This window comes from Bacillus cereus group sp. BfR-BA-01522, from assembly GCF_022662635.1.
In the GTDB taxonomy this organism is placed as follows: Bacteria; Bacillota; Bacilli; order Bacillales; family Bacillaceae_G; genus Bacillus_A; species Bacillus_A cytotoxicus.
This window is the reverse complement of the sequence record NZ_JAKUDY010000002.1, coordinates 1-57,671: the sequence shown is the minus strand read 5'-3', so window position 1 is coordinate 57,671 and position 57,671 is coordinate 1. Positions and strand designations below refer to the sequence as shown.

Sequence of the window (57,671 nt, the reverse complement as noted above, 5' to 3'; positions counted from 1 at the left end):
GAACCAGGAATTTACGTACCAAATGTAGGCGGAGTTCGAATTGAAGATGATATTTACATCACAAAAGACGGAACAGAAATTTTAACAAAATTCCCGAAAGAATTGCAGTTTGTGAAATAAAAAAAGGTAGCGAGAATGCTACCTTTTTATCTACTACCTCAAACTTCTCAACAATCATTTGGGCTGGATAGCTCTCAAGTATTTGAGAAAACCATACTTTTATTTTATATCCTGATTTCAACTGCTGATATGTGCTGCTATCAACAAATTTCAAAACAGTGTCAGTTGGAAACTTCTCATGTAGTCGCTCTTCTATATACTCTTGAAACTCTGCTTTTGTTTCAAATTTTTTATTCGTGATGAAATATACATTATCATTTCCCACTATGACATACCCTTCTACAGTAGCGATTTGTTTAGATGGAAATGTAGATGCACATGATGTGAGTACTGTAAGGAAAATACTTAAAAAAACAAATACCCAAACCATTGAGCTCTTTCCCCTCATTTCATCCCCCCCCTAAAAGTTTTATCCCGCTATTTGCGGGCAATAAGACCCTCACCTCAAAATTCAGCAGTTAAGAATGATAAAAAGAAGGCACTCAAAAAGTGCCTTCTTTCATCTTACTAATATTCACTTGAAAATTTACAATCCAAACTGAGAAAAGATGTACAAAAATCGCTATAACCATACAAGTCCCGCTCAAAAAAGTTAAAATTGGGTGCGAGTATGAATGCTCTAAGTAATAAGACACTCCAATAAAAAACAGTGTTATATAGATGTAGATTGCTCCATGTATTTGCCTCATATAAGCCCCCTTTTCCTATATTATACCATAAATTTTCTGATTATTCACATTAATGGAATGTAATCAATATTTCTCAACTATTACGACTCTTGCAATATCCTATATATTAGTATATCTTTTGTAAATTATTTCATTCATCTTTTTTACCAATTGCATCTTAACGAAAAAAGCCCATCTATGTTGATGCGCTTTTCTGCTTATATACAAACTATCATTCTATTCTTTCATCGCTTCTTTGACAACATCTTGAATCATTATAACTTCTGTTTTCATATCGACAGCTGGTGCTTCTTCATCAATACATGCATACCAAAATGCTAAGTGCTTTTTATCAATTTCATGATGAGAATTTTCGACAAGAGTCCCCCCTTCTCCTTGTACAGAATACCAATATAAGTACTCTTCTCCATCTCTTATTTCCCGGAAAATTGTCTCTACATACATTTTTTCGTCGTTTAGTGTCAAAAGCACTTCTTTCATATTGTCATTAAGAAGCTGCATCCATTCATCTACACGATGACTTTTTCCTGGCTTCACTTTGAATCTTGTTCATTCGACATTCATCTTTATTCCTCCGTTTTCTTACGTACATATCAAACGTATTCTATCGGATGCTGAAAACCTAGTTTACTAGCTCACATACATCATTTCAAACTATCATAAGAGGAATCGTATTAGCAAGAAAAAAACATTTCAAGGAATTTCTAAACAAAAAGCCCTCCTTATCACAAGAAGGGCCTCACCCAATATTTATTATGATAAAGCAGGAGCTTTTTCAAGCAGCTCTTTCGCATCAGCGTATTGTAAGCCATGAGCTTCTGCAACTGCTTCGAATGTTACATAGCCATCTAATGTGTTAATACCTTTTAATAATGCAGTATTGCTTAGGCAAGCTTGTTTGTAGCCTTTGTTTGCAATTTGTACCGCATATGGTACTGTTACGTTTGTTAATGCAAGAGTTGATGTACGTGGAACCGCACCTGGCATGTTTGCAACTGCATAATGCACAACGCCATGTTTTTCATAAGTTGGGTTATCATGAGTTGTAATGCGATCCGTTGTTTCGAAAATACCACCTTGGTCAATCGCGATATCAACAACCACAGAACCTGGTTCCATTGATTGAATCATTTCTTCTGTTACAAGTTTTGGCGCTTTTGCACCTGGAATTAATACTGCACCGATTACAAGATCAGATTCTTTTACAGCTTGTGCAATATTGTAAGGATTAGACATTAACGTTTTTACTTGATTTCCGAAAATGTCATCTAATTGACGAAGACGTTCTGCACTTAAGTCGATGATTGTTACATCCGCACCTAGTCCAACCGCAATTTTCGCTGCGTTTGTACCAGCTTGACCGCCACCGATAATTGTTACTTTCCCACGTTTTACTCCTGGAACGCCTGCAAGTAAAATACCTTTGCCGCCTTTATTTTTCTCAAGGAACTGCGCTCCAATTTGTGCAGCCATACGACCTGCTACTTCACTCATCGGTGCAAGTAATGGTAAAGAACGATTATCTAATTGTACTGTTTCATAAGCAATTGATATCACTTTATTATCAATTAAAGCCTTTGTTAACTCAGGTTCTGGAGCTAGATGTAAATATGTGAATAAAATTAAACCTTCTCTAAAATATTTATATTCGCTTTCAATCGGTTCTTTAACTTTCATAACCATATCTTGATTCCATGCTTCTTCAGCAGTTTCAACAAGTTTCGCTCCAGCTTGTACGTATTCTTCATCTGTAAAACCAGAACCTAAACCTGCACCTTTTTGAACAAAAACTTCATGACCATTTTGTACAAGATGTACAGCACCAGCTGGCGTCATTGCCACACGGTTTTCATTGTTTTTAATTTCTGTTGGAATACCGATACGCATTATTAATTCCCCCTTGAGTTATGAAATGACCCCTAAATCATTTTTTAAAACGCTTTCTATGCCCCTATATTCTAACATAATCCTTCAATATTTTACAAAAAATAACACAAGTTTTCCGATAGATTTTATCCCACTATTTTAGGGCAGTAAGACTCCCACCTCAAGATTCAGAAAGAAGCAAGGAAGATAGGTGGGAGTAGGGCTGCCCGTAACAGCTCGATTGGTGAGAGCTCATAATCAGTGGGGATGAAGAACCTCCACTGATTAAAGTTTCACTTTATTTACTTTTGTCGATATCGATGAATTACATCAACTGCCCCTGTTATTTCAATAATTGTACCCGTAATCATATCAGAATCTTCTTCGCATAAAAATGAGATGGTACGTGCGATATCTTCACCTGTTCCTGATCTACCAATTGGCGTACGCTTATCTTTCAATATGCGCGCTTCTTGAATTGTTGCTTCTTTCATCTCACCAATAATATCACCTGGGCAAACCATATTTGCTGTAATACCATATTCTGCTTCTTCATAAGCAACTGTCTTCGTTAATGAAACAAGCCCTACTTTTGCTGCTGCAAAAGCTGAACGATATATCCATCCCGGTGCACTATCGGCCCCTTGAAATCCATAATTAATAATGCGACCAAATTGATTCCTTCTCATAATTGGAACAACGAGTTTTAACAGATGAAATACCGCCGTTAAATTTCCTTGAATCATCTCATTCCATTCCTGTTCTTCATAATCCACTAATTTTTTTCGTTCAAACACATAAGGACCCGCATTATTAATTAAAAAATCGATCTTACCAAAACGTTTTGTCGCTTCTTCTACTATTTTATGTAAATCTTCTTTCTTCGTGACATCCGCTTGTATAAACTGTAGACGTTCTTCTATATGATTATACTTTTCTTTCATTTCCTCTACAGCGCTTCTGTCGCTATGGTATGTGACTGTTACAGAATGTCCATTCGCTAATAATTTCTCTGTTACTTGCTTTCCTAAACCTTTTGTACCGGCTGTAATGAGCGCGTGTCTCACAAACATGCCTCCTTTTAAATTACTATACTCCATATGTAACAAGTTCTTGCTGCAATTACAACTAAAAAGAATCAAAACAAACTTTTCAAAATTCTGTAACGTTTTTTTACGTATATTACCAGAATTTGTTTTATAATTAAGTTGTAAAGGGTTATAAAATCAATTGGGAGGAATTTACTATGACTAATACATATACAAATATTTTAATTGCTGTAGATGGTTCTAAAGAGGCTGAAAAAGCTTTTAAAAAAGCAATTCAAGTCGCGAAACGTAACAATGCGACACTAACAATTGCTCATATCGTTGATGTGAAAGCTTACTCTGCAGTGGAAGCATATAGCCGTGCGATTGCTGAACGTGCTAATCTTTTTGCAGAAGACTTATTAGAAGACTACAAAAAAACGGCACTAGAAGCAGGTCTTGAAAAGGTAGAAACTGTACTAGAATTCGGTAATCCAAAATCTAAAATTTCAAAAGAAATTGCTCCCAAACATAAAGTAGACTTAATCATGTGCGGTGCCACTGGTTTAAATGCTGTAGAGCGCTTCTTAATTGGTAGCGTCTCTGAACATATTATTCGCTATGCAAAATGCGATGTCCTTGTTGTTCGCGGTGATGAAGAGCAAGGTGAGCTTTAATTCATAAAAATAAATTAGGGTAGATAAGAGGCTTCCTCTTATCTACCCTATTTATTTTTCTACTTTAGGAATTCTGTAATCCGGATTATGCTGCTCCCAGCCATCTTGTGTATTTACATCACCATCTACCCATGTTGTACTCCTGTCGGGTAAAACTCTTTCATGGGGTGTTACATGATGAGTATTCGGATTTCCCTCTGCTATATACTCTACATCCGTTGCTTCTGGAGCTGATGTTTGCGCTACACTATCACTGTCTACCTCATCTGTAATTCCATCGGCAGCATCAATTATATCTATAACTCCTACTGAGAAGACACCTACAACTACAACTTATTTCACATATTTCACTATAAATACAAGACAAACCACGACAACAATGACAACCGCAAGTACATAAGGGGGAAAGAATTTCAAAGACCATAACACCATCATTATTGTCGCTATCGTTAAATAAGATCGCCTTGCATCTTCTGTCATTTTTTACGAAGAACATATACAAATAACCGATTGGCGGCGTAATAAAGCAAAGAACATATATGATTTTAGATTTTAAATACCACTTTTGTTCTCCAAGTTTCTTCATATCTTCTTCTATTCTCTCATGCTCTTGTTCTTTCGCTTCTTCTATAAGCGGATCTTCCTCTCCTCCTCGCTTTTCTTCCATATAAGGAAGGAAGTGCATGAAAAAATAGTATGCAAATATCATCGCTCCAAATCCGATATTTACTCTTTCTAACGGAACATTCTCACTAAAAAAAGCAGCAATAATTACTAAAGAAAAACAATACGTTGTCATCCAAAATGAATGTTTTCTCTTTTTCCGTTCTATTTCTTTTTTATCTTGTACATGTTTTCTTTTCAAAAGCCATATCGAAATACAGCAATCTATCAAAAATAAAGTAAAGGTAAATAACGCCACGTGTACTGTTTCTACATTCTCAAATGAAAATATACTCGGGAATGCTACGTGTAATACAATTAGCGTGTATAAAATTAACCCTACCAAATAAATACGACTCATTTTCCATCCCTTTCTCATTTCCTAACATTATTTTAACATACATTTTTTAGAAATAAGCGGACAAAATATATGTGTTTAGGAAAGGAGGAGGCTAATATGGATGATTATGAACGTATTATTTTAGATGTAAATGGGAAAGAAATCGAAATGTTAGATACGATTCGCACACATTTCAAAGAAAAACATGGTGTGGAACTAAGTAACGGTGCATTACTTCGAGATTTGATGGATATTGAGTATATTCGAATTACGGAAGATCGACATAAGTACGATTAATTGATAAAACTGTCAGCCTAGAACAGATTGCTCTAGGCTGACTTACATCCACACGAAACATGTTATAATGAGGAAAAAATTGTGGAAGATATAAAAATATGCAATCGGAAAACATCTCAAAACATTTTCATACATTACATGTCCAAAGAAACCACTTCCTTCCTTATCTCCATTCACACTATCTCAAGAACAACTATGGTATCTCCCCCAGAATGAAAAATGGTCTATTGGAGAGCATTTTTATCATTTATATTTAATTGCAAGAATGCTAAAAATAGCAATTCAATTCTCTTTCACTCTTATTCCTTATGCCAAGCTCAGAAGAAATACTCCATTTGCAACTGAAATACATGACATTTATGCCGAATACAACGAAAAACACGGCAAAGGAATGAAGGTCCTTGGATTTTAATCCCTTCAAAAAAGTCTATTACTCTATGAATGTAAATGAATTAGAAACGTTACTTCCACATTTACAATTAAGTTAATTAACAGTAAAACGATGCATACTAAGTGAAACTTTAATCAGTGAGGGTTTTCTTCATCCCCCCCACTGATTATGAGCCCTCACCAATCGGGCTGCCCTAAAATAGCGGGATAAACTTCCCCCAAATTGTTATTTTACTTAAATACTAACAAAACAGAAAGCACATCAGATTTTAACAGACTGGTGTACCTTTCAACTCAATTCCTAGTAACTTCTCCCACTAATATCTTCGCTTTTTCCAACGCCTGTTCAATTTGAACAAATCCTGTCCCACCTGCACTATTACGGCGTTTTACTGCTGCATAAGGTGATAGAACCTCATATAAATCTTCTTCAAATAAAGGGCTCATTTCTTTATATGTTTCAAGCGGCACATCTAATAAATAGATTCCTTTTTTCGTGCAATGAAGAACGAGCTTGCCAACAATTTCATGCGCCTGGCGGAATGGGAGTCCTTTGTTTGCTAAGTAATCAGCGACTTCTGTTGCATTAGAAAAATCCTGCGTTACAGCCTGCCCCATGTTTTCTTTATTTACAGTCATCGTTTCTAACATACCAGCCATAATATGAAGACAGCCTTCTACCGTTTTAACTGTATCAAACATTCCTTCTTTATCTTCTTGCAAATCTTTGTTATAGGCTAGCGGTAATCCTTTCATTACTGTTAATAAACTGAATAAGTTCCCATACACTCTTCCTGTTTTACCACGGATCAGTTCCGCCATATCCGGATTTTTCTTTTGTGGCATAATGCTACTTCCCGTTGCATATCGATCGCTCATTTCAATAAATTGAAACTCCTGACTGCTCCATAAAATAAGTTCTTCACAAAAGCGTGATATATGCATCATTAACATAGATGAATTGCTCAAAAATTCTAGTATAAAATCACGATCACTTACCGCATCTAAACTATTTTCATATATCCCTTCAAAATCGAGAAGCTTTGCGCTATATGCACGATCAATTGGAAATGTTGTTCCTGCAAGAGCACCTGCGCCAAGCGGGGAAACATTTATACGTTTCAAAGAATCTTCATAGCGATTCACATCACGTTCTAACATCCAAAAGTATGCGAGTATATGGTGTGCAAAAGAAATCGGTTGTGCACGCTGCAAATGTGTATACCCTGGCATAATGGTTTCAATATTCTCTTCTGCTTGATCGACAAGAACCTTCTGCAATTGTTTTATAGCATTTATTATATCTTGTACTTTCTCTTTTAAATACAAGTGCATATCTGTTGCGACTTGATCATTACGGCTGCGACCTGTATGAAGCTTTCCTCCTACTTCGCCAATTTGTTCAATTAACATCTTTTCAATATTCAAATGAACATCTTCAGCTTCTACCGAAAAGTGTAGTTTGTTCTCTTTCGCTTCTTCTAATAAATATTGAAGGCCCTCTTTTATTTTCTCTGCTTCATCGTTTGTTACAATCCCTTGTTTCGCAAGCATCATAACATGTGCAATACTGCCTTCTATATCTTGTTTCACTAATTGTTTGTCAAAGGAGATGGATGCCCCAAACTCCTCGACCCATGCTTCTGCTTCTTCTGTAAAGCGTCCCCCCCACAGCTTACTCACGCTTCCACCTTCTTCTGATTTACTTGACTATATACCTTTGTTGGAAGACCAAATAGTGAAATAAAACCAACTGCTGCATCGTGGTTAAATTCATCATTCACTGTATAAGTCGCTAAATTCTCATCATATAAGGAATATTCTGATTTACGTCCTTCTACAATCGCGTGCCCTTTAAATAATTTTACACGCACTGTACCTGATACTGTTTTTTGTGTTTCTTGTAAAAAAGCAACAAGCGCTTGTTTTAAAGGCGAGAACCATAAGCCATTATAGATTAATTCTGTTAGTTTTTGTTCCATCATCGGTTTAAAGTGAGCTACTTCTTTTACAAGTGTTAAATCTTCAAGTTCTTTATGAGCTGTAAGTAATGTCATCGCCGCTGGGCATTCATACACCTCACGCGATTTAATACCGACAAGGCGGTTTTCTACATGATCGATACGCCCAATTCCATGCTTTCCAGCAAGTGAATTTAACGTTTTCATTAATTGTGAAAGTGAGTAAGTTGTTCCATTTAATGTTGTTGGTACACCTTCTTCAAATCCGATTTCTACAAATTCTGGCTGATCTGGTGTATTTTCTAATGGTACAGTCATTTCATACGCATCTTCTGGTGGCGCTGCCCAAGGATCTTCTAAAATTCCGCACTCATTACTGCGTCCCCATAAGTTTTGGTCAATAGAAAATGGGCTATCTAAATTAATGGGAATGGGTACATCGTTTTCTTTTGCATACGCAATTTCTTCCTCACGTGACCATTTCCATTCACGCACTGGCGCAATTACTTCTAAATATGGGTTTAATGCTTGAATCGATACTTCAAAACGAACTTGGTCATTCCCCTTACCGGTACATCCGTGTGCAACCGCACTAGCACCTTCTAGTTCTGCAATCTCAACTAGTTTTTTCGCAATTAGCGGACGAGATAATGCAGAAACAAGAGGATATTTCCCTTCATATAACGTATGCCCTTGCAAAGCCACCAATGCATATTCATTCATAAATTCTTCTTGCACATCGATCATGTACGATTTAATCGCACCTACTGAAAGTGCCTTTTCTTTTACAAACTCTAAATCTTCCCCTTCTCCTAAATCTAAACAAAGAGCGATAACATCATAATTTTTTTCTTGCAACCATTTAATTGCAACAGAAGTATCAAGGCCTCCAGAATATGCTAACACAACTTTTTTCTTCTCCATTTTATACCCCCTAAAAGAATAAATATTCATGATTACTTATAATAATCCAAACTTTATCATCTTTTTTCAAATGAATCAAGAGATATTCAAAAAAATTCTCACAATTCTATCGAACTTCTTTCTCCTTTTCGATACAATAGAAACAGAAAGTGGGGTGTCTATATGAAACCATATTTTATTTATGATGAACATCTAGGAATTGAAATACCACATTTACAAGAGGAATGGGAAGACATCCCAGAAAAGGTGCAACACACAATTCTATTAAAGTGGGAACAAATTCGCGGAAAAATACCTGATCGCATAAAAGAACTTGAATATCATATTAATCAAAAACAACATCGTCTCAATAACGAGGAAAACTTCGAGATTTCCTGTAGACTTAATTCTGAAATTGCAGACCTTGCTTCCATTATTAATGATTTATGGCTTTGGTATCGTCTTACGCAAGATGTATCTCACGGAAAAACTCATCCATAAAGGACATGTCCCGATTTACATTTGGGACATGTCCTTTCTTTTTGTCAAAAGGCAGCACACGATGCACTCGTTTTTTTCATATACTACATGATAAACCGATTCATAAGTTATGAAACTCCTTGTTGAAATAACTTGCATTATCTTACAAAAATATCGAAATGTCACACCATCATCTCAAAAAAACAATGAAATCTGTAGATTCCCTCCAATTATTGTCGGTTTCCTTACGCATACATTTTTTGAAAGTATGATATAATAGTATAAAATCTTTACAGAAAGGATTTTGATATCATGATCGCTCGAAGGAGCATGTGGCATCGAATTGATGAATCTTACACGTAGCGTATTTTTCAGCTCAGATCCTTTAGTCTAGCGAAAAAATACGAGAGTGGGGAAATTATGATTGCCCGAAGGATAATTTGGCAAAGAAAAGATTCTTCTTACACATAGCGTTTTGTTTAAGTCACACTGTTACTTGCTAAACAAAACAAAAAAGAGAATAGGATTGCTAAATAGGAAATTCTACCAAAGTTTTGTTTAGTCGTTTTTTAGGCTTAAACTAAAACGAAAGTAGGGAGAATTGATGGACGAGAGGATTATTCGTTATTTCTTCAGCGACATATAGCGTAGTTAGTTTGATGTAAACTAACTGACAGCTACTATGCGCTCGTAGTTAGTTTACAAAACGAAAAAAGACTACTAACTACGGAAAGAAGGAATAACGATGAGGAACATCCAAAGTCGACAAATTATTAAAGAAATTTTTATGGTTTTAATTGGTTCATTTATTTTATCAGCAGCACTATATCATTTTCATTTCCAAAACCACTTAACAGAAGGTGGATTTGTTGGAATTGCATTATTTATCCAAAACTTTTTTGATATTTCACCGTCGATTTCGACTGTATTAATGGATATTCCTGTCATCTTATTATGTGCTACATTTTTAGGCAAAAAGATGGTTGGCTATTCATTTCTGGGTTCGATTTCATTCGGCGTATTTTATTCTTTTATGGAGAACTACTCTCCATTTGCGGTAGATTTATCAAATCATTTATGGATTGCCGCTGTACTTGGTGGTGCGTTAGCTGGTATTGGTCTCGGTTTTATATTACGATTTGGCGGTGCAACCGGCGGAGACGATATTTTAACCATTGTATTAAGCAAAAAAACACGCTTTACAATTGGGCAAATTTTCTTCGTCTTTGACGCGATTGTTCTTGCACTTTCATTATATTATTTAAACTGGACGGAAATTGCATTTACGATTCTTTCCATTGCTGTTCAATCCAAAACATTGGACTTTATTTACTATCCAAAAGCAGAAAAGAAAACCGTATCCATTCCTATGTCCAAAAAACATGCAACAAACTAAAAAGCGAAAGGCCTTGGCCTCTCGCTTTTTTTTCATACACGTTTCTCTTTCTCTAATAAGTAGCGCACTTGATAAAATCTGTTTGCAAATTCGGTGACATTTCTTGTTAAACGATAATTCACAGTGGAACCAATTGCAATTCCTAGCACAGGAACACCTTGAAATAATTTACGACGAAGTGCATAAATTGAAAATGTCTTCAAAATTTGTTTAAGCACAACCTCTATTGAAGCTGGTTTTAATACCTCTTCTTCTCCTTCATAAAAGTAAGAATCTTCTTGCTCTAATTCTTGCAGTAAATTGGACCAAGCATATTGCTGTAATCTTGTTGGCAATAATGCAGCGTGAAATACTTTTAAAGCAAGCATCATTTCATACGGCTTATTCACATCATGCCCAAACGAAGTTGCAATGAGCTGCACAGCTTTTACATTTAGCGCAATCATAACAGGAAAATCCGCAGTTAATAGGAATAAACCACCTACACCAGTTGCTCCTCCTTGTACAAAAGAGTATAGTCGATGACGCGCTGTCTGTTGTTCTGCTATGTATGTTAATTGATCAATAGATAATACTTTTAAGTCATCTAAGTTCTCAATGGATTCATCAAATAATCTAGCCGTACCTAAAATACGATTGCGCGCATCTAATTGCGATTGTGAGCTTTGAATAAATGCATGAAGATGAAATAGCCAGCCATCTACTTTTGCAAAAAGGTTTGCACGCTTTTTTTTAGGTAATTTTTCTACTATTTCATACATCCATTTATCAAACATCTTTTGGAAATCAGTCGCCTCTTGCTCTATCAATTGTCTTTCCCACTCTTTTATCTCTTGTAAAATGGATTGTTCTCGCTTCGATTGCATCGCAACAATCACCTCGCTCAATTTTTTTCTATTGTAACATATTTCTGCTTTTTCTTCGCAAACTTGGTAAGTACACATATGTGAATTTCATACATAGAGACAGATTTTCAATTTCCTCACAAAAAAAGACGGAATCATGTAAGATTCCGTCTTTCTGATATATATTAACCAACATTTCCAAGACGAACAACGTCACGAGCGATCATAACTTCTTCGTCAGTTGGAATTACGATAATTTTTACTGGAGAGTGTGGGAAGCTGATAAATGCTTCTTCACCGAATACGTTGTTGCGTTTTGCATCAAAGTATACGCCCATGTACTCAAGACCTTCTAATACGCGCTCACGAATGATGGCGCTATTTTCACCTATACCAGCTGTGAAGATGATTGCGTCAACACCTTTCATGCGAGCTGCGTAAGAACCAATGTATTTGTGAATACGGCTTACGAACACATCAAGTGCTACTTTTGCACGGTGGTCGCCTTCTTCTTCTTTCGCAATAATGTCACGTAAGTCACTAGAATATCCAGTAAGACCTAACATACCACTTTTCTTGTTTAATACATTTACTACTTCTTCTACACTTTGTCCCGTTTTTTCCATGATGTATGGAATTAGCGCAGGGTCAATGTTACCAGAACGCGTCCCCATTGTTACACCAGCAAGTGGAGTGAATCCCATTGACGTATCGATAGATTTTCCACCTTCTACAGCTGCGATACTTGCACCATTACCTAAATGACAAGAAAGAAGACGTAAGCTTTCAAGTGGACGGCCTAATAATTCAGCTGCACGCTCTGTTACATATTTATGAGAAGTTCCATGGAAACCATATTTACGGATACCGTATTTCTCATAGTACTCATATGGTAAGCTGTAAAGATACGCAGATTCCGGCATTGTTTGGTGGAATGCTGTATCGAATACTGCTACTGCTGGTACGTTTGGAAGTACTTCTTGGAACGCTTTAATACCAACAATGTTTGCTGGATTATGAAGTGGTGCTAATTCGCTTAAGTCTTCAATATCTGCTAATACTTGATCTGTAATTAATACAGAGTCAGCAAATTTTTCACCGCCATGTACAACACGATGACCGATACCGCTAATCTCATCAAGAGATTTCACGATTCCATTTTCAGTTAATTTATTAAGAAGCATATTAACTGCCACTGCATGATCTGGAATATTTGTAATTTCTTTTTGCTTCTCACCATTTACAGTAATTGTGAAAATACTGTCTTCTAAACCAATACGTTCTACTAAACCTTTTGTTAATACTTTCTCACTTGGCATTTCAAATAATTGAAACTTCAAGGAAGAACTTCCTGCATTAATCGCGATGATTTTTGACATCTAATCTTTCGCCCCTTTTTCTCTTGGTAGTTATGTGGAAAACCACAAACCGCTCGATTTTATCTCTTTAAATTCATCAAAATGAAAACGTTTCATTTTGATGAATTTTATACTCACGATTTTAATTTAAACATCGTCCGCCATATATTTCAAGTGAAAAAATTGTAACACCAAGAAAAAATATATATTACAGATTTCAAAAAAATTCAGTTTAATCTTGTGTATATTTAAATTACATACCCACCTTATAAAACTGTATTACATAAATAAATACATCTGTTACATGTTTTATGCTTTATGAGTTGCAAACCAATTATTTAATTGGCTCATCATATCCTCCATCGCCTTCACATTAGAAAACTTAGGTAATTCCACTAATAGCGCCTGTTTTGGCATTTCTATCTTTTCTCCTTTTTTTTGGAGAACAAATATACTTTTTGCATTTTTTTCGTTTTTAAACATGGAAACAGGTAGCTGTAATAGCCCTTGAATAAAACATGTTTCTTTAATAAACGCATGAAGCTTTGGCGCCTGCTCACTTTCAAAAATAAAGTTTGGCACTAAGAAAAATAAGTATCCTCCATCTTTCGTATGCTTGACACTTTGTTCAATAAATAAGTGATGCGCATAAGACATTCCTTCATCTGCTTTTAACTTATATTCACTTGAGCCAGCTTCGTTCGGATAATACCCTACTGGTAAATCACAAACAACTGCATCAACAGGATCAATATAAAGTGAAGCAAGTCCATCTTGATTGAAAAGTTCAATTGCTTTTTTTTGCAAATTCGCATTTACTAAGGCTAACTTAATGAGTAAATCGTCTACTTCTACACCAAATCCACTCATTACTACTCCGTCTTGAGCGCTATTAAAAATAGTTGTCATTAAATTTCCTGTTCCAATTGCAGGATCTAGCACAGTTATTTCTTTCTGATCCTTCATAAATTTATGGAATAAGTATCCCATAAATATTCCAACTGCATCAGGCGTCATCTCATGATTTGCTTGTATACCTTCTTTCATTCCTTTTAAGATCGCAAGCTGAAATGCTTTTCGAATTTCTTCACTTTTATATGTTTCTTCATTAAATTTACTGTATTCACGATTTAACCGTTTCATTGTTGATTCAGATAAATTTTCTTGCAAAATCGCTCCTTCAAACAAGTTATCCCCTGTTTCTACAAGCGCTTCTAAATATGTCATATCCAATTCCTTACGTAAAATTACGGTAGAAGAATCGAAAATAGAAAATAACGTTTCTACTGTTTGACTCACATATATTCCTCCTTCAGTCCATTACACATAACTTATATCATACCACAATCTAATTTTTTGCAAAAAGAAAAAGCGACCTCTTTTTTAGAGCTCCCTTTTCAAATTGAAAGCGATATGAATACTTTTTCCATTTCATCCTATATGAGAAAAAACGACCTCTTAGAAAGAGGCCGCCTCCCTTTTATCAATTCGCTGCTTTTGCTGCTTCTAATGCCGCTTCATAGTTTGGATGGTTTGTACCTTCACTTACGTATTCTACGTATACAACTTTGTCGTTGCTATCTACTACAAATACCGCGCGAGCAAGTAAACGAAGTTCTTTCATTACAACACCATATGCTTCACCAAATGAAAGGTCACGGTGGTCAGAAAGTGTTACTACGTTTTCTAAACCGTTTGCTGCACACCAGCGTTTTTGAGCGAATGGTAAATCAACGCTAATTGTTAATACTTTTGTATTTTCAATATCAGCTGCCTCTTCATTAAAACGGCGTGTTTGCGCATCGCATACACCTGTGTCAATTGAAGGGACAACGCTAATTAATTTCACTTGACCTTTATATGTTTCTAAACTTACTGGAGATAAGTCATTTGCTAATAGTTGAAAGTTTGGTGCTTGATCGCCAACTTTAACTTCTGTTCCAACTAAAGTCATTGGATTACCTTTAAAAGTTACGTTTGCCACTTAAAACTCCTCCTTTATTTAAATAAAATATGTACACTGTAAATGATAGTTTGTCCCTAGCCAGAATGCAAACAAAATTGCTTCATTTACAAAAAAATAAAGAAGCTAATCAATTGACTAGCTTCTTTTTCACTGTTAAATTTCAAATTCTGGCTCATCGCCTTTTCGCTTCTCCATCATTTCCTTCACTTTATCAACAGCTTGTGGCGCTAATTCAATTACTTTGTCAATAATATGCGTTTGCTTATCTAAATGTAACACTTTTACGCCCCCTCCATTTATAACAAGAAAGGCAACAGGATTAATGGAGACTCCTCCACCGCTCCCTCCTCCAAATGGATGGCGGCCAGAACTTTCAATCCTTCCAAACTCACTTCCACCCGCAGCAAATCCAAAACTTACTTTCGACACGGTAAGAATTACACTTCCGTCCGCTGCTTTAATCGGGTCACCAATAATTGTATTTACATCTGTCATTTGCTTTAAATGCTGCATTGCTGTTGTCATCAAACTTTGAATTGGATGATCCATTCTATATCCCCCTATGCTTGAATAGATTTTTCTGTCACACTAGATCTTTGCTTTCTCATAAAGATAAGCAACTTTATTCCTGTGATTACAGCACGATACATATGAAAAGATGCTGTCAGTTCACACCTTGATGCAAATCCTTTCCCTTGAAAAACAGGTGTAATTTCAAAGTCTGGTATATCGACAATATGCATATATTGCCCAATGACTCCGGCAATCATCCCTTTTGTTCCCCAGGCATAACCGGTAACAATTCCAGTACTAGCTGCATCGCCTGCTCCAATTTGAGAGTGCCATTTCCAGCCATTGATTTTCACCTTTTTTAAAAAATCTTTAACGATAGTATGGATTTGTTGAAGCTTTTTTATCAGTTCTCCGATGCTATCAAGTTGTGCCATAATTTTATTTTCTATACCGCCTTCTCTTTCAGCCTTCTCAATTTTTTGACCAGTCTTTTTCTGTTGCTTTTCTATTCTTTCTAATACATCGAATGTATATTTTACCTTCCATATTTTCACTTGAAATAAACATTGCTTCTCCATCTCTGAATATAAAAACGTCACTTTAAGAGATATCTTTGACAATAATAAAAGGAAAAGAAAAATAAGAAAAATCCCAATCCCGATTGCAAGCCACTTCATTTATACCCATCCTTTCATTCCATACCCATTATCGACAAATTTATGCATCATTAAACTGCTTTCAAGAAGAATGAAAATATAAATTTTTCTAAAAACGAAAAGGGATTTTGGCTTTTTATATCGAAATATACTATTTGAACATATCGTCCAGAAAGATTTTTCTCACGAAACATAATTAGACTGCAATGGAGGGATACGCAATGGCAGATCGTCGTAATTTATTTTTCTTTTATGGTGATGACAAAACAGCTCTTATTGAAAAAATGAAGCCGATATATCATATTTTAGAGGAAAACGGCTTTACCATATTAGATCATCCAAAAAATGCAAATGCTATCGTCAGTGTTGGAGATGATGGAACCTTCTTACAAGCTGTTCGTAAAACTGGCTTTCGAGAAGATTGCCTATATGCAGGTGTTTCTGCGAAAGATGAAATTTCTTTCTACTGCGACTTCCATATTAACCATGTTGAATCAGCTCTTCAAGAGATTACAAAAAATGAAATCGAAGTACGTAAATATCCAACAATTAAAATAGATGTCGATCAAGATACATCTTTTCATTGCTTAAATGAGTTTTCTTTGCGCTCTAGCATTATTAAAACATTCGTCGTCGATGTCTACGTCGATGACTTATATTTTGAAACATTTCGGGGAGATGGCTTAGTTATTTCTACACCGACAGGTAGCACAGCTTATAATAAATCATTGCAGGGCGCTGTTGTTGATCCGCTTATCCCATGTTTCCAAATAAGCGAACTTGCCTCTTTAAATAACAACACATATCGTACACTCGGATCACCATTTATTTTAAATCATGAACGTACATTAACTTTAAAGCTCCGACCAGAGGGGAACGATTATCCTGTTATAGGAATGGATAACGAAGCGCTGAGTATTAAACAAGTCGAAAAAGCGGTTGTGTGTTTAAGCGATAAACAGATTAAAACAGTGAAATTAAAAAACAACTCTTTCTGGGAAAAAGTACAGAGAACGTTTTTATAAGTAATGAAAAGAGTGCTAGCAAATGCTCTAGCACTCTTTTGTGTTAATCTTATTTTTGATGCACAATTTTCCCGTCTATTACAACTGTTATAGCTTGAATATCTTTTAGTTCTTCTACCGGTATATGAAATATATCCCGGTCTATAATCGTAAAATCAGCTTCATATCCTCTCATAATTTTTCCGCACCTTTTCTCTTTTCCAATTGCATAAGCACTTCCCGTTGTAAATAAGGACACTGCTTCAAATACCGTTAATCTCTCTTTAGGCATATAGCATACTCCATCAATAAAACTTCTTCGCGTTACAGCACTATATATACCTAAAAACGGATTTACTTGTTCTATTGGCGCATCTGAGCCTCCATTACAATGTAAGCCTGCATGAAGTAAAGTCTTCCAAGCATATGCATAGCGAAGACGACGCTCTCCCAATTTTTCAATAACAGATGGAAAATCAGATGAAACAAACACGGGCTGAATATCAATAATAACCTGCAACTTCTTCATCCGTTCAATTAAATCCTCCCTTGCCAGTTGACAATGAATAATGCGATCACGTAATCCTTCTGCAGGACGGTATAACTCTAGTGCCTCAATGACGTACTCTAGCGACAAATCACCAATAGTATGAATCGCAACTGGCATTTGTAAGTCGCGAGCTTTTTTCACAAGATCGGCGAGCTCATTTCGCGAATAAATCGCGACACCATTGGTCTCTTTTGCATCCTCATACGGCTCGCTTAATAATGCCGTTCTCCCGCCAAAAGAACCATCAGAAAAGATTTTCATCGCACCAAATTCAATGTAGTGCGTATTCTCATATTCTTTTCGCTCATCGGCAACTTCATGATGAACGAGCAAATGTGCTTTAAAAGGCATTTCTTTTATGACATATGAAAACGCGTCATATGTTTTTTTAAAGCCTCCATAATAATTTAAATCTTCCGTATGTCCCCCTACTAGCCCATATTTCCAGCAATCACGAATAGCCACCTTCAAAGCCCTTTGTAAGTATGTTTCATTTATTTCAGGCTGAACATGTTTGATCAACTCTTGCGCTTGTTCATATAAAAGCCCCGTTAATCTACCTGAAGAATCACGACCGATTTTCCCACCTTTTGGCTCCTTTGTTTCTGCCGTTATATTGGCTTTTTTTAGTATGTATGAATTTATCCAAGTAACATGACGACAAACGCGTTTTAACAAAGTGGGATGCTCCTTTGAAATCCTATCTAAATCATGAGCATGAACGTTTTTTGTATCTGTAAAATTATTTTCATTCCACCCTTCTCCAATAATCCAAGAACCTACTGGTGTCTCTTTTACTCTTTCTGTAACAAGAGCCAATACTTCCTCATAAGATGTACACTTTGATAAATCTAATCGAAGGAGTCTTTCACCATGTCCAATTAGATGCATGTGACTATCAACAAGACCTGGAAGCATTGTTCGCCCTTCTAAATTGTGTAACTGTTCAAATGGATAACGAATTTCTAAGTCCTGTTTTGTTCCTATATCAACAATCCTTCCGTTTTCAACATAAACCGCTTCTACTTTTTCATTCTCTTCTTCCATCGTATAAATGTTTCCGCCGTACCATAATTCCCCCATCCTTTTAACCTCCTCATCCTTTTAGCATACGAAATCAAAATGTAGAAAAAAAGCACCATTTCACATCATATGGTGCTGTTCCAATATTCATTTTGATTCGCTAAGATTGTTGACACTTACCATTCTATATTCAATATATCTTTTACTTTAACCGCAATTCCATTTCCTGTTTTCTAAGTTCAACACGTCTAATTTTTCCGGAAATCGTTTTTGGTAGTTCGTCTACAAATTCAATCTTACGAGGATATTTATAAGGTGCTGTTAATGTTTTAACATGTTCTTGGAGTAAAGGGATCAATGTATCTTCTTTTTCCTGTACATTGTCTCTTAATACGATAAATGCCTTTACGACACTTCCGCGAATCTCATCTGGGCTCGCTACTACTGCGCATTCTCTTACATATGGATGCTTCACAAGTGCATCTTCCACCTCAAATGGGCCAATTGTGTAGCCAGAACTAATAATAATATCATCACCGCGGCCTTCAAACCAAAAATAGCCGTCTTCATCTTTTTTCGCTTTATCCCCTGTAATATAGTAATCACCACGGAATTGCATTGCTGTACGTTCATCATCTTTATAATATTGTTTAAAGAGTGCCGGTGTATCAATATGAACAGCAATATCTCCCACTTCTCCAACAGATACAGGGTGTCCTTCTTCATTGATAATTTCTACTTGATTCCCCGGCGTTGGTTTTCCCATCGATCCCGGTCTTATTTCCATCCCTTTCATAACACCAATGAGCAATGTATTTTCTGTTTGACCATATCCATCTCTAACAGTAACCTGAAAGTGCTTTTGGAACGTTTCAATGACCTCACGATTTAACGGCTCTCCTGCGGATACAGCACTGTGCAATGCCTTTAAATTATATTGCTGCAAGTTTTCCACCTTGGCCATTAAACGATATTCTGTCGGCGTACAGCAAAGCACATTTACTTGGTTCTCATCTAATAGCTGTAAGTATGTTTTCGGCTCAAATTTACCGTGATATACAAATCCAGTTGCACCTGAACCGAGAGTTGCTAAAAACGGACTCCAAATCCACTTTTGCCATCCTGGACTAGCCGTTGCCCATACAATATCATTCTCTTCAATTCCAAGCCAATTCGGAGCGCTCGTCCGCAAATGTGCATACCCCCAAGCATGTGTATGAACAACACCTTTTGGGTTTCCTGTCGTTCCTGATGTATAAGATAAAAAGACCATATCTTCCTTATCCGTCTTGACAATATCTAATACATCACTTTCTGTTTCTAATGCAGTATTTAAATTCGCCCATCCATCTACTTCTTTTTCACTTAACACAAATTTTTGAAGAGAATCCATTCCCTCTATTCCTTCAAATTGTGAAATATATGGTTCATAACTTATAATAGCTTTTACTTCTCCATGTTGAATACGATATTCAATATCTTTTTTGCGAAGCATTTCAGAACTTGGAATTACAACAAATCCTGCTTTAATTGCTCCTATATATGTCATATACGCTTCGATTAAACGCGGCATCATAATAAGAAGCTTGTCCCCTTTTTGCAAACCACTTTTTATAAAAGCGTTTCCAATTTTATTTGCTCCTTTTATTAATTCAAAGTATGTAACCTCTCTTCTTGCTCCCTTCTCATCCTGCCAAATTAATGCTAACTTGTCTTTTTCATTCATATATTTCTCTATCTCTGTAACTAAATTATACGACGGTGGCGCTAATAATTCTTCTCTCTTCATCAATATCCTCCTTTGTCACTATGCCTCCCTTTTATAATAAAGAATTTTCTGTAAATTTCGAACCCTCTTCTTTTGAAAAATTTTTCATCGATGTCGAAAGGATTCTTTTGTTTTCTTCCATCAAAAAAGAAGGAGCGGATGTACCCGCTCCTTCTCAGCCATGATATATGAGATTATTTGTGGAAACCGCCTAATTGTTGTTCTGCTAAAGAAACTAGACGTTTTGTAATTTCGCCACCAACAGAACCGTTAGCGCGAGATGTTGCATCTGCTCCAAGTTGAACACCAAACTCTTGAGCGATTTCATATTTCATTTGGTCTAATGCTGATTCAGCACCAGGAACTGCTAGTTTGTTTGTGTTACGTGCCATATGGTATCACCTCCTTGTGAGTATAGAGTGTGATAAACGATATGACTTCATACACATCTAATGGTGGTAATTTATGGTTTTAGAAAAGATCTTCAAATTGATCTTCTTCTGCCTTGTCTACTGTTTGCAACACCATTGTTTCTGTATTTGCAACAGCTTGTTCAAGTAACGGTGTAAAATCATATTTTGCTTCAAAACGACTTGCCTTTTCACGCTTTGGTTTTGTCGCTGGATTTGCTGGTGTAAATACTGTACAGCAATCTTCATATGGACGAATAGAAATATCATATGTGCCAATTTCATTCGCAATTTTTATAATTTCTAATTTGTCCATTGTAATAAGAGGACGTAATACTGGATAGTTTGTCACTTCATTAATCGTATGCATACTATCTAACGTTTGACTCGCTACTTGTCCAAGACTTTCACCAGTTGTAATTGCTAACGCATTACGTTCTTCAGCAATGCGCTCCGTAATACGCATCATCATACGGCGCATCACTGTCATCGTATAACTAGATGGAATTTCCTTATTAATAGTCTTTTGCACCTCTGTAAATGGAACAAGATGAAGCGTTACACGTTTACAATATTTCGTTAGCTCTTGTGCCAAATCAATTACTTTTTGTTTTGCGCGTTCACTTGTGAACGGCGGACTATGAAAATGCACAGCCTCCACAGATACACCGCGTTTCATTGTTAAGTAAGCAGCCACCGGGCTATCAATACCGCCAGATAGAAGCACCATCACTTTGCCGCCAACACCAACAGGTAAACCGCCTGCTCCCATACGCTCATCACACATGATATAGCTATAGCCACTACGGATTTCTATACGAATATTTACATCTGGATTATGCACATCCACCATGATATCTTCCGTATTTTCTAAAACATATCCGCCGATTTCTGGCAGTAATTCCATCGTTTGCATTGGGAAATGTTTATACGAACGATGTACTGTAATTTTAAATGTTTTTACAGGTTTTTTTATTAATAAGAAAGCAGCGAGTGCACCTTTTTTAATTTCTTCTAATTCTGATGGTACTTTCATTGCTAAATTAAACTTATGGATGCCAAATACATATTTTAAGCTCTCTGCAATTGCCTCATGATCTTCACCATTTAATTCAATATACATGCGATCATGCGTTGCATTAATTTTAATGTTTGGGAATTTTTTCAACTTAAACTTCACGTTATCTTTTAACGTACTAACGAACTTCGAACGGTTCTTTCCTTTTGTCGTCATTTCACCATAACGAACTAAAATGTGGTCATATTTCATCATATTCTCTTTACCTCATCACTTCATATAATTTTGGCAATGTCTCTTTTATAATGTCTTCAAATTGTTTTACTTCTTCCATTGTATTTTCCGGTGCTAAACTAATGCGGATCGCACTCGCAGCTACGTCATATGGCAATCCCATTGAGACTAATACACGGCTCACCTCATTTGCTTTTGAAGAACAAGCTGATTTCGTTGATACATATACTTCATGTTCCTCTAAAGCATGAACAACTACCTCTGGTTTTAACCCAACAAATGATACATTTAAAATATGAGGGGCAGCATGCTGAAGTGATGTATTAATTGTTACACCTTCCATGCTCTCAAAGAAACGAATCAATTCTGCTTGTAACGTTTGTAAATGAGTAATTTTTTCGTTCATGTGTTCCATTGTCATCCGCAGCGCCTTCACCATAGCTACAATACCAGGTAAGTTCTCTGTACCTGAACGATAGCGAAGCTCTTGCTGGCCACCTGATAAAAGCGGGTCTAACCGAACGCCATCACGTACATATAAAAGTCCTGTTCCTTTTACACTATGAAATTTATGTCCTGATATTGAACAAAGATCAATATGAGAAGCATGAAAATCAAGCGGTACTTTTCCAATCCCTTGTACATGATCCACATGAAATCTTATTTTCGGATAGTTTGTTAACAATTCACCGACCTCAGTAATCGGCTGAATTGCCCCCGTTTCATTATTGACGTGAATCATAGAAACTAAAATGGTTTCATCACGAATTGCTTGTTTTACATCTTGAACAGACACAACACCATGCTCGTTCACAGGTAAGTATGTTACCTCAAAACCAAGCTCCTCTAATTGTTTATATGCTTCAAACACAGATGCGTGTTCAATATTTGTTGTAATAATATGTTTGCCACGAGAGCGATTCTTCATCGCTATTCCTTTAATCGCAAGGTTATTTCCTTCCGTTCCACCCGATGTGAAAATAATTTCTGAAGGCTTAACATGCAGAAGCTGTGCTACAAGCGTTCTTGATTGCGTTAATAAATGTTCAGCTTCTCCTCCAAGCGAATGAATAGAAGAAGGATTTCCAAAGTATTTCCCTGCAACTGTTACATAAGATTGTAGGACTTCTGGATATGGCTTTGTCGTCGCACTATTGTCAAAATAGATCATCGTTCTTCCCCTTTCAGCGCTGTCACATCATATAATCATATCATAAATCTGTGCAATTACGCTAAACATATACAAAGGTTTGCTTTGTATCTTGAAACGAAAAGCTTTGTGTTATTCCGCTATTCATTATAACAACATCATCTGTTAATTTACACATTGAGACATAAAAAAACAAACCTCTTTTCATCAAGAGGTTTGTTCATTATCTACAAACTCAGCAATTTTTTGAACAACACCAGGTTCCAGTTGTTCTAAAACGGAAGCTGCTTGTTCTAAAGCCGCATCATATTCATATTCACGGAATAATCTCTCCGCGTTGTCTAAACTATAGGCTAAATCCATATCTTGGCTACGATAGCGATTACCATATTGAATTAATTTTTCTACTAAATATGCTTGACCAATCACATCTTGTGTTCGTTCAGATACATCATTTACAATCGCATATGCTTCCTCTAACTCGCTATTTACTACATGCATATTCAGTGGTTTTAATTCTAAGTGTCCATATACAGCCTGCATTGCTTCTTGCCCCTTTTGTAACTCTTCCATAATACTCTCTGGAAGACCTGGCAAGTTAGACTTTTGCATAAGACGTTTTGTCTCTAAAATCATATTGCGCATCTCTTGTAATTTCTCACGTGCTTCAAATTCTTCCTTACGCATTGCCTGTAGCATCTCTTTATATTCTGCATGAAGGACTTTTAACGTTTCACATTGCTCATAAATCTCTTCAAGTTCTTCACGAATAACAGAAAATGCAATATCTTGCTCTGCAACACGTAATTGCAATACTTCAAAGCGTTTCATCAAAATGTGCATTTGCTTTTCAATGATCTTTTGCGATTCAATATCTTTATCTTGTAACTGATAGCTTTGTTTCACAAACTGTGTTTCTGCTTTTGTTTCAAGCGCTTGTTCATGAATCTCTTCTAAGTCATCGTAAACACGTATCGTTTTTTGCTCCACATAATATTTCGCATGCACTTCTTTTTCTAATTGATCATATAACGTGTCTAAACGCGTCTTTAAAGCTTCAATTTTCTCTGCTGCTTCTGTAATATGAAGCTCTTGTATATCTATTAGACATGTTTGTAGTTGTTTCGTCATATCACGTACTTCTTTAGGGATTTCCAAATGATTTAAGACATAGCCTTGCTTTTTCATTTCGTCATGGCCTTGTAATAAATCTTCTAATTGTACTGGTAATGTAGCCTGACACTCTACTAATAAGTCAGGAACTTCCTGGATCATGCCTTCCAAGTTTGATAACCCTTCTTCTAAACTCATTACAATGTCTCTTGCTTTTAAATAATCACCATTCGCTGTTGCTTCCTCAAATTTTTGAAATTTGTCAGATTCGACATCTAACAACTCTTCAATCTTCTGCTCTGCCGCGCCATACATGTGACGGTGCGCAAGTACACTCTTCTTCATATTACGATATACATCGCGTAATCCATCAATTTCCGCACTATTTTTCTCATGACTCTCTAATAATTGCTGTAATTCGTTTAAAATATCCGTGATACGATTATCCGCTTCATCTAAGTTGCTAATAGCTTCATTCATCGCATACTTTGCTTTTCGGAAGGAAAATTGCGAGGCATATTTCCGTGCGCCTTCTAAATCTTTTTCGGCTTTTGGAAGAATTGTTGCTACGATTTCATCCCAGTCTTCACGCCACTTTCCAAACAACTCTTCTGTTTGCCCTGTCATATTTAAATCTTTTACCCGTTTCAATTCATCTGCAACCGGTTTATCTTTTATTTCTTGTTGCCACTGTTCCAGTGCTTCGATATCTTTATATGAACGATTTCTTATCATGAGCTCTATCATGAGTAGCACTAGAATAGAGCTTACCACAATGATAACGATCGTTAAGATAGAATCCATGCAAAAAAGCCTCCTAATTGTATCTCTATTTTTGTCCGTTCCGTTTATGAAATGGAAGGCATTATGTATAAAAAGGGAAATCCCCTATATTTAACAACTAACAATGTAATAATCATACCATGTTATGCCTTGTTTTTGACCTAGTTTTTTTAAAATTTCATGTTTCTTTTGTTATAAGGGGCATATTTCTATATCTCTTTTACATAAATATCCAATTTTAATCTATCTCTCCAAATATTTGTACAAACGTTTCCTCTTCCCTATGAGATACAAAATAAATGCATCTCGTTAATGCTGGCTCTATAGGAATCATACAAATACCTTCTTTCCCCCCTTGTTTTACTGCGATTTCTGGCAGTAGTGTAATTCCTACTCCCGCTCGTACCATCGCCAACATCGGCTCCGCATACGGTGTTTCAACAGCGATTGTCGGCTTGACTCCCACTCCCTGAAATACTGTCATAATCATTTTTCTCACATCACAAATCTCTGGATAAATAATGAGTTTTTCATGCTGCAAGTCGCTCACTTTTATAATTTTTTTACCTTTATATATATGCTCACTTGAAACAACACAAACGATATGTTCTTGGCGTACTTTTCTTATATACTTTGCATCATCTACGGAAGAATCAATTAACATCGCATCTATCTTCCGCGCTTTAAATAATTCCATTAATATTTTTGTATGCTCAATATACCATTCTACTTCGTATGTTTTTTCCAATATTCCTTTATATCTCGATATATAATGAGCTGCTAAACTCGGCAATATACCAAGAGAAATTTTTTTCTTTACTTGATATCCCCTTAGTTCCATCTTCACTTCATTGATTTGTTTTAAAATGGGTTCCATCCGGCTTAAAAATAATTCCCCAGCTTCTGTTAATTCAACTCCTTGAGCAGATCGCTTTAATATTGTCACCTCAAGGTCTGCTTCTAACCTCTGAATTTGCTTACTCAGCGCCGGTTGCGAAATATGCAGCAGTTTACTCGCTTTCGATAAACTCTTTTGCTGTTTGACCTCAATTAGCGATCGTATCGCTTCAAAATCCATAACCATACACCTCTAACTAAAAATTATAGCCGTTATAAAAAAACGGTATTTCCTCTATCTATTAAACAAGCGCTATACTCTCTTCATGCTTCATTTGATGAACTTACTATATCGAATTAAAAAGGAGAACGATACTCTTGAGTAAAAAGCAACTACTACTCGGTTCATTTTTATGTTTACTCGCCGTAACATCTTGGGGATTTATGTTTCCTGTTATGGCCAGTGCCCTACAATTTATAGATCCATTTTTCTTTACAACAATTCGCTACGGATCCGCAGCTATTATTTTTATCATACTTCTCTTAGCATTTGAAGGCATATCCTCTTTTCGCTTAGAAAAGAAAATTCTTTCGTTATTGTTTTTCGGAACAGTTGGCTTTGCTGGATATGGATTTCTCGTTTTTTATGGTCAACAATTAGCCGGACCTTCAGGAGCCATTCATGCCGCTATGATTCAATCTCTTATGCCGCTTCTTGCTTTATTACTACAGTGGGTGACAAAAAATAAACGACCACAAAACTATACATTCCTTTTTATGTTTTGTGCTCTGATTGGTGTCATGCTCGTTATTTCAAAAGGTAATATTTATTTATTATTTGGAGCAGCAAGCCATATATCTACAAATCTATTCATGCTGTGCGGCGTTATGTGCTGGGTCATTTACACAAATGGCGCTTCCCATTTTCCATCTTGGTCACCACTTCGGTACACAACACTCACTTGTTTCTTTGGCTCTATTGCACTTCTTATCATTGTGAGTATATTAGCTTATATAAAATTTATTTCTGTACCGTCTATTTCGACAATCCTTACTATTCGCTTCGAATTATTTTATATGTCAATTCTTGCAGGAGTGATCGCCGTCTTTTGCTGGAATATGGGAAATCGTTTCATTTCATCCATTAACGGAATTTTATTTATGAATTTAGTTCCTGTATTCTCGCTTATCGGATCTATGTTTCGTGGATATATCATTACAAAAATCGAAGTGATTGGCGCAGCTCTAACAATTATCGCTTTGCTTTGCAATAACTTATGGCAACGAAAAAAATACCGACAAAGAGCGAGATAAGAAATACCCCCACCTCAGCTTAATTAGGTGGGGGCATTTTACATATGAACCGCCTTTGGTAACGGATAATATATATTTGTTATATATAACGCTTGTTCCAGCCATCGCTCAATTTCCTTCGTATACATTTCTAAAAAGAATGCTTCGGAAGGATAAGAATGCAAGACTTCCGATACATATTGCGGATATAAATATGGCATATTTATCATCCCTTTTAGCTGCGTCATAAACATTGTAAATGACACTTTTTGAAACTCTTGTTGCACTTGTCCTTGCCTAATAATTTGCTCTATATAGTATCTTTCTTTTGAAAAATAAACAGTCATAACTTCACGAATTAACGTCGTATCTATTGATAGCTCTCGATAAAAGAAACGCGTCAGTTCACGATTCTCAAATTGATATCGTAAAATCCCTTTAATCATTCGATTCAGTACTTCTTTAGCTGGTACATACTCCCTTTGTTCAAAAGCCACTTCAATCACACGAATATACCCTTCTAAAAAATCAGTCATAAGCTGTTCTAATAAACCTTGCTTACTAGCAAAATAATATGAAATATTAGCCACATTCACATCCGCTCGTTTTGCAATATCACGCACTGATGTTCCATTATACCCTTTCGTATAAAACAATGAAATCGCTGCATCCATCACCTTTTGTTTCGTATGTTTCATGTGCTCACGTCCTCTCACTTTGAACAGCTATAGTTTAAATTTCTTGACTTTTAAGACAAATTCCTTTAATTTTCTATCGACAAAGTCATAAAGAATACAGCGTATTTTGCTATGATTTTACATTTATCGCCAGAAAGGATGACGTTTCCATGTTTACAAAAGAAAGCTATGTAGGTTCACGTGAAAAGCAATATGAAACTGTAATTAAGCAACTTGATGCTTTGTTAACAGGCGAATCCAATACAGTCGCAAATTTAGCAAATGCTTCCGCACTACTCAATCAATTTTTAGAACGCATTAACTGGGTTGGTTTTTATGTAACAGAAGGAAACGAGCTTGTACTCGGACCGTTCCAAGGCATGCCTGCGTGCGTGCGTATTCCTTTTGGCCGCGGTGTTTGTGGTGTGGCAGCTGAAACAAAAACAACACAACTTGTCGCAGATGTTCATCAATTCCCTGGACATATCGCTTGTGATAGCGCATCTAATTCTGAAATTGTTGTACCGATGATAAAAGAAGGCAACGTAATCGGTGTATTAGATATTGATAGCCCTGAAAAAAATCGTTTTGACAAAGTAGATCAACAATATTTAGAAAAATTTGTGGAAACGCTCCTAAAACATATGTAAGTAAGAAAAGAATGAGCTATCGATCAAGTAATGATTACTAAATCGATAGCTCATTCTTTTTATTTATAATGTATGCTAGAGGATATAACGTTGCTGCTATTTAACGCCTGCTGTAAATCAGAAATAATATCTTCCCATGATTCTAAACCGACAGATAAACGAATTAAATTATCAAAAATCTCCATTTTCTGACGAACTTCTGCTGGAATGACCGCATGTGTCATTGTCGCGGGATGCTGTACTAATGTTTCTGTATCACCAAGACTGACCGCAATCGCAATCAAATTTAATTTGTCCATAAAAGCTTGTGCTTCTTCTTTTCCTCCTTTAATAGAGAACGAAATAACACCCCCACCACGCTTCATTTGCCGAGATGCTCGTTCTCCTTCTGGATACCAAACCTTTTCAACCTTTTCATGATTTTTCAAAAAAGCTACTACCTTCTCCGCATTATCACAATGTCGATCCATTCGAACAGCTAACGTTTTTAGCCCTCTTAATAATAACCATGCATCAAAAGGCGCCATAATTCCCCCAATATCTTTTCGAATCGGACGGATTTTTTCGGCTAACTCCCTCGTTTTACAAACAGTAACTCCCGCAACTACATCACCATGTCCCCCAATATATTTCGTTGCGCTATGAAGAACCGCATCACACCCAAGAACAAGTGGATTTTGTAAGTATGGAGAACAAAATGTATTATCAACAATAACAAGTAAATGATTTTTCTTTGCTACTTTAATCACTTTTTCTAAATCAATCAGTTTCATTGTTGGATTAATAGGTGTTTCAACGAAAATCAACTTCGTATTCGGAAGAATTTCTTTCTCAATCTGCTCATCCGTTTCCATATCACAAAATGAATGTGAAATCATAAATTTTTCCTCTAACACTTCCAAAAAACCGTACGTACAACCGTATAAGCCATTGGAACAAATCATATGATCCCCTGCACGTAAACAAGCAAGCAATGTCGCCGAAATAGAAGCCATACCCGATCCAAACGCTAATGCAACTTCTCCCCCTTCTAAAGCTGCCATGCGTTCTTCAAATAACTCTACAGTCGGATTACCAAGCCGTGAGTAAATATAGGATGAATCTTGCCCAGTAAAACTATCTTCCCCTTGTTTCGCTGTTTCAAATGTATAAGTTGAAGTTTGAAATAAAGGTGGCGTTAAGCTTCCTTTATGTACACCTGGTTCATATCCATAATGAATGAAATCTGTCTCCATATTGCTCTTTTTCATAAAACATCCCCCTTATGTTTCTATATTATGTAAACGTTTTCTATACGTTTCTAAAATTCTTTCTGAATGTTCTGAATCCCTCCTTGTCATTTCCAAATTTTATATGCATAAATAAAAAACGAACTAGCTTGACGAAATTTCGGGAAACAGATATAATAGCGTTTGTGTAAAATAAAAAGGCAGCCTTGTAATTTGAATTTATCGTTTGTATTTTGTTCCTCTCAAGAGGTGTATCTCGTAACTCCCTGCTGCTGGAGCGAAGGTACATGAAAACAAAATACCCGTAAATGTCAATTACGTCTGTTTTTATTTTACGTAAATAAAAACATTAAAGGAGGAGTCAACTATGGCTCGTTATACAGGTCCAGCTTGGAAACTGTCTCGTCGTCTTGGTATCTCTCTAAGCGGCACAGGTAAAGAATTAGAAAAACGCCCTTACGCACCAGGTCCTCACGGTCCTAACCAACGTAAGAAACTTTCTGAATACGGTTTACAATTACAAGAAAAACAAAAACTTCGTCACATGTACGGCATGACTGAACGTCAATTCCGTCGCACATTTGACCAAGCAGGTAAAATGCCAGGTAAACACGGCGAAAACTTCATGATCCTTCTTGAAGCTCGTCTTGACAACCTAGTTTACCGCATGGGCTTAGCTCGCACTCGTCGCGCAGCTCGCCAATTAGTAAACCACGGTCACATCATGGTAGATGGCGCTCGCGTAGATATCCCATCTTACCGCGTGAAACCAGGTCAAACAATCAGCGTTCGCGAAAAATCTCGCAACCTAGCTGTAATTAAAGAAGCTATGGAAGTTAACAACTTCGTACCAGAATACTTAACTTTCGATGCTGACAAATTAGAAGCTACTTTCACTCGTCACGCTGAGCGTGCTGAGTTACCAGCTGAAATCAACGAAGCGTTAATCGTAGAGTTCTACTCTCGTTAATTCAATCGCTTAGTAGATGCTAGTATTAAAAACCCTAGAAGCGTTATTATAACGTCTTTTCTAGGGTTTTTTGCTGTTCTTAAGGTTTGTAAAATACCTTAAATAAAATTACTGAATCGTTATATCCCCTATAGTTAGGCACATAATTAAAATTGTTTTCCATGCTTTTTAGACAAAATACTTTTTAATATAGGCCTTAAATTTACGTACCTTTTCTTCTGTTATTTCAATAGTCCACATAGCTTTTTTCCTTGTTATATTATTTAATTTAGATTGCCTCATAATTACTACTCACCCTTTCATTATAAATATAGATAAGTTCGTTTTAATGTGTCCCTCTAATCAATGCATTACAATGTAATATTTACAGTTTCATCCTTAAATTGGTATCATTTACTTGTTAAGGGGGAAAATTTATGAGTTTAAATATGTATTTGGGAGAAGTACAGACTCAAACAGAAGGTATGAATGCTTTCTGTACCGCTACCATTCAAGGTATGGAACAAGCCATTCAGTCGATTGACGCTTTTGCAATTGATACTGTTCTGCAAGGACAAACATATAGTAGTGCAAAAGCATTTTTTGTACAAACCTTTCGTCCTTTAGCACAGGGAATTATTTACTTATGTGAGGAATTAATCCGTCAGAATGATGCCTTTCCGAGTCAATTTCAATCACAAGTCGCTTCCACAGATGTAATCGAACAAGAAATATTAGAACAAATTCGAGAAATTGATCGAATGATAGCAAGTACGGAAGCGATCAACCAAACTATGCCAATACCAGGTATGGATGCTATGGTAAACCTTTTTGCTGTCATGAGGCGTAAACTGCAAGAAAAGTTAGAACACCTATATGAATTTAATCAAACATCTAGCGATAACTATAATACAGCAATTCAATTAGCCACTAGCATTGCGACAGGTTTAGCCGAAGTCCAAAGTGGAAAAGGGTTTAGTCCTGCAAGTGGTACATTTAGTACGCAAGGATTGAATATGGAATGGGCAGCTTCAATTCAAGCGATTGGAGAAGAAAGGGCACGTCAGGCTGAAAACCATCTAAAGAGTAGTTCAATTGAAGAAGGGGCAATGTGTGGTCCATTAAACAGTGAGAAAAAAGATGAATCTTTACTGGATAAGTTTAAACATGGTGTTGAAGATTTTTATAGGAAATATAGTAAAATAAAAGCTGTCACTGATGATAAAATTGCAGCTGCGTTTGAAAAAGCTGGATTAGGTGTGCCCTATCATATAAAAAAAGGAATGGACAACGCTTTAGGTGGTGAATTATTAGGAATTGCAAATGCAGCTCTCCATCCAATAAATACATTTAATGACACGATTGAAGCTTTTTCTGATCCAACCGGAACATTCAATGCGATAAAACAAACAATTTCCGATTCTTGGAATCGTGATGTTACTAATGGAGACTGGAATAGTCGAGCTGAATGGTATGGAAATGCAATGGGGCATGGTATGTTTGCTGTTGCCGGAACAAAAGGTGTAGATAAAATTTCAAAAGTAGGTGAGGTAGCTGCTATGACAAGCCTTACTAAAGGGGAATCTCTTATAACTAATTCCTCAGCATACAGAAATGCGCTACATATACTAAATAACTATGAGTTCAAGGCTGGTAATCACCTCTCATATGCAGGAGTTGGAAGTATCCAACAGTATTTGCAGAAAGCAGCTCCATATACTTATGAAGGTCCAAATGGCCCTAAGACAATAAGATTAAGAAAAGGTGAGTTAGCAGGAGATAAACATCCTGTTACAGGTATTCCATATGATGCAGATGGGTTCCCTATTTTTAAATCTAAGGGTGAGGTAATCCTAAAAGAGGCAGACTTCAAAAAATCTAGAACAACACATTTTAGAAAATGTAGTAAAGCATTATACGAACAAATAATAAAAGACCCTGATTTAGCTTCAAAATTTACGAAAGAAGAAATTCAAATGTTTAAACAAGGTGAAACACCAAAGCATTACACTTGGCATCACCATCAAGATACTGGTAGAATGCAACTTGTAAATTATCAGATACATCACGATACCGGCCATACAGGTGGGTATCGAATTTGGGGAAAAGATAGCGATAAATAAGGAGTGGCAAAAATGAACAATATTACATGGTCCTTTATGAGTAAAACACCAGTTACAGACGAAGAAATCCAAAAGGTAGAACAATATTTTAATATTAAATTACCCAACGATTTTGTTGCGTGCGTGAAGAAATATGACGGGGGATACCCTAACCCAAAAGTATTTGATGTACTAGGACAAAATGAAAATGTATTCAGTGACCTCTTAACTCTTCATATAGAAGATAAATATTCAATTGTCCAAAACTATGAAGGTATAAAAGATAGATTAGTTGATAAAGTATACCCTTTTGCTAGAGACCCGTTTGGTAACCTTCTATGCTTTGATTACCGAAATAATCCCGAAGCCCCAACCGTTGTATTTTGGGACCATGAGGAAGAAGAGATGGAAGAAGCAATTTACCCTGTTTGTTCATCTTTTACAGAATTGCTGGATAGCTTACGCGATTTTGAAGACGACGAATAAAAGAAAAAAGAAGAACTTAATGAATATGTAAACCAATTTAATAATAGTGGTGTGCCTCATCCCGCTCCAAGCGATATAATCTTTTGGGATTTTAGAGACTTAACACCAGAAGAACTAGTAGAGATTGCGTTGAATTACAAAGAAGAAGAAGAAGAAGAAAAATAAAATATTAAAGTACAAGCCGCCCCCCTAAAAATGAGCGGCTTTCTTCATTACCTAATCCATTTTATACTGTTTTATTCGATCTAATGTTAGCCAGCGTACCTTCTTCTAAGCCAGTCAATGCTTCAAACATATCTTCACGTAGACTTAATTGATACTCACTTGAAAGTTCTTCTAAAATGCTATTCCCATCAAAAACATCATTTAGTTCTGTATGATGAATTAAAGCTCTATTTATCATTCATACACTTTGCTATTACTGATTCACTATATATAAAATAAAAATCATTTTTCATCCTCTTGTTTTTCCACATATACATAAGCATCTTTCGAATTTTTGTGTACATCGCTTTGTGTATTCTCCGCAAGCTGACCAGCATGTAGCAGAGAAAATATAATAAGCGCTTCTAGTGACATTTTTTATACACCCCTTTCTGTTATATGGCATACATATATATTACTCCTAGCGTGTGACTTCTGTATGAACATACGAAAAAGTTTAAGACAAAAAGGCTTTGAGGAATAAATCCTCAAAGCCTTTCTGTCTTATATGTTCTATTTCTTAATAACGAATTAAGAAATATTTCTTTTTACCGCGGCGAATGATTGTGAATTTCCCTTCGATGCGATCTTTTTCTGTGACAACGTAATCTAATTCTTGTGTGCGCTCACCGTTTATATAAATCGCACCGTTTGTAACATCTTCACGTGCTTGACGTTTTGATGGAGAAATTTTGCTTTCTACAAGTAAGTCAATTAACCCTGTATCTTCTGCGCTGCGGTCTACAGATGGTACATCTTTGAAGCCTTGTTCAATTTCATCTGCTGTTAATTCTGCTACAGAACCACTAAATAAAGCTGCAGAAATTTTAATTGCTTGTTCTAATGCTTCTTCGCCGTGAACAAGCTTTGTCATTTCAGAAGCTAATGCTTTTTGTGCTACACGTTTTTCAGGTGCTTCAGCTACTTGTTTTTCTAAATCAAGAATTTCTTCATGAGATAGGAATGTGAAGTATTTTAAATATTTCACAACATCGCGGTCATCTGTGTTAATCCAGAATTGATAGAACTCGTAAGGAGTTGTTTTCTCTGGGTCTAACCAAACTGCACCGCCTTCTGTTTTTCCAAACTTCGTACCGTCAGATTTTGTAACAAGTGGAATTGTTAACCCGAATGCTTTCGCATCTTCTTCCGATTTACGGATTAATTCAAGTCCCGCTGTAATGTTACCCCATTGGTCACTACCACCAATTTGCAGACGGCAACCATGGTTTTTATATAAGTTTAAGAAGTCATATGATTGTAAAATCATGTAACTAAATTCCGTAAATGAAATACCAGTTTCTAAACGAGATGCAACTGTATCTTTTGCTAACATGTAGTTTAAACCGAAGTTTTTACCGATGTCACGTAAGAATGTAATAACATCTAAGTTGCCAAGCCAGTCGTAGTTATTTGCCATTACTGCTGGATTTTCTACATTTTCAAATTCTAAGAAGTTTGAAAGCTGTTTTTTAATACTTTCAGTGTAGTAAGCAACTGTATCCTTCGTATTTAATGTACGCTCTGCTTTTTTACCACTTGGGTCCCCGATCATACCAGTACCACCACCTACAAGTGCGATTGGTTGATGACCAGCTAATTGAAAGCGACGCAACATTAAAATCGGTAACATATGTCCGATGTGTAAGCTATCTGCTGTTGGGTCAAAACCACAGTATAATTTAACGCTTTCTTTTTCTAATAATTGTTCTAAACCTTCAGCATCTGTTTGCTGATTAATCAAACCGCGAAACTCAAGATCTTGTAAAATATTCATATTCTACATACTCTCCTTTAATGTAATGTGGCGTGAAATGTGAAAACATAAAAAAATCGCCCCTCAAATAAGGGACGATTTTGATCATCGCGATACCACCCTAGTTGCAGGCCAAATAGCCTACCACCTCATTCACATAACGGCTCATCACCGTCTTTTCCCTTTTGAATCTAATCTAATTCAATCGAAAAAAGATGCTCGAGGGGCGTAATTCGCGATCATCTATGTGCTGATTTCCACCGACCATCAGCTCTCTAAAACAGGGAAATGATCACTACTTCTCCCTTTCCACGCTCAATTATTTATATACTTTTCTTTATACCATCATTTATATAAACATGTCAAATGAAACCGGAAATTTATTCCAACACTTATTTTTTACAAAGTTGTCACCCATATCGTAATTAGAGAAAGAATAGGGATACCCGCTAATAATGAAAAATGAAATACAATCGACAAATCGATATAATTATTTATTTGTTTCATTCCAACCCTTTCTCATTATATATTTCTGTTGTTTCACTTTCATATATTTCAAATAATCAATTGAATTTATTAATTAATATGTATTAATTAAACAACTGAAATTTGCTGTATCGATTGAAACTCTGGTGCATCTCACTGCTCTTTAATCACTCTGCGTTTCAAAGTCATCATCTCTAAAAAAGCAATCGCTCTCCCGCGGCGAAAATTCTTTAGACCACAGTGTTATTCCTTTCCTTTGATGCTCTTCTTTGCATAGCCTTTTCAATACGTATATATAACATAAAAAGAAAAGTATGAACGAAGTGACGTTCATACCTTTCTTTTTTAATCTTCCATCGTTGATAAATCACCTGTTGGTAAGTTTAACTCCCATGCCTTTAATACGCGTCGCATAATTTTACCACTTCTTGTCTTCGGTAATTTATCTCTAAATTCAATTTGTCTTGGCGCTGCATGAGCTGCTAGACCTTTTTTCACAAATTGACGAATATCTTCTTTTAATTCATCAGATGGTTCATACCCTGCGCGAAGTGCAATAAACGCTTTAATAATTTCCCCTCGTACTGGATCAGGAATACCAATTACACCTGCTTCCGCTACCGCAGTATGCTCAATTAATTTACTTTCTACTTCAAACGGACCAACACGTTCACCCGATGTCATAATAACATCGTCAATACGTCCTTGGAACCAAAAGTAACCATCTTCATCCATATACGCAGAGTCGCCTGATACATACCAATCGCCTGGCATGAAGTATGACTCATACTTTTGCGGATTGTTCCAAATCCCACGCATCATCGCTGGCCATCCCTTCGCAATTGCCAAATTACCCATTGTGTATGGCGGTACTTCATTTCCTTCATTATCAACAATCGCTGCTTTTACGCCTGGAATTGGTTTCCCCATTGACCCTGGGCGAATTTCCATACAAGGATAGTTACAAATCACTTGTCCACCGGTTTCTGTCATCCACCACGTATCATGAATACGAAGGCCAAAAGCGTTCATCCCCCAGCGAATCACTTCTGGATTCAACGGTTCACCAACACTTAATACGTGACGAAGTTCGGATAAATTATATTTTTTAATCGCTTCTTGTCCAGCCCCCATTAACATTCGGAATGCTGTTGGCGCGCTGTACCAAACTGTCACGCCGTAATCTTCTAGTGCCTCATACCAAGCTTCAGGACTAAAGCGCCCGCCTAAGATAAGATTCGACGCTCCTACTAACCATGGCGCAAAAATACCGTAAGCAGTTCCTGTTACCCAACCTGGATCAGCTGTACACCAATATACGTCATCTTCTTTTAAATCTAGCACCCATTTAGCTGTTTGATAGTGCTGAATCATTGCATTTTGTGCATGAAGAACGCCTTTTGGTTTACCAGTCGAGCCAGATGTATAATGAAGAATCAGGCCATCTTCACGGTCTAACCATTCGATATGTAATTCTTTTGAAGCCTGTTCAAACAGCGGATTAAACGCTACGATTTTTCCACCTTCTTCTACATTTTCTCCAACAAGAAAGACTGTTTTTAAAGCCGGTAAATCATTTAATGGTACGCGTTCTAACAATTCAGGAGTTGTAATTAACACCTTCGCTTCGCTATCTTCTAAACGATCGCGTACTGCACCTTCCATAAATGCTTCAAATAACGGACCAACAATGGCCCCTAACTTTACTGCACCAAGAAGGGCAAAATATAGTTCTGGGGAACGCGGCATAAAAATAAAAACGCGATCTCCTTTTTCCACATCACCGTAATTTTTTAAGACATTTCCCGCTTTATTAGAAAAATCTTTCATTTCTTTAAATGTATATTTCTCTTTTCGAGAGCCATCTTGATAATACAGGGCAACTTTATTTTTTCGTTCAGATTTTACATGCTTGTCAATTGCCTCATACGCCATATTTACTCGGCCCGTTTCATGCCAAGAAAAATGTTGATGAACCTCTTCCCAGTTAAAATGGGCGTATGCTTCTTTATAATTTAGTAAATTATGTTCTCCTTTAATAACAGGAAGCGTTTCCATTTTCATACTTTACATCCCCTCCCTATATATTCTATTATCTATTATAATAACATTATTTAAAATTTTCAGTATATTTGTTATTTTTTTGACAAATTTTTAATGACAAAATTCGATTCACATCGCATATCGTATAAAGTACGATGTATAGTAGATTCACAAACCCTCAAGGCGGTGAGTAAAAAGTTGATTCATAAAAAAATATATAATGCTAGAAACTTAAAAACATCTAAAGGAACTTTAATAATTGAAGGTCCTGTTTCTACCCATAATCTTGAAACATATGAGTTCCATCCCGATTTAGTTGCGTTTCGCCCTGCCGAGCAACAATATAAAGCCATCGTTGCAATTTCTAAATTACCAGAAGCTCGCATTATTATCGCTCGGCATGACCATACAATTATCGGATACGTTACATACTTATATCCTGATCCACTTGAAAGATGGTCAGAAGGGAATATCGAAAATGTAATTGAACTTGGAGCGATTGAAGTTGCTCCAGCATTTCGTGGCTGCTCTGTCGGAAAAAACTTACTGGAAGTTTCTATGATGGATGATAACATGGAAGATTATATTATATTAACGACTGAGTATTACTGGCATTGGGATTTAAAGCAAACTGGTTTAAATGTTTGGGAGTATCGAAAAGTAATGGAAAAAATGATGAATGCTGGTGGTTTACAATGGATGGCTACAGATGATCCAGAAATTTGTTCTCATCCTGCTAACTGTTTAATGGTTCGCATTGGCAAACGCGTCGACACCAATTCTATTCAAGCATTTGACCGTCTACGTTTCCAGAATCGATTTATGTACTAAAAAGGGGGCGAATGGAATGATTGTAGAAGAAATTATGAATCAAGATGTTATCGCACTGCATCCAGATGATACAATCGAAACCGCGATCCGAACAATACGTACAAAAGGGATTCGGCACATTCCAATTATCGATCAAAATACCCAAATAGTAGGCATTATTTCTGATCGAGATGTAAGAGATGCAAGTCCGTCTATCCTTGATGAGCAAGTTTCACTCGATATGTTAAAACAACCGCTTCACCTCATTATGAAACACCCTGTTAGGACTTGCCATCCTCTTGATTTCGTTGAAGAAATTGCAACATTATTTTTCGAAAATAAAATCGGTTGCCTTCCTGTCACAAAGGCTGGAAAATTAGTGGGCATTATTTCTGAATCTACAGTACTGCATACATTAGTAAAATTAACAGGAGCGCATCAACCAAGTTCTCAAATTGAAATTCAAGTAAAAAATGAACCTGGTATTCTCGGAAAAGTAGTTACTATTTTTAGTGATCTACAAATAAACATTGTAAGTGTTCTCGTCTACCCAGCAAAAGATGAGAATGAGAAGGTGCTCGTTTTCCGCATTCAAACGATGAATCCTCTAAGAGTGATTGAAGCACTTGAAAAAAAGGGGTATCACGTCTTATGGCCAAACAGTATGGGGATGCAAGCATGAAAAGTGTATTCGTGTATTCAGATAAATTTCAGGGCTATTCTTTTAGCCCTGAGCATCCTTTTAACCAACTTCGTGTAACACTTACATATGATTTATTAGTAAAGAGTGGGTTTTTATCCCCTTCTCAAGTCATCCCACCCCGAATGGCTACAGATGAGGAAATTGCACTCATTCATACAGAGGACTATATCAATGCGGTAAAACGCGCTGGAGAAGGCCATTTAGAACAATCAATCGCTATGACATATGGGCTTGGAACTGAGGACACTCCCATGTTTCCTCATATGCATGAAGCAAGTGCATTGCTTGTTGGCGGTACATTAACAGCTGTAGATGCTGTTATGTCTGGAAAAGCAACGTGTGCATTAAACTTAGGAGGCGGACTACATCACGGATTCCGCGGAAAAGCATCCGGCTTTTGTATTTATAACGATAGCTCGATTGCGATTAAATATTTACAACAAAAATACGGTCTTCGCGTGTTATATATTGATACGGATGCCCATCATGGCGACGGTGTCCAATGGTCTTTTTATGATGATCCAAATGTTTGTACCATCTCACTTCATGAAACAGGCCGATATTTATTCCCTGGAACTGGTGCAGTGAATGAAAGAGGACAAGGTGTAGGATATAGCTATTCTTTCAATGTTCCACTCGATGCCTTTACAGAAGATGAGTCTTTTTTACAGTCTTACCGTACTGTTGTAAAAGAAGTCGCCGCTTATTTTAAACCAGATATTATTGTAACGCAAAATGGCGCCGATGCGCATTATTATGATCCACTTACACACCTTTGTGCAACTATAGAAATTTATCGAGAAATTCCAAAACTCGCTAATGAAATTGCAAATGAATATTGCGATGGGCGCTGGATTGCCGTTGGTGGCGGTGGCTATGACATGTGGCGCGTTGTCCCAAGAGCATGGGCACTCATATGGATCACAATGAACAACATCCAAAACATCTCAGGTTATCTCCCTCCAGAATGGATTGAAGCGTGGAAAGGACAAGCTGAAACTGAACTTCCTCTCACATGGGAAGACCCTAACAACATGTACAATCCTATCCCTCGAAAAGCAGAAATTGAAGAAAAAAATGCACTAACTGTCGCAAAATCTCTCGAAATCATTCGGAATAATACAAAAAAATCATTGTATTAGATCATAAAGAATAGGAGATTTTTTCCTATTCTTTTTTCAAAGAAGATAATATTTTATGTAGAATTGATAGCTTGTACATATATTTCATGGTACTTTTGAAATCTTTCCAAGAGGAAATGGAGAACTCCTTTGTATGACACATCATTACTGACAATTTCATAAGACTGAGGATGTCTTTGCAGAAAGCTTTATTCCTACTCATCAAGTATTTCTTATTAATATGAAATAACATAGATTTGAAAATTCCATTCATCATTTTATCCCAAGAGTATTAACCTTTCTTTTATTGTTTGATACAAAACTTGTTATTAACAATCTAAAAGAATTAAAATTGTAATAAATAGTAAAACTGTTACTATGCTCTAAAACACTTAAATCACATAATTTGGATAATATAGAATAAAACGGATACACTTTTCTGAATTTACTTTCATTCTCATTTCCTCTTTATTTCTAATATAAACTTCTATAAAATATGGTGAGGAATTATAATCTTCATATTAAATTTAGAGAGGACGGGCATAACGTATGTGGAATGAGTTTAAAAAGTTCGCTTTAAAAGGGAACGTCATGGATTTAGCTGTCGGGGTTGTAATTGGTGGTGCGTTTGGTAAGATCGTTTCTTCATTAGTAAGTGATGTGATCATGCCATTAGTTGGATTACTACTTGGTGGAGTAAACTTCACAGGACTTTCCTTTACATTTGGAAAAGCTGTAGTAAAATATGGTGCATTTATTCAAACTGTTGTTGATTTCTTAATCATTGCATTCTCAATCTTCTTATTCATTAAATTATTCAATAAGTTAACATTCAAAAAAGAAGAAGAAAAGAAAGAAGAAGTACCAGAACCAACCAAAGAAGAAGTTCTTCTTGGCGAAATTCGCGATTTATTGAAACAACAAAATGCTTCTAAAGATCGAGCATAATAAAATGATAAAAGGCATGCCCATATGGGACATGCTTTTTTTATATCTTATAACGTTTCAGAATTCATATGAATAAAAAAAACAATACCAGCAACCATTAATACCATCATACTACCAGCAAATAATGTAATGCCGATAAATACAAAGTTTGTACTCCATTCCGCTGAAACATGTTCAATGAAAATAGAAGATACATATGTGATAAGGGCGATTCCGGCAAGAATACTTCCTGGAACAAATCGCTTTAAACCAGTTTGTTTTAACGTCATATAAGCAAAAAAAGCAGTCATACAAAGCGTAATAATCCAAAGAATGATCATCTCTTCCCCTCCTCACAAGCCTTTTCTTTCTATTATACATGACATTGTGTATTTATAGGGAATTTTGATTCTAGATCATACAGAGAACCCTATCATGTCTCTTCCATATTCTCCTTCAAATGAGACAATCCAAATTCATATAAAAGAGCATCCTAATTTCTTGTATTTTAAAGCTGAATTTAAGTTCCCCTTTTTCCTGTTTCACTATTCTCAGTTGAACTTCTCGTTTAAAGGCGGACACCTTATCGGCGGAGATAACAAAAAAACTCACAGCGCCGCGCTGTGAGTTTTTTTCCTTACTTCGTCGAATTTCTAAATTGAATGCGATGAGGTAAGATAACTGTATGATCTTCTACTTTTTCTTTATTCATATATTTTGTAAGTAAACGCATCGCTACTGCACCGATGTCATACATTGGTTGTACGACTGTTGAAAGCTGTGGGCGCACCATTAATGCAAGGCGTGTATTGTCAAATCCAAGCACTTCTACATCTTCTGGTACACGTAAGCCAGCGTCTTGTGCTGCATGGATGACACCTAATGCCATTTCATCGGAAGACACGAAAATTGCTGTTGGTTTTTGATCAAGTGCCCAAAGTTTTTCAAATGCTTCTAAACCTGAATCATATGTGTAATCTCCATCAATTACAAGTTTTTCATCATATGAAATACCAGTTTCCTCTAAAGCTTTTTTATACCCTTGTAATTTCTTTGCGCTTCCTGCCTTATCAACGAAAGGACCTGATACGAAACCAATTCGCTTATGACCTTTTTCTAAGAAATACTTTATTGCATCATAAGCTGCTTGTGTATAATCAATATTTACTGATGGCGTTTCATTCTTCTCATCAAATGATGCCGCTAATACAATCGGTACTGGAGATTTTTTAAATTCTTCGACATGAATATCTGTAATATCCTCACCCATGAATACAATCCCATCTACTTGTTTACCTAGCATTGTATTTAATAAGTGGAACTCTTTTTCTTTATTTTGATCCGAGTTACTTAAAATAATATTATATTTGTACATTGTTGCAATATCTTCAATCCCACGTGCAAGTTCTGCATAGAATGTATTGGAGATATCAGGAATAATAACCCCTACTGTAGTTGTTTTTTTACTTGCTAAACCACGCGCTACCGCATTTGGACGATATCCTAAGCGGTCAATTGCTTCTAATACTTTCTTTCTTGTTGTAGGCTTTACATTTGGATTACCGTTTACAACACGTGATACAGTTGCCATTGAAACATTCGCTTCACGCGCTACATCATAGATTGTTACGTTCATCTTTTCGCACACTCCTTCTATCTATGTTATCTATTTTTATGTATCGGTTCACTTGAATGAAAAAAAGACATCAACTCTATTTGAAGATGCCACCAATCGTCCCGAGTCCTTTTACTAATGATACGATAAAATTGCAGACTCATACAATATGTTCCCGCAAAAGTTCTGAAAAAATTCGCTTCTTTTCTCGTATTTTCGTATTTTTCATGTGAAAAAGGACATTTTCTGCAAAAAGTCTATGCGAGAAATATCGCATAGACAAACATTCCTTACGATCTACCACGAAACGCTTTTAGTTCTTTCATAAACTCATTAAACTCCGGAATATCCATTTGCTGTGCTGAATCCGATAATGCAACAGCTGGATCCGGATGCACTTCAGCCATAACAGCATCAGCACCGATTGCCATTGCTGCTTTTGCAGTTGGTAATAGAAGGTCACGGCGCCCTGTAGAATGCGTTACATCTACTACAACAGGTAAATGTGTCTCCTTCTTCAAAATCGGCACAGCGGAAATATCTAGCGTGTTACGAGTTGCCTTCTCATACGTTCGAATGCCTCGTTCACATAAAATAATATCTCCATTCCCTTGTGCCATAATATATTCTGCGGCATAAATAAATTCTTCAATAGTAGCTGATAAACCTCGTTTTAATAATACTGGTTTCTTTACAGCACCGGCAGCTTTTAATAGTTCAAAGTTTTGCATATTGCGAGCCCCAATTTGAATTACATCTACATAATCAAGAGCCATTTCCATATCGTTTGGATTTAAAATTTCGCTAATGACAGCTAAATCATATTCATCGGCAACTTGTCGCAAAATTTGTAATCCCTCTAAACCAAGACCTTGGAAATCGTAAGGAGATGTACGAGGTTTAAATGCACCACCGCGCATTAATTTTAATCCTTGTTCCTTTATCGCTTCCGCTACTTGACGCACTTGTTCATAACTCTCTACAGCACATGGTCCCATAATAAAGTGCGGATTCCCATCACCAATTCTCTCACCTTTAATCGTAACAATTGTATCCTCTGGCTTTTTCTTACGAGAAACAAGAAGCGCCTTGCGATGATCATCTTCTTGTAACTCTAAGCTCATCTGAAAAATTTGTTTAAAAATATGTTGAAGTGTTGATGTTTCAAACGGGCCATTATTATGTTGTGCAATTAAATCGAGCATATTTCTTTCACGTACAGGATCAAATTTCATAATCCCTTGCTCTTCTTTTACTTTACCGACTTCTTGAACAAGACGGCCCCTTTCATTTAAAAGCTCTAACATTTGCATATTTATTTCATCAATTTGAGAACGTAAACGATCTAATTCTTGTGATGCCATAGGAAGCCACCTCTTTCTCAGTTGTATATTTATATATTGGTTTCATTATCTTATTATCACGTTTAAGCTAACTTATTATAACGAATAGACGTCAGGTTGTCACATGATATACATTGGCATTTGGAATCGTTCCCTCATTTATTAGTTCCGTATATACAATCTCTAAAAACTCAATCTAAGAAAATTATAATGATTTTTTTCAAAAAAGAAAGAAGCGAGCCTCTTCACTCACTTCTTACTTGACGTTCTCTTTCAGTACTTCTTTTTTAATATTCCAATGCGATGTATGCCATACCGCCATACCATCTTTTATGTATAACACTTGTGGTGATTCATGTGTAATCCCAAAATGTTCAGCAATGCGATTGGAAACATCTCGTGCATCCTGTATGTATAAGTAATATGCGGCAGTTTCATCGTTCTCCTTACAATAAGCTTGAAATTCCGTATATGCTCCTTGGCTAATTGGGCATGTTGTACTATGTTTAAACAAAATGTATGGTTCCGCTGTTTCTACTAATGCTTCAAACTCTTCTATTGTTTCGATTTTTTTCATGCTCATTTTACTCACCTTTCATACGGATCGGCAGTCTCGAACGCTTTTCTTTCTTTTCTACCTTCTCTAACTTTCTCTCTTCTTTTTCTCTTTTTTTCTCATGTCGGGTAGCACGGAAATGATTGTACACTTCAATCGCTGCACTGCTCCATTGAACAACTTGAGCAACTTTATCTGCATTATTTTCAATTTCATTTGTAACTGAATTTGATACATTACGAAGTTTCGTATTTAAAGAATGAATTGTCGTTCCAATTCCATCTACGCCTTCTACTACTTTATTTAATGATTGTGACTTTTGTTGAATATCATCAGCTAATGCATTTGTTTTATGTAATAACTGCTCTGTTTCTACGCTTATTCCTTGCATTTGCTTTTCTAATCCCTCTAGTGTACTCGCAACATTTTCTAGCGTTTTCTGTAATGATAATAACGTTCTACATGCATAAATTACCAATACAGCAAATGCTACTGCGATAATAGCTGCACTTACGTATAAAAGAACTTGCATCTCATCACTTCCTTTATCTTTTTCATACTTTCTCCTATTATACAATCATTTTCCGTTTCATTCTAACCCTTACAATTTCGTTCGAATTTTCTTATTTATATGTCAACTGTAACATAAACTATTAAACAAATTCCAGCAAGTAGGGTACAATAACAATGTATACATAATTCATTAGGGGAGGCTTTACATATGAAAGATCCACGTATTGAAAAATTAGCATACAATTTAATTAACTACTCGATTCGCTTACAAAAAGGCGAAAAAGTATTAATTGAAAACTTTGGCTTGCAAAGAGAACTTGTAACTGCACTTGTAAAAGAAGCATATGCAGCTGGCGGGTTTCCATTTGTCTCTTTAAAAGATCACGCGGTAGATCGCTCTTTATTAATGGGTGCTACAGAAGAACATTTCGAACAAATTGCAGCATATGAAGCAAGCGTAATGAAAGATATGGACGCTTATATCGGTCTTCGCTCTGGCGATAACATTAATGAACAAGCTGACGTTCCAAGTGAACGAATGAAAATCCACGGTCAAACAGTTGGTAAGAAAGTTCATAGAGATATCCGCGTTCCAAAAACACGCTGGGTTGTTCTGCGCTACCCAAATGCGTCTATGGCGCAACTTGCAAAAATGAGTACAGAAGCGTTTGAAGACTTCTACTTCGAAGTATGTAACTTAGATTACGGTAAAATGGACAAAGCGATGGATAGCCTTGTTGAACTGATGAACAAAACAGATAAAGTTCGCTTAACTGGTCCTGGAACTGATTTAACATTCTCTATTAAAGACATTCCAGCTATTAAATGCTCTGGTCATTTAAATATTCCGGATGGCGAAGTATACTCTGCACCAGTTCGCAATTCTGTTAATGGTACAATCTCTTATAACACACCATCACCATATAATGGTTATACATTCGAAAACGTACAGCTGAAATTTAAGGATGGAAAAATTATTGAAGCAACTGCAAATGATACAGATCGCATTAATAAAATTTTCGATACAGATGAAGGTGCACGTTACGTTGGCGAATTTGCAATCGGCGTAAACCCATACATCCTTCATCCAATGGGTGACATTCTATTTGATGAAAAAATCGACGGTAGCTTCCATTTCACACCTGGACAAGCATATGATGATGCATGGAACGGGAACAACTCTAACATCCATTGGGATTTAGTATGCATTCAGCGTCCAGAATACGGCGGCGGTGAAATTTACTTTGACGACGTATTAATTCGTAAAGATGGTCGTTTCGTTGTACCTGAATTAGAAGCGTTAAACCCAGAGAACTTAAAATAGCATTAAAAAACGCTCGGATATCATTCCGAGCGTTTTTTTCAATTCATCTCTATTTTCACCTGTGGATTCTCTTTCTCAATCAATGCTAATAACTGATTCATATCTGTTGGCATTGCAATCATATGTACTTTATATTGATTCGTTGTAATTTCAAGAGATTTCCCAACTTGGCGTACCACTCTTACATCTGATAACACAATATCATCATTCAATATCCCATACTTCAGTACACCATTTTTCACAATATGTTTTTTTATAAAGACTTCCCAGACGAGCGGAACATTGACAATAAAACAAATTCCCATTCCAATTAATGCTGTCCCCCAATTCTCTTTATTCATCACAAACAGCATAATGGGATAAACAACCATAATAATGAACATTAGAATGACAACAATCATAATCAGTTTGCTTCTTTGAATAGAAATTTCCATACCATCGCCCCTAACTAAATAATACCATATTTTACAGTTTAACCTATAAAACTTTCTAGTAATACAAATTCCTCATCGGATTTTCTTCCACTCTGAAGCTAACAAGCTATAGACTGCTATATCATGAAAATGGTCATACAACCATTCTTCCTCTCGTAAAATACCATCTAATCGAAACCCAAGTCGTTCCGGAACCGCACGGTTTTTCTTATTTTGTACTCCACAATGAATTTCCATTTTATTTAGTTTTAAATCTTCAAAGCCATAGCGAAGTACCGCTTTTACACTTCTCGTTATAATCCCTTTCCCCTCTGCCTCTTCTGCAAGGTAATACCCAAGACTCGCCGCTTTCTTCTCCCAGCTCACTGGATGAATGCTTACCATCCCAACAAGCTTTCCTTTATAACGTATACCACTTTCAAAACCACCTCCCTCTGCAAATTTCTTTAACCACCTCGGAAAAATGTCATCATACGCATCAGCCGATTTCGTGCCATCTACCCAAGGAAGCCATCTTCTTAAATGATTACGGTTTTGATTTATTAATTGATATAACTCTTCTTTATGATGCTTCTCTAATAATTGTAGTTCAATTTCGTCATCTACTCGGAGTGTGAACATATTTACACCCCTTTTTTTCTTATTATTCTAACATCTATTGTTAAAAAATCCCCCTCAACATATCAGCATTTTGACAGGAGATATCGGCTTCCCAACATCTTTCGACACCACATATACTACAAATCACGCACTAAAAAAGACGCATAGCCACCGCTATGCGTCTTTTTTTTACTTCTCAGCAACTTGCACTTCTTTTATATAAGCTGCTTCGAATTTTTGAATGTCGCCTGCGCCCATAAAAATAAGAACGCCGTTTTTATGTTTTTTCAGTATATCTGTTGTTGTATCTGTAATTAATTCTGCACCATCAATGCGTTTTTGCAAATCTTCAATTGTTAATTCACCTTTGTTTTCACGTGCTGATCCAAAAATGTCACATAAATAGACTTGATCAGCTTTACTTAGGCTTTCTGCAAACTCATCTAAAAACGTCTCTGTACGTGAAAATGTATGCGGCTGGAAGATAGCGATAATTTCACGCTCTGGATACTTTTGATGAGCCGCTTCAATCGTTGCATTAATTTCTGTCGGATGATGTGCATAATCATCAATAATGACTTGGTCTCTCACCGTTTTTTCATTAAAGCGACGTTTTACGCCTTCAAATGTTGTTAATTGATGTTTCACAACTTCGACATCGATATTTTCATAATGGCAAAGCGCTATTACTGCTAATGCATTTAATACGCTATGATTTCCGTATCCTGTAATTTTAAATGTTTCATAATACGTATTACGAACGAATACGTCAAATACAGTACCGTCTGTTCTCTTTTGAATGTTACGAGCTTGGAAATCATTATCTTCACCAAATCCATAGAAAATAACAGGTACTTTCGCTTGAATTTTTTGAAGTTCTTCATCATCACCACATGCAATAATTCCCTTTTTCACTTGAAGTGCCATCTCTTGGAATGCATGAAATACATCATTAATGTCTGCAAAATAATCCGGATGATCAAAGTCAATATTTGTCATAATTGCATAGTCTGGATAGTAAGACAAGAAATGACGACGATATTCACAAGCTTCAAACGCAAAATACTTACTATTTTCTACCCCATGTCCCGTTCCATCGCCAATCAGATAAGATGTCGGGTTAGCACCTTGCATGACATGGGCTAACAAACCTGTTGTTGATGTTTTTCCATGCGCACCTGTTACAGCAACACTTGTATACTGACTCATAAGGTTTCCTAAAAAGTGATGGTAACGATGGACTGGAATATTTAATTCTTTCGCTGCCATAATTTCTTCATGCGTATCAGGAAATGCATTTCCTGCAATAATCACTTGTCCTTCTTTAATATTGTTTTTATCAAAAGGAAGGATTGAAATACCACGCTTTTCCAATGCTACTTGTGTGAAGAAACGCTTTTCATAATCAGAACCTTGAACAGTATTCTTCATGTCATGAAGAATTTGTGCTAATGAACTCATTCCTGTTCCTTTAATTCCTACAAAATGGTAAACTGTCATCTTAAAGAACCTCCAACATTTCGAACTAATACAACGGCCTATCTATAAGACAGTATATGAATCTTTTCTTATTTTGGTAATCATCATACATTTCCGATAAAGCGAACCTTTTTTAGCTCTCATTAATCAAATGCATACGTGCTTCGTTTTATGTCCATAACAAAACTATTATAGCAAAAAACAAGCCGTTATACTATGATAACAGAAAAACTGATAGGGTCAATCACCTATCAGTTTTTCTTTTTTATTTCTCTTCTTTTTTTCTAATTGAACGCGCTCAAGACGCGGATTCGGACGGTATTTACGCCCAGCTTTCGCTTCCGGCTTTCCATTTAATTCCACATTATCGCCAGTAAAGCCGATATTTATTTTCAGTAAGCTACTGCCCACTCCGTATAGGTCTACAGGAACATTTTGCGCTTCAAATTCACGAATACGTTTCTCATCAAATCCGCCAGTTACAACAATATCTACATGTTGGAACCCTTCCTCATCAAGCGCCTTCCGCAGTGCAAAAACAAGCGATGGATTTACACCACGTGGGTCAAATGTTCCAAGTACCTCTGGATTACGGATAAAATATTGATCAATCATTGTACGTGATGTATCAATACGTACACCTTTTAATTCTGAACCGAATTCACGTGCAACACGAAGACCATCTGTAATTACATCATTGTTATAGTCAATTAGTACAACGAGATCATCTTCTGGAAACTTTTTATGATAGGCTCTGGCAGCTTCAACAACATCTCCATTAAACATTTGGATTAATGCATGCGGCATTGTCCCCATTCCACTTTTGCCCCACCATTCATTCATTGCATGCGTTGCCTGTGCACTCATACCACCGATGTATGCTGCGTATCCATCACCAGCTTGCTGTGTGTAATGATCATCACGATCCCCCATAAAAATAACAGGTTTTTCTTTTTGACCGCTACGAGCAGCTTGTACAACATTATATACATTTGTTGCTACAGATGTACGTCGGGCTAAAATCCCATCGATTACACCTTCTAAAAATCCAAAATACTCATAAGGTCCTGTGATTGTCAAAACTGTTTCAAACGGCTTAATTTTGTCTCCATCCTTTAAAGAATGAATTTCTAACTCTTCTGGATGTGTCGCAAATGTTTGTAACAATGCAATTACCTCATCTGTTCCGCAAAGCACTGCATTCTCTTTTTGAAAAAACTGCATGGTTACAACACTTTTCGGACGAAATTCTTGAATAATATCACGAGTCTTTAAAAAGTAAACAGCAGAGAACCATCCTTCTCCAACTCGTTCATCAAATTTAAATGTTTTATTTGTTAATCGATTAATTTCACCTTTTAATTTTAATTCGATTTCTTTCATGTCGTTTTACTCCCTACTTTACTATCCAACATTTTCTCTTAGTATACAGCAAAACCGCTTCCTATACATGAATTTCCTGCATAGCAGCAAATTCATCCTCTGAAATTAGGACATCTCTCGGTTTCGTTCCTTTTGCTTCAGATATAATCCCTTGCGCCTCCATCTCTTCAATAAGACGTGCTGCACGATTATAGCCGATACGGAATTTTCTCTGTACAGAAGATGTAGAAGCTCCCCCTTGTTCTACAACAAATTGACATGCATCAAAAAATAATTCGTCTTCCACTTCATGTTGTTCTGTTTTCGCTAATAAATCTTCTTGCTTAAATAAGTAATTTGGTTTCATTTGTTTTTTCACATGTTCAACTGTTTTTTCAATTTCATCATCTGATACGTACACACCTTGCACACGTACTGGCTTAGATGTACCATTTCCTAAAAATAGCATATCACCGCGTCCTAGTAATTTTTCTGCTCCTCCAATATCAATAATCGTACGAGAATCAACTTGAGATGATACAGTAAACGCAATGCGCGTTGGAATATTAGATTTAATTAATCCCGTAATAACATCTACAGATGGACGCTGCGTAGCAACTAATAAATGAATACCGCAAGCACGTGCTTTTTGAGCGATACGACAAATCGCTTCCTCTACGTCACCAGGAGCCACCATCATTAAGTCTGCTAACTCATCAATAACAATAACAATATATGGCAATGTTTCACCTGGAATTTCTCTTTCACTTACGATTGTATTATACCGAGTTAAATCGCGAGCTCCCGCATGTGCAAACAGCTCATAGCGTCGTTCCATCTCATCAACCGCCCATTTTAATGCCGCTGTAGCAGCTTTTACATCTGTAATAACAGGGGCTACAAGATGCGGAACAGAGTTATATGGTGCAAGTTCGACCATTTTTGGATCAATTAACATGAGCTTCACTTCATGAGGTTTCGCCTTATATAAAATACTCGTTAAAATCGCATTAATACAAACACTTTTCCCAGACCCTGTTGCACCGGCAATTAATCCATGAGGCATCTTTCTAATATCTGTTACAATTGGTGCCCCCGAAATATCAAGCCCTAGTGCAACCGTAAGCGGTGACTCACTCTTTGTAAATACTGGACTTCTTAAGATTTCTCTTAAAAAGACTGGCTTACTTTCTTTGTTTGGAACTTCAATCCCAATCGCACTTTTTCCTGGGATTGGCGCTTCGATCCGAATATCTTTTGCAGCCAAACTTAACTTAATATCATCACTTAAATTTGTGATTTTATTTACTTTCACACCCGGGTCAGGCTGTACTTCAAAACGGGTTACCGCTGGTCCTTGTGAAACATTGATAACATGTGCCCCAACATGGAAATTATTAAACGTCATATCTAGCAATTGTTTTTGTTCGTCTAACCATTCCGTATTATCTAATGTTGTTTGCGTCGGAATCGTGAGCAATGTTAATGGCGGCATCATGTATTCCGGAGGTGTTTGCAATACGTTACGAACATCATTTTCTCTTTTCGCTATAACATACTCTTTTTCACTAGAATTTGCTGTAGAATCCTTCATTTGTTGCACAGATTGCTCAGTTCCTTGTGCTTTTTCTTCTACTTGTTGGACTGGCTTCTCTTCGACCTGTACTTCTTCTGCTTGTTGTACTGCATTCATTCTTGCTATACGCTTTTCCATTAGTTTTCTTCTATCTTGTTTTAACATAACAACATTAAATGGTATATGCCGTTTTTTCTCACGTTTTGGTTCTTCTGTTTGCACAACAGACTGAGTGCCTTCTTTTTCTTCAATTAAGGTGTTCGCAAAGCTTTGAACATCTTTTTTCGTCTGTTCAAGGCTTTCTGAAGTTAACGCAATTTGTTTCTTATCCTCTTGAAACTCCATTACTTCCTGCTGGGCAACGTATTCAGTGGTACTTTCTATTTCCTTAGATTCTTCTTGTAATTGCTCCACATCTTTTGTTTCTATTTCCACTTCTGCTTCCATTTCTGCTTCCGCTTCTTCTTTTGCTTCTACTTCTATTTCTGCTTCCACTTCTTCTTCCGCTTCTGCTTCTATTTCTGCTTCCACTTCTTCTTCCGCTTCTGCTTCTATTTCTGTTTCCACTTCTTCTGCTTCTGCTTCTATTTCTGCTTCTATTTCTGCTTCCGCAATTGTAACTATTTGTGTAGGTTCTGAAGATGAAACTTCTTCTGAAGAATCTTCTGTTTCAATCACAATCGTTTCTACAAGTGCTTCTTCCGACTTTATAATTACCGCCTCTTCAGCAGCTTTTTTCTCAACTTGTTCTTCTATGTTTTTCGTATCTATAGCCTCTGATTGCAGAGCTTTTCGATAATCCTCCGATAATGCCACTACTTGTTGCTCTGACTCAAAGTCATCTGTTTGCTGTTCTATTAAGTCATCTGAATTTTCTTCCAATAAAGAAGCTTGACGTTCTATTTCATAGCTGTTTTTCTCTAACCACTCATCAACAACTGATTTTCCTTCTTGTTTACTTGCCTCTTGATTATCCGCTACTGTTCCCTCTTCTTTAGGAAAATCGCGTACTACTTGTTCTTCGGAAAAATAGGAGAATGTATATCCCTTCTTCTCTAACCAAGCATCAACAACTGATTTCCCCTCAACAGATATTTCAAGGTCTTCTCTCTCTTTTTCTTCCTCTTGTACAATCTTTTTTTCTACTGAAGGACGATGATATCCATAAATAGGAGAGATGATTTCTGTTGGACGAAATGGTCTTCGATTATTTTCTTGTGCTGGTACAGATGTTGGTTGAACAAACGGCTCTGGCACTTCTTCTGATTGATGCACAAATTTTGATTCTGTATATGTAGAAGTTGTTTTTTGCTCTACATATCTTTGCCGATGTCTTTCCGCTTTAACAGTTCTATGAATAGGTTGCACTTCAAAACTTGACGGCGCTTCTACATCCTCTTGATCCAATCCACCATCTGGTATTAAAGGAAAACGGCATTTCACACCTTGATTTCGGCTTGCCATTTGTGCTTCTCTTTCTTCAGTGTAGTGGTTTACACGAGGAATTTGGGGCTGACTTTCAGTTCTTTTCGATACTTCTTTAAACACTGCTGTTTTTTCTTCCTGATGTTCCTCTTTGTTAAACAGCTTTTTCATCCAATCTAACATGCTTACCACTCTTTCTACTAAATAGTAACATTCTTTATTGTATCAGCATTCAGCAAAAAGTGCAGGTAAAATTACGCCCATTTATATGACAAGTCATATTCCAAACCTTTTGTAAACTTTAAAAAAATAGCAGTCTTATATAAATAGACTGCCGCTTGTCGCTTACGCTCTATATTCTTTTGTACTTTATTTATCTTGAAGTTGATTGATAATTTCATTTATACTATCAGCTATACAGACTGGTTCCCATATTTCCCTCCCCTTGTTTGCTGTATAAATTGGATACAACGCATTATCAGTATCTACAAAAATAGGATCCCCCATATCTGTTTCATAGCCGATAACAATCCAGCTCTCTTTCCATTCCCCTTCATTCTCACCTATAAGCGAATGATTATTTTTATCATATCGATAACCAATTTGTCCTTTTTCTATTTCGTCTTTATGAAACAAATAGATTTCGTAGGAATCGATTTCAACATCATGTTTTTTTGTAACTTCAATTCTCTCAAGAAGTTCTTTTATTTTCTGTTGTTGCATCATGTACGCTAACCCCTTTTGTTTTTCTAAATTTTAACTAATTTGGTTTCACAATACAATATACTTTATAAAGGAAAGCGTGACAATATAGCGACATTTCAGCAAAATAAGGCCACTGCTGAAAACGATTGATTTATATTCATGAGAAGTTGTATATGTCGTAATTTGTTGGTAAATCGATATTCCGTGTCGAATCGCCGATATCTTTCAACTTGCGCCGATAAATGGGGAGACTTCGCCGATAAGTAGGGCTGCATCGCCGATAACTTCTTATAAATAGGAAAAGGAGTCTATCACCTACTATATACAGGCGATAGACTCCTTTTTTACACTCAATTAAAACTTGAATTCTTGTCCAATCTCATAGCTATCTTCTAATACAAGAATTCCTTTTTCCTGTGGTGCATCTGGTAGTTCTAACTCACGAGCAGAGCAAAGCATACCAGCAGATGGAATTCCGCGTAATTCAGCTGGTTTAATTAGCATGCCACTTGGCATAACGGCACCAATTTTCGCAACAACTACTTTTTGTCCTGCCTCAACGTTTGGTGCACCACATACAATTTGTAATGTTTCTGTGCCAACTTCAACTTTACAAATACTTAATTTATCAGCATTTGGATGTTTTTCTTTTTCTGCTACATAACCAACAACAAATTTTGGTGAAAAATCTGCTTCTACTCTTTCTTCAAAACCGTTCTTCGCTAAAATTTCGTTAATTTTTTTAACAAGTTCTTTTGTTAAAGTAATATTCCCTGTTTCTTTTATTTCCATATAAGAAGAGACACCAAAGATGTTAAATCCTGCTGTCACATTGCTTTCACGATCATAAATACGCGCCACATCTCCTTTGCGATCAAATGTGCGGTTCTCTAAAGCAATATCTTGCAAGGCAACAATTAATGTATCTCCAATTCCTTCATGGTTGTAAAAAACGTTCACTTTGTTCATCCTTTCTCTTTTCCATTCGTCTTCTTCCGATTTTTCGCTAAAATAAAGATTGGTTCAAACTCACCATCTTCATATATAAATGAAAGCGATGTAATTGGAACATGACCTTCAGCAAAAAATTTCATTGTCATTTGTGCAATAATATCATAACCGATTTCGTTCATGATATCAGCAATAATTAACACATCTTGATGCGGAACAGCCACTACCATATCGCCTGAAATTTTTTCACGCATAGATTGTAACAGCGATTCATTTAAAATACGACTCGCATCATAACCATCATTTGTGTTCAAGAAATAAAATGTGTTTCCAGCTACTTGATCTTGTTTAAACTCATAATTTAATGAACGAACATTAAATAATGCCATTTCACGCACTTGCTGTTCTGTTAACCCTAATTTTTGTAACAAACGTTCATCTATTAAACGGTATGTTTTATTGGAATCTAATGCGTAATAAATGCGTGTTTCTGCTGTATGTTCTGTCATAATAAATGGATTTCCTTCTTCCGCTTCTTTCGGGAAAGAAGTGGACCGAATAACCGGAAATATTTTCCCTGATTGATTTTCTTCTTTATGCATAGCAAGCAACGCTTCTGTTACGTAATATACAACATCTTCAATTGCAGCTTCTTTTTTCACTTCCCATTTTGCGACAACTCCTGGAAGTGAAACGTTAATCCCTTTTTTCGTATCTTTTTGCTCAATTCTTAGCACATCTTTTTCACTATCATAATGAAATTCCCACTCTGGGCGAGCTAACCTTTCCATTAACTCTTTTTTCATCTTCTTATTTGTCATTTTCATTTCGCTTTCCTCCCTTCCAAAAAAATAACCTCCCCGCGAAGGTAGAGGTTATTTCACAATTTTATTAACAGATTGCTTTATTTTAACCCTTCAATAAACGCTTCGATTTGCTCTTGTGTTTTTCGCTCTTTGTTCACATAGCGACCAATCTCTTCGCCTTTATTGTACGCTACAAAGCTTGGAATGCCAAATACATCTAATTTCACGCAAAGATCGATAAATTCATCACGATCTACATAATAAAATGAAAAGTTACTGTATGTCTCTTCTACCTCTGGCATAAATGGATCAATAAAACGGCAGTCTGGACACCAATCTGCTGAGAACATAAAAATAACGTTTTCCTCATTTTTTAACTCTTGAAATTGCTCCATACTTTCTAAAGTCTTCATCTATATTTCCTCCTCTAACGAAGTGCATCGTTTCATACTATAATCTTTCTTTTATACTACCATACATCGTGTGCTGTGCAAGGTTTATGCTTGCTTTTCATTATACTTATATTGTCCAATTAATAGCTTTACAACATGAACAAATAGCGCTGTACGATCCACATAATGATCTGTAAAAATTCCGATTGCTCCTTCATGGCTTCGAATATCTTTTCGCTTAACAAATTCTTCCATAACTTCACTTAACTCTTTTCCCGCTTCAAGAGGATCAAGGAAATCATCTGGCAGCTTAACCCGAGCACCTCCTGCAACAAACATTTTCCCCGTACTCGTTGCTAAAGCACCCCAGTTACATAAAAACAATCCATGCTTCGTTTTCATTACGCCACCTTCTAATCCAAAGCCAATATCTGCTTTGGTTTCCTCTACTGCTCGCTTCGCTCTATTCATTGCTCCTTGCATCGTTTCCTCATCAGAAAAAGGCTGCGATGCTACTCCCGACGGAACAGAAATGGCGATAATGTCCGCATCTTTCCATACTTCCTCTACTGCTCCTACTTTTGTTTGATTTTTCGATCCAACTGCTATTTTCATCTCTTCCACCTCTATCTCTATATACCCCTTTGTCCGAGTGAAGCATCGTATGATTTGCCTCACAATTCATACTCCACATTCCGTCACCTGTATCTCTTTCTAAATGTTGCTTATCATTTATATATCAACAAGATTTTCCGGGGACTGTTTAAGTTGACTCAAATCGGGTCTGACTTCACTCCAACTTCCCTTCATTTTTTTACCATAGTGCGCTTTCAAATGATAGATTACAAAGCGATCTGCTTCTTTAAGTGCACTGGTAGCTAAAGAAGATTTTCCTCCATAAAAACATTGAGATTCACTAAAAATAGGATACCGATAATGGATACGACAATTCCAATCATTATCCATGTTTTCGACATATAGTTCCTTCGCTATTCATTTTATTTCTTTTGAACTACCCCCACTTAACACTCTTACGAGCTGTTTGAAGTGGGAGATTCCTAAGAACACCAACCTAACGGTTAGTTATTGATTAGGCTATCCCCGTAGTCCCTACGG

General features: G+C 36.4%; 57 protein-coding genes, 3 pseudogenes and 1 other annotated feature (1 of these 61 running past the window's edge). Of the genes and pseudogenes, 18 read left to right on the top strand and 42 right to left on the bottom strand.

Translation table 11 applies throughout. The annotated features are described in order from the left end of the window. A protein-coding gene (gene pepQ, locus MR059_RS03010; protein ID WP_087099282.1) for a Xaa-Pro dipeptidase crosses the window boundary here: on the top strand, positions 1 to 120 show its 3' portion. 978 nt of this gene lie to the left of the window's left edge; the window shows 120 of its 1,098 coding nt (coding positions 979-1,098); the start codon falls outside the window, past its left edge; the stop codon is at positions 118 to 120. Here the strand turns inward: pepQ and MR059_RS03005 are convergent. The 5 genes from MR059_RS03005 to MR059_RS02985 all read right to left on the bottom strand — a co-directional run bounded on the left by MR059_RS03005 (position 59) and on the right by MR059_RS02985 (position 3,775). Beyond that, positions 59 to 508 carry a DUF3221 domain-containing protein gene (locus tag MR059_RS03005; protein WP_012095756.1) on the bottom strand — a complete coding sequence of 150 codons (450 nt, stop codon included), beginning with the start codon at positions 506 to 508 and terminating at the stop codon, positions 59 to 61. The two genes, pepQ and MR059_RS03005, sit on opposite strands and share 62 nt — an antisense overlap. Before the next feature lie 94 nt (positions 509 to 602). Continuing rightward, positions 603 to 809 (bottom strand): hypothetical protein, encoded by a 207-nt coding sequence (locus MR059_RS03000; RefSeq protein ID WP_041810068.1) that lies wholly within the window; start codon positions 807 to 809, stop codon positions 603 to 605. Between the two features lie 216 nt (positions 810 to 1,025). After that, a complete protein-coding gene (locus MR059_RS02995) occupies positions 1,026 to 1,346 on the bottom strand; it encodes a DUF6176 family protein (protein ID WP_012095757.1) in 321 nt (106 codons plus the stop codon). 216 nt (positions 1,347 to 1,562) lie between these two features. Beyond that, positions 1,563 to 2,696 carry an alanine dehydrogenase gene (gene ald, locus MR059_RS02990; protein WP_012095758.1) on the bottom strand — a complete coding sequence of 378 codons (1,134 nt, stop codon included), beginning with the start codon at positions 2,694 to 2,696 and terminating at the stop codon, positions 1,563 to 1,565. Between the two features lie 281 nt (positions 2,697 to 2,977). Continuing rightward, positions 2,978 to 3,775 carry an SDR family oxidoreductase gene (locus tag MR059_RS02985; RefSeq protein WP_012095759.1) on the bottom strand — a complete coding sequence of 266 codons (798 nt, stop codon included), beginning with the start codon at positions 3,773 to 3,775 and terminating at the stop codon, positions 2,978 to 2,980. Positions 3,776 to 3,921: 146 nt separating this feature from the next. Here MR059_RS02985 and MR059_RS02980 point away from each other — a divergent pair, with 146 nt between their 5' ends. Then, positions 3,922 to 4,380, top strand: a complete 459-nt coding sequence (locus MR059_RS02980) for a universal stress protein (RefSeq protein WP_012095760.1) — start codon at positions 3,922 to 3,924, stop codon at positions 4,378 to 4,380. Between the two features lie 333 nt (positions 4,381 to 4,713). Here MR059_RS02980 and MR059_RS02975 read toward each other — a convergent pair. Beyond that, positions 4,714 to 5,404: pseudogene (locus tag MR059_RS02975) on the bottom strand (hypothetical protein). A 96-nt stretch (positions 5,405 to 5,500) separates the two neighbouring features. Here MR059_RS02975 and MR059_RS02970 point away from each other — a divergent pair. After that, a complete protein-coding gene (locus tag MR059_RS02970; RefSeq protein ID WP_012095762.1) occupies positions 5,501 to 5,680 on the top strand; it encodes a hypothetical protein in 180 nt (59 codons plus the stop codon). 98 nt (positions 5,681 to 5,778) lie between these two features. After that, positions 5,779 to 6,147, top strand: a pseudogene (locus MR059_RS02965) (DinB family protein); the annotation flags it as partial. A 217-nt stretch (positions 6,148 to 6,364) separates the two neighbouring features. Here MR059_RS02965 and argH read toward each other — a convergent pair. Together argH and MR059_RS02955 are read right to left on the bottom strand one after the other, a co-directional pair. Next, positions 6,365 to 7,753 carry an argininosuccinate lyase gene (gene argH, locus MR059_RS02960; RefSeq protein ID WP_012095763.1) on the bottom strand — a complete coding sequence of 463 codons (1,389 nt, stop codon included), beginning with the start codon at positions 7,751 to 7,753 and terminating at the stop codon, positions 6,365 to 6,367. Continuing rightward, positions 7,750 to 8,955, bottom strand: coding sequence for an argininosuccinate synthase (locus MR059_RS02955; protein WP_012095764.1), 1,206 nt, complete (start codon positions 8,953 to 8,955; stop codon positions 7,750 to 7,752). Before MR059_RS02955 ends, argH begins: the two co-directional genes overlap by 4 nt. Before the next feature lie 162 nt (positions 8,956 to 9,117). Here MR059_RS02955 and MR059_RS02950 point away from each other — a divergent pair, with 162 nt between their 5' ends. After that, positions 9,118 to 9,435, top strand: a complete 318-nt coding sequence (locus tag MR059_RS02950) for a hypothetical protein (RefSeq protein ID WP_012095765.1) — start codon at positions 9,118 to 9,120, stop codon at positions 9,433 to 9,435. Between the two features lie 724 nt (positions 9,436 to 10,159). Beyond that, the gene (locus tag MR059_RS02945) at positions 10,160 to 10,810 is read left to right on the top strand and encodes a YitT family protein (protein ID WP_087095417.1); all 651 of its coding nucleotides are present in this window, start codon (positions 10,160 to 10,162) and stop codon (positions 10,808 to 10,810) included. A 32-nt stretch (positions 10,811 to 10,842) separates the two neighbouring features. Here the strand turns inward: MR059_RS02945 and MR059_RS02940 are convergent, their stop codons facing one another. The 6 genes from MR059_RS02940 to MR059_RS02915 all read right to left on the bottom strand — a co-directional run bounded on the left by MR059_RS02940 (position 10,843) and on the right by MR059_RS02915 (position 16,169). Then, a complete protein-coding gene (locus MR059_RS02940) occupies positions 10,843 to 11,676 on the bottom strand; it encodes an EcsC family protein (protein WP_012095767.1) in 834 nt (277 codons plus the stop codon). 164 nt (positions 11,677 to 11,840) lie between these two features. Beyond that, positions 11,841 to 13,034: an acetate kinase gene (gene ackA / locus MR059_RS02935; RefSeq protein ID WP_012095768.1), complete on the bottom strand. Its 1,194-nt coding sequence runs from the start codon at positions 13,032 to 13,034 to the stop codon at positions 11,841 to 11,843. Positions 13,035 to 13,322: 288 nt separating this feature from the next. Then, a complete protein-coding gene (locus MR059_RS02930) occupies positions 13,323 to 14,312 on the bottom strand; it encodes a class I SAM-dependent methyltransferase (RefSeq protein ID WP_012095769.1) in 990 nt (329 codons plus the stop codon). A 184-nt stretch (positions 14,313 to 14,496) separates the two neighbouring features. Then, positions 14,497 to 14,997 (bottom strand): thiol peroxidase, encoded by a 501-nt coding sequence (gene tpx / locus MR059_RS02925; RefSeq protein WP_087099286.1) that lies wholly within the window; start codon positions 14,995 to 14,997, stop codon positions 14,497 to 14,499. 135 nt (positions 14,998 to 15,132) lie between these two features. Beyond that, positions 15,133 to 15,528, bottom strand: coding sequence for a GerW family sporulation protein (gene ytfJ / locus MR059_RS02920; protein ID WP_012095771.1), 396 nt, complete (start codon positions 15,526 to 15,528; stop codon positions 15,133 to 15,135). Positions 15,529 to 15,539: 11 nt separating this feature from the next. After that, on the bottom strand, positions 15,540 to 16,169 hold the full coding sequence (locus tag MR059_RS02915) for a DUF2953 domain-containing protein (RefSeq protein ID WP_087099288.1): 630 nt from the start codon (positions 16,167 to 16,169) through the stop codon (positions 15,540 to 15,542). Positions 16,170 to 16,369: 200 nt separating this feature from the next. Here MR059_RS02915 and MR059_RS02910 point away from each other — a divergent pair, with 200 nt between their 5' ends. Beyond that, entirely contained in the window at positions 16,370 to 17,173 is an 804-nt protein-coding gene (locus MR059_RS02910) for an NAD kinase (protein ID WP_012095773.1), read from the top strand. Positions 17,174 to 17,222: 49 nt separating this feature from the next. On the opposite strand, the gene MR059_RS02905 is transcribed toward MR059_RS02910, so the two are convergent. From MR059_RS02905 to MR059_RS02875, 7 genes are all read right to left on the bottom strand, one after another. Then, positions 17,223 to 18,785, bottom strand: a complete 1,563-nt coding sequence (locus tag MR059_RS02905) for an amidohydrolase (RefSeq protein ID WP_012095774.1) — start codon at positions 18,783 to 18,785, stop codon at positions 17,223 to 17,225. Between the two features lie 142 nt (positions 18,786 to 18,927). Further along, positions 18,928 to 20,514: an acyl-CoA synthetase MbcS gene (mbcS, locus tag MR059_RS02900; RefSeq protein ID WP_012095775.1), complete on the bottom strand. Its 1,587-nt coding sequence runs from the start codon at positions 20,512 to 20,514 to the stop codon at positions 18,928 to 18,930. Positions 20,515 to 20,687: 173 nt separating this feature from the next. Further along, positions 20,688 to 20,885: an alpha/beta-type small acid-soluble spore protein gene (locus MR059_RS02895; protein WP_012095776.1), complete on the bottom strand. Its 198-nt coding sequence runs from the start codon at positions 20,883 to 20,885 to the stop codon at positions 20,688 to 20,690. 79 nt (positions 20,886 to 20,964) lie between these two features. Further along, positions 20,965 to 22,176 carry a tRNA uracil 4-sulfurtransferase ThiI gene (gene thiI / locus MR059_RS02890; protein ID WP_242161524.1) on the bottom strand — a complete coding sequence of 404 codons (1,212 nt, stop codon included), beginning with the start codon at positions 22,174 to 22,176 and terminating at the stop codon, positions 20,965 to 20,967. 7 nt (positions 22,177 to 22,183) lie between these two features. After that, positions 22,184 to 23,326, bottom strand: coding sequence for a cysteine desulfurase family protein (locus MR059_RS02885; RefSeq protein WP_012095778.1), 1,143 nt, complete (start codon positions 23,324 to 23,326; stop codon positions 22,184 to 22,186). A gap of 186 nt (positions 23,327 to 23,512) precedes the next feature. Next, positions 23,513 to 25,222 carry a septation ring formation regulator EzrA gene (gene ezrA / locus MR059_RS02880; RefSeq protein ID WP_012095779.1) on the bottom strand — a complete coding sequence of 570 codons (1,710 nt, stop codon included), beginning with the start codon at positions 25,220 to 25,222 and terminating at the stop codon, positions 23,513 to 23,515. Positions 25,223 to 25,439: 217 nt separating this feature from the next. Then, positions 25,440 to 26,279, bottom strand: a complete 840-nt coding sequence (locus MR059_RS02875; protein WP_012095780.1) for a LysR family transcriptional regulator — start codon at positions 26,277 to 26,279, stop codon at positions 25,440 to 25,442. A gap of 137 nt (positions 26,280 to 26,416) precedes the next feature. Here MR059_RS02875 and MR059_RS02870 point away from each other — a divergent pair, with 137 nt between their 5' ends. Next, on the top strand, positions 26,417 to 27,352 hold the full coding sequence (locus MR059_RS02870; RefSeq protein WP_012095781.1) for a DMT family transporter: 936 nt from the start codon (positions 26,417 to 26,419) through the stop codon (positions 27,350 to 27,352). A 38-nt stretch (positions 27,353 to 27,390) separates the two neighbouring features. On the opposite strand, the gene refZ is transcribed toward MR059_RS02870, so the two are convergent. Next, positions 27,391 to 28,029: a forespore capture DNA-binding protein RefZ gene (gene refZ / locus MR059_RS02865; RefSeq protein WP_012095782.1), complete on the bottom strand. Its 639-nt coding sequence runs from the start codon at positions 28,027 to 28,029 to the stop codon at positions 27,391 to 27,393. Between the two features lie 149 nt (positions 28,030 to 28,178). On the opposite strand from refZ, the gene MR059_RS02860 reads away from it, so the two are divergent. Next, positions 28,179 to 28,658, top strand: a complete 480-nt coding sequence (locus MR059_RS02860; protein WP_012095783.1) for a GAF domain-containing protein — start codon at positions 28,179 to 28,181, stop codon at positions 28,656 to 28,658. A 59-nt stretch (positions 28,659 to 28,717) separates the two neighbouring features. Here MR059_RS02860 and megL read toward each other — a convergent pair whose 3' ends face one another. Further along, complete coding sequence (megL, locus tag MR059_RS02855; RefSeq protein WP_012095784.1) at positions 28,718 to 29,908, bottom strand: methionine gamma-lyase; 1,191 nt, start codon at positions 29,906 to 29,908, stop codon at positions 28,718 to 28,720. 346 nt (positions 29,909 to 30,254) lie between these two features. Between megL and rpsD the strand changes: the two genes are divergently transcribed. The 4 genes and pseudogenes from rpsD to MR059_RS22435 all read left to right on the top strand — a co-directional run. Continuing rightward, a complete protein-coding gene (rpsD, locus tag MR059_RS02850) occupies positions 30,255 to 30,857 on the top strand; it encodes a 30S ribosomal protein S4 (protein WP_012095785.1) in 603 nt (200 codons plus the stop codon). 416 nt (positions 30,858 to 31,273) lie between these two features. Continuing rightward, positions 31,274 to 32,959, top strand: coding sequence for an HNH endonuclease (locus tag MR059_RS02845; RefSeq protein WP_012095786.1), 1,686 nt, complete (start codon positions 31,274 to 31,276; stop codon positions 32,957 to 32,959). A 12-nt stretch (positions 32,960 to 32,971) separates the two neighbouring features. After that, complete coding sequence (locus MR059_RS02840; protein ID WP_012095787.1) at positions 32,972 to 33,424, top strand: SMI1/KNR4 family protein; 453 nt, start codon at positions 32,972 to 32,974, stop codon at positions 33,422 to 33,424. 6 nt (positions 33,425 to 33,430) lie between these two features. Continuing rightward, a pseudogene (locus MR059_RS22435) lies at positions 33,431 to 33,589 on the top strand (bacteriocin immunity protein); the annotation flags it as partial. 61 nt (positions 33,590 to 33,650) lie between these two features. Here MR059_RS22435 and MR059_RS02835 read toward each other — a convergent pair. The 4 genes from MR059_RS02835 to acsA all read right to left on the bottom strand — a co-directional run bounded on the left by MR059_RS02835 (position 33,651) and on the right by acsA (position 37,934). Further along, positions 33,651 to 33,827: a hypothetical protein gene (locus MR059_RS02835; protein ID WP_012095790.1), complete on the bottom strand. Its 177-nt coding sequence runs from the start codon at positions 33,825 to 33,827 to the stop codon at positions 33,651 to 33,653. 44 nt (positions 33,828 to 33,871) lie between these two features. Then, on the bottom strand, positions 33,872 to 34,003 hold the full coding sequence (locus MR059_RS02830; RefSeq protein WP_012095791.1) for a hypothetical protein: 132 nt from the start codon (positions 34,001 to 34,003) through the stop codon (positions 33,872 to 33,874). 145 nt (positions 34,004 to 34,148) lie between these two features. Then, positions 34,149 to 35,405, bottom strand: coding sequence for a tyrosine--tRNA ligase (tyrS, locus tag MR059_RS02825; protein ID WP_012095793.1), 1,257 nt, complete (start codon positions 35,403 to 35,405; stop codon positions 34,149 to 34,151). A gap of 67 nt (positions 35,406 to 35,472) precedes the next feature. Continuing rightward, positions 35,473 to 35,705: a binding site (T-box leader), on the bottom strand. 510 nt (positions 35,706 to 36,215) lie between these two features. Continuing rightward, positions 36,216 to 37,934 carry an acetate--CoA ligase gene (gene acsA / locus MR059_RS02815; protein ID WP_012095794.1) on the bottom strand — a complete coding sequence of 573 codons (1,719 nt, stop codon included), beginning with the start codon at positions 37,932 to 37,934 and terminating at the stop codon, positions 36,216 to 36,218. A gap of 177 nt (positions 37,935 to 38,111) precedes the next feature. Here acsA and MR059_RS02810 point away from each other — a divergent pair, with 177 nt between their 5' ends. The 4 genes from MR059_RS02810 to mscL all read left to right on the top strand — a co-directional run bounded on the left by MR059_RS02810 (position 38,112) and on the right by mscL (position 41,495). Beyond that, positions 38,112 to 38,744, top strand: coding sequence for a GNAT family N-acetyltransferase (locus MR059_RS02810; protein ID WP_012095795.1), 633 nt, complete (start codon positions 38,112 to 38,114; stop codon positions 38,742 to 38,744). A gap of 16 nt (positions 38,745 to 38,760) precedes the next feature. Then, the gene (locus tag MR059_RS02805) at positions 38,761 to 39,405 is read left to right on the top strand and encodes an acetoin utilization AcuB family protein (RefSeq protein ID WP_012095796.1); all 645 of its coding nucleotides are present in this window, start codon (positions 38,761 to 38,763) and stop codon (positions 39,403 to 39,405) included. After that, positions 39,402 to 40,568 carry an acetoin utilization protein AcuC gene (locus MR059_RS02800; RefSeq protein WP_012095798.1) on the top strand — a complete coding sequence of 389 codons (1,167 nt, stop codon included), beginning with the start codon at positions 39,402 to 39,404 and terminating at the stop codon, positions 40,566 to 40,568. The genes MR059_RS02805 and MR059_RS02800 overlap by 4 nt, the downstream gene beginning before the upstream one ends. A gap of 528 nt (positions 40,569 to 41,096) precedes the next feature. Then, positions 41,097 to 41,495 (top strand): large conductance mechanosensitive channel protein MscL, encoded by a 399-nt coding sequence (gene mscL, locus MR059_RS02795; RefSeq protein WP_012095799.1) that lies wholly within the window; start codon positions 41,097 to 41,099, stop codon positions 41,493 to 41,495. A gap of 47 nt (positions 41,496 to 41,542) precedes the next feature. On the opposite strand, the gene MR059_RS02790 is transcribed toward mscL, so the two are convergent. From MR059_RS02790 to MR059_RS02770, 5 genes are all read right to left on the bottom strand, one after another. Then, positions 41,543 to 41,815 (bottom strand): DUF3917 domain-containing protein, encoded by a 273-nt coding sequence (locus tag MR059_RS02790; RefSeq protein WP_012095800.1) that lies wholly within the window; start codon positions 41,813 to 41,815, stop codon positions 41,543 to 41,545. Between the two features lie 296 nt (positions 41,816 to 42,111). Then, positions 42,112 to 43,110 carry a catabolite control protein A gene (gene ccpA / locus MR059_RS02785; protein ID WP_012095801.1) on the bottom strand — a complete coding sequence of 333 codons (999 nt, stop codon included), beginning with the start codon at positions 43,108 to 43,110 and terminating at the stop codon, positions 42,112 to 42,114. A gap of 269 nt (positions 43,111 to 43,379) precedes the next feature. Beyond that, positions 43,380 to 44,453, bottom strand: a complete 1,074-nt coding sequence (locus MR059_RS02780; RefSeq protein ID WP_012095802.1) for a bifunctional 3-deoxy-7-phosphoheptulonate synthase/chorismate mutase — start codon at positions 44,451 to 44,453, stop codon at positions 43,380 to 43,382. A 235-nt stretch (positions 44,454 to 44,688) separates the two neighbouring features. Next, on the bottom strand, positions 44,689 to 45,015 hold the full coding sequence (gene ytxJ / locus MR059_RS02775) for a bacillithiol system redox-active protein YtxJ (RefSeq protein ID WP_012095803.1): 327 nt from the start codon (positions 45,013 to 45,015) through the stop codon (positions 44,689 to 44,691). A gap of 1 nt (position 45,016) precedes the next feature. Next, positions 45,017 to 45,565: a DUF948 domain-containing protein gene (locus tag MR059_RS02770; RefSeq protein WP_041810072.1), complete on the bottom strand. Its 549-nt coding sequence runs from the start codon at positions 45,563 to 45,565 to the stop codon at positions 45,017 to 45,019. A gap of 144 nt (positions 45,566 to 45,709) precedes the next feature. On the opposite strand from MR059_RS02770, the gene MR059_RS02765 reads away from it, so the two are divergent. Beyond that, positions 45,710 to 46,825, top strand: a complete 1,116-nt coding sequence (locus tag MR059_RS02765) for an aminopeptidase (protein ID WP_012095805.1) — start codon at positions 45,710 to 45,712, stop codon at positions 46,823 to 46,825. Positions 46,826 to 46,863: 38 nt separating this feature from the next. Here the strand turns inward: MR059_RS02765 and MR059_RS02760 are convergent, their stop codons facing one another. The 10 genes from MR059_RS02760 to MR059_RS02715 all read right to left on the bottom strand — a co-directional run bounded on the left by MR059_RS02760 (position 46,864) and on the right by MR059_RS02715 (position 57,170). Further along, the gene (locus MR059_RS02760; protein ID WP_012095806.1) at positions 46,864 to 47,259 is read right to left on the bottom strand and encodes a PH domain-containing protein; all 396 of its coding nucleotides are present in this window, start codon (positions 47,257 to 47,259) and stop codon (positions 46,864 to 46,866) included. 72 nt (positions 47,260 to 47,331) lie between these two features. Beyond that, positions 47,332 to 47,880 carry a GNAT family N-acetyltransferase gene (locus tag MR059_RS02755; protein WP_012095807.1) on the bottom strand — a complete coding sequence of 183 codons (549 nt, stop codon included), beginning with the start codon at positions 47,878 to 47,880 and terminating at the stop codon, positions 47,332 to 47,334. A gap of 168 nt (positions 47,881 to 48,048) precedes the next feature. Continuing rightward, on the bottom strand, positions 48,049 to 49,359 hold the full coding sequence (murC, locus tag MR059_RS02750) for a UDP-N-acetylmuramate--L-alanine ligase (protein ID WP_012095808.1): 1,311 nt from the start codon (positions 49,357 to 49,359) through the stop codon (positions 48,049 to 48,051). A gap of 219 nt (positions 49,360 to 49,578) precedes the next feature. Next, positions 49,579 to 50,721, bottom strand: a complete 1,143-nt coding sequence (locus MR059_RS02745; protein ID WP_012095809.1) for a nicotinate phosphoribosyltransferase — start codon at positions 50,719 to 50,721, stop codon at positions 49,579 to 49,581. A 61-nt stretch (positions 50,722 to 50,782) separates the two neighbouring features. Next, positions 50,783 to 53,884, bottom strand: a complete 3,102-nt coding sequence (locus MR059_RS02740) for a DNA translocase FtsK (protein WP_242161522.1) — start codon at positions 53,882 to 53,884, stop codon at positions 50,783 to 50,785. Positions 53,885 to 54,070: 186 nt separating this feature from the next. After that, positions 54,071 to 54,427 carry a hypothetical protein gene (locus MR059_RS02735; protein WP_012095811.1) on the bottom strand — a complete coding sequence of 119 codons (357 nt, stop codon included), beginning with the start codon at positions 54,425 to 54,427 and terminating at the stop codon, positions 54,071 to 54,073. Between the two features lie 333 nt (positions 54,428 to 54,760). Continuing rightward, on the bottom strand, positions 54,761 to 55,375 hold the full coding sequence (ytpR, locus tag MR059_RS02730) for a YtpR family tRNA-binding protein (protein WP_041810073.1): 615 nt from the start codon (positions 55,373 to 55,375) through the stop codon (positions 54,761 to 54,763). Continuing rightward, entirely contained in the window at positions 55,372 to 56,184 is an 813-nt protein-coding gene (locus tag MR059_RS02725) for a DUF1444 domain-containing protein (protein WP_012095813.1), read from the bottom strand. The genes ytpR and MR059_RS02725 overlap by 4 nt, the downstream gene beginning before the upstream one ends. A 77-nt stretch (positions 56,185 to 56,261) precedes the next feature. After that, positions 56,262 to 56,576 carry a thioredoxin family protein gene (locus tag MR059_RS02720; RefSeq protein ID WP_012095814.1) on the bottom strand — a complete coding sequence of 105 codons (315 nt, stop codon included), beginning with the start codon at positions 56,574 to 56,576 and terminating at the stop codon, positions 56,262 to 56,264. Between the two features lie 84 nt (positions 56,577 to 56,660). Next, positions 56,661 to 57,170 (bottom strand): DUF84 family protein, encoded by a 510-nt coding sequence (locus tag MR059_RS02715; RefSeq protein WP_041810074.1) that lies wholly within the window; start codon positions 57,168 to 57,170, stop codon positions 56,661 to 56,663. Positions 57,171 to 57,671: the final 501 nt, after the last annotated feature.

What these genes read in the sequence shown, in the direction of transcription:
- MR059_RS02955 (WP_012095764.1), bottom strand. Translation starts at nt 8,955, where the DNA reads ATGGAGAAGAAAAAAGTTGTGTTAGCATATTCTGGAGGCCTTGATACT.
- MR059_RS02740 (WP_242161522.1), bottom strand. Translation starts at nt 53,884, where the DNA reads ATGTTAGATTGGATGAAAAAGCTGTTTAACAAAGAGGAACATCAGGAA.
- MR059_RS02910 (WP_012095773.1), top strand. Translation starts at nt 16,370, where the DNA reads ATGGCAGATCGTCGTAATTTATTTTTCTTTTATGGTGATGACAAAACA.
- MR059_RS02835 (WP_012095790.1), bottom strand. Translation starts at nt 33,827, where the DNA reads ATGATAAATAGAGCTTTAATTCATCATACAGAACTAAATGATGTTTTT.
- MR059_RS02895 (WP_012095776.1), bottom strand. Translation starts at nt 20,885, where the DNA reads ATGGCACGTAACACAAACAAACTAGCAGTTCCTGGTGCTGAATCAGCA.
- MR059_RS03000 (WP_041810068.1), bottom strand. Translation starts at nt 809, where the DNA reads ATGAGGCAAATACATGGAGCAATCTACATCTATATAACACTGTTTTTT.
- tyrS (WP_012095793.1), bottom strand. Translation starts at nt 35,405, where the DNA reads ATGAATATTTTACAAGATCTTGAGTTTCGCGGTTTGATTAATCAGCAA.
- MR059_RS02970 (WP_012095762.1), top strand. Translation starts at nt 5,501, where the DNA reads ATGGATGATTATGAACGTATTATTTTAGATGTAAATGGGAAAGAAATC.
- acsA (WP_012095794.1), bottom strand. Translation starts at nt 37,934, where the DNA reads ATGAAAATGGAAACGCTTCCTGTTATTAAAGGAGAACATAATTTACTA.
- MR059_RS02720 (WP_012095814.1), bottom strand. Translation starts at nt 56,576, where the DNA reads ATGAAGACTTTAGAAAGTATGGAGCAATTTCAAGAGTTAAAAAATGAG.
- MR059_RS02915 (WP_087099288.1), bottom strand. Translation starts at nt 16,169, where the DNA reads ATGAAGTGGCTTGCAATCGGGATTGGGATTTTTCTTATTTTTCTTTTC.
- mbcS (WP_012095775.1), bottom strand. Translation starts at nt 20,514, where the DNA reads ATGAAGAGAGAAGAATTATTAGCGCCACCGTCGTATAATTTAGTTACA.
- MR059_RS02780 (WP_012095802.1), bottom strand. Translation starts at nt 44,453, where the DNA reads ATGGCATCACAAGAATTAGATCGTTTACGTTCTCAAATTGATGAAATA.
- MR059_RS02765 (WP_012095805.1), top strand. Translation starts at nt 45,710, where the DNA reads ATGAAAGATCCACGTATTGAAAAATTAGCATACAATTTAATTAACTAC.
- ytpR (WP_041810073.1), bottom strand. Translation starts at nt 55,375, where the DNA reads ATGAACAAAGTGAACGTTTTTTACAACCATGAAGGAATTGGAGATACA.
- MR059_RS02805 (WP_012095796.1), top strand. Translation starts at nt 38,761, where the DNA reads ATGATTGTAGAAGAAATTATGAATCAAGATGTTATCGCACTGCATCCA.
- ald (WP_012095758.1), bottom strand. Translation starts at nt 2,696, where the DNA reads ATGCGTATCGGTATTCCAACAGAAATTAAAAACAATGAAAACCGTGTG.
- mscL (WP_012095799.1), top strand. Translation starts at nt 41,097, where the DNA reads ATGTGGAATGAGTTTAAAAAGTTCGCTTTAAAAGGGAACGTCATGGAT.
- thiI (WP_242161524.1), bottom strand. Translation starts at nt 22,176, where the DNA reads ATGATGAAATATGACCACATTTTAGTTCGTTATGGTGAAATGACGACA.
- MR059_RS02885 (WP_012095778.1), bottom strand. Translation starts at nt 23,326, where the DNA reads ATGATCTATTTTGACAATAGTGCGACGACAAAGCCATATCCAGAAGTC.
- MR059_RS02940 (WP_012095767.1), bottom strand. Translation starts at nt 11,676, where the DNA reads ATGCAATCGAAGCGAGAACAATCCATTTTACAAGAGATAAAAGAGTGG.
- MR059_RS02830 (WP_012095791.1), bottom strand. Translation starts at nt 34,003, where the DNA reads ATGTCACTAGAAGCGCTTATTATATTTTCTCTGCTACATGCTGGTCAG.
- MR059_RS02790 (WP_012095800.1), bottom strand. Translation starts at nt 41,815, where the DNA reads ATGATCATTCTTTGGATTATTACGCTTTGTATGACTGCTTTTTTTGCT.
- ytxJ (WP_012095803.1), bottom strand. Translation starts at nt 45,015, where the DNA reads ATGAGCATGAAAAAAATCGAAACAATAGAAGAGTTTGAAGCATTAGTA.
- MR059_RS02755 (WP_012095807.1), bottom strand. Translation starts at nt 47,880, where the DNA reads ATGTTCACACTCCGAGTAGATGACGAAATTGAACTACAATTATTAGAG.
- MR059_RS02950 (WP_012095765.1), top strand. Translation starts at nt 9,118, where the DNA reads ATGAAACCATATTTTATTTATGATGAACATCTAGGAATTGAAATACCA.
- MR059_RS02905 (WP_012095774.1), bottom strand. Translation starts at nt 18,785, where the DNA reads ATGGGGGAATTATGGTACGGCGGAAACATTTATACGATGGAAGAAGAG.
- MR059_RS02985 (WP_012095759.1), bottom strand. Translation starts at nt 3,775, where the DNA reads ATGGAGTATAGTAATTTAAAAGGAGGCATGTTTGTGAGACACGCGCTC.
- megL (WP_012095784.1), bottom strand. Translation starts at nt 29,908, where the DNA reads ATGAAAAAGAGCAATATGGAGACAGATTTCATTCATTATGGATATGAA.
- ccpA (WP_012095801.1), bottom strand. Translation starts at nt 43,110, where the DNA reads ATGAACGTAACAATCTATGATGTAGCGCGTGAAGCGAATGTTTCAATG.
- refZ (WP_012095782.1), bottom strand. Translation starts at nt 28,029, where the DNA reads ATGAAACATACGAAACAAAAGGTGATGGATGCAGCGATTTCATTGTTT.
- MR059_RS02860 (WP_012095783.1), top strand. Translation starts at nt 28,179, where the DNA reads ATGTTTACAAAAGAAAGCTATGTAGGTTCACGTGAAAAGCAATATGAA.
- ackA (WP_012095768.1), bottom strand. Translation starts at nt 13,034, where the DNA reads ATGTCAAAAATCATCGCGATTAATGCAGGAAGTTCTTCCTTGAAGTTT.
- MR059_RS02840 (WP_012095787.1), top strand. Translation starts at nt 32,972, where the DNA reads ATGAACAATATTACATGGTCCTTTATGAGTAAAACACCAGTTACAGAC.
- MR059_RS03005 (WP_012095756.1), bottom strand. Translation starts at nt 508, where the DNA reads ATGAGGGGAAAGAGCTCAATGGTTTGGGTATTTGTTTTTTTAAGTATT.
- MR059_RS02715 (WP_041810074.1), bottom strand. Translation starts at nt 57,170, where the DNA reads ATGAAAATAGCAGTTGGATCGAAAAATCAAACAAAAGTAGGAGCAGTA.
- MR059_RS02875 (WP_012095780.1), bottom strand. Translation starts at nt 26,279, where the DNA reads ATGGATTTTGAAGCGATACGATCGCTAATTGAGGTCAAACAGCAAAAG.
- MR059_RS02800 (WP_012095798.1), top strand. Translation starts at nt 39,402, where the DNA reads ATGAAAAGTGTATTCGTGTATTCAGATAAATTTCAGGGCTATTCTTTT.
- MR059_RS02945 (WP_087095417.1), top strand. Translation starts at nt 10,160, where the DNA reads ATGAGGAACATCCAAAGTCGACAAATTATTAAAGAAATTTTTATGGTT.
- MR059_RS02760 (WP_012095806.1), bottom strand. Translation starts at nt 47,259, where the DNA reads ATGGAAATTTCTATTCAAAGAAGCAAACTGATTATGATTGTTGTCATT.
- MR059_RS02725 (WP_012095813.1), bottom strand. Translation starts at nt 56,184, where the DNA reads ATGAAAATGACAAATAAGAAGATGAAAAAAGAGTTAATGGAAAGGTTA.
- murC (WP_012095808.1), bottom strand. Translation starts at nt 49,359, where the DNA reads ATGACAGTTTACCATTTTGTAGGAATTAAAGGAACAGGAATGAGTTCA.
- ezrA (WP_012095779.1), bottom strand. Translation starts at nt 25,222, where the DNA reads ATGGATTCTATCTTAACGATCGTTATCATTGTGGTAAGCTCTATTCTA.
- MR059_RS02735 (WP_012095811.1), bottom strand. Translation starts at nt 54,427, where the DNA reads ATGATGCAACAACAGAAAATAAAAGAACTTCTTGAGAGAATTGAAGTT.
- ytfJ (WP_012095771.1), bottom strand. Translation starts at nt 15,528, where the DNA reads ATGGATCATCCAATTCAAAGTTTGATGACAACAGCAATGCAGCATTTA.
- MR059_RS02745 (WP_012095809.1), bottom strand. Translation starts at nt 50,721, where the DNA reads ATGAAAGAAATCGAATTAAAATTAAAAGGTGAAATTAATCGATTAACA.
- rpsD (WP_012095785.1), top strand. Translation starts at nt 30,255, where the DNA reads ATGGCTCGTTATACAGGTCCAGCTTGGAAACTGTCTCGTCGTCTTGGT.
- MR059_RS02845 (WP_012095786.1), top strand. Translation starts at nt 31,274, where the DNA reads ATGAGTTTAAATATGTATTTGGGAGAAGTACAGACTCAAACAGAAGGT.
- MR059_RS02980 (WP_012095760.1), top strand. Translation starts at nt 3,922, where the DNA reads ATGACTAATACATATACAAATATTTTAATTGCTGTAGATGGTTCTAAA.